51 protein-coding genes, 2 pseudogenes and 1 riboswitch are annotated in these 53,240 nt (G+C 36.1%); of the genes and pseudogenes, 25 read left to right on the forward strand and 28 right to left on the reverse strand.

Annotation, left to right across the window (positions count from 1 at the left end; translation table 11 throughout):
- Positions 1 to 254: 254 nt before the first annotated feature.
- On the forward strand, positions 255 to 440 hold the full coding sequence (locus WAZ07_RS19835; protein ID WP_336473813.1) for a hypothetical protein: 186 nt from the start codon (positions 255 to 257) through the stop codon (positions 438 to 440).
- 58 nt (positions 441 to 498) lie between these two features.
- Here the strand turns inward: WAZ07_RS19835 and WAZ07_RS19840 are convergent, their stop codons facing one another.
- Entirely contained in the window at positions 499 to 828 is a 330-nt protein-coding gene (locus WAZ07_RS19840) for a hypothetical protein (RefSeq protein WP_336473814.1), read from the reverse strand.
- 265 nt (positions 829 to 1,093) lie between these two features.
- A riboswitch (Lysine riboswitch) is annotated at positions 1,094 to 1,273 on the forward strand.
- A 132-nt stretch (positions 1,274 to 1,405) separates the two neighbouring features.
- Between WAZ07_RS19840 and WAZ07_RS19845 the strand changes: the two genes are divergently transcribed.
- Together WAZ07_RS19845 and WAZ07_RS19850 are read left to right on the forward strand one after the other, a co-directional pair.
- On the forward strand, positions 1,406 to 2,824 hold the full coding sequence (locus tag WAZ07_RS19845) for an amino acid permease (RefSeq protein WP_090918492.1): 1,419 nt from the start codon (positions 1,406 to 1,408) through the stop codon (positions 2,822 to 2,824).
- A gap of 640 nt (positions 2,825 to 3,464) precedes the next feature.
- On the forward strand, positions 3,465 to 4,565 hold the full coding sequence (locus WAZ07_RS19850) for an ABC transporter permease (protein ID WP_336473815.1): 1,101 nt from the start codon (positions 3,465 to 3,467) through the stop codon (positions 4,563 to 4,565).
- A gap of 146 nt (positions 4,566 to 4,711) precedes the next feature.
- Here the strand turns inward: WAZ07_RS19850 and WAZ07_RS19855 are convergent, their stop codons facing one another.
- The 3 genes from WAZ07_RS19855 to WAZ07_RS19865 form a co-directional block, all read right to left on the reverse strand.
- The gene (locus tag WAZ07_RS19855) at positions 4,712 to 5,257 is read right to left on the reverse strand and encodes a GNAT family N-acetyltransferase (RefSeq protein WP_336473816.1); all 546 of its coding nucleotides are present in this window, start codon (positions 5,255 to 5,257) and stop codon (positions 4,712 to 4,714) included.
- Positions 5,258 to 5,445: 188 nt separating this feature from the next.
- Positions 5,446 to 5,991, reverse strand: a complete 546-nt coding sequence (locus tag WAZ07_RS19860; protein ID WP_336473817.1) for a GNAT family N-acetyltransferase — start codon at positions 5,989 to 5,991, stop codon at positions 5,446 to 5,448.
- Between the two features lie 273 nt (positions 5,992 to 6,264).
- Entirely contained in the window at positions 6,265 to 7,524 is a 1,260-nt protein-coding gene (locus tag WAZ07_RS19865; RefSeq protein WP_336473818.1) for an MDR family MFS transporter, read from the reverse strand.
- 105 nt (positions 7,525 to 7,629) lie between these two features.
- On the opposite strand from WAZ07_RS19865, the gene WAZ07_RS19870 reads away from it, so the two are divergent.
- Positions 7,630 to 9,363, forward strand: coding sequence for an SgrR family transcriptional regulator (locus WAZ07_RS19870; protein WP_336473819.1), 1,734 nt, complete (start codon positions 7,630 to 7,632; stop codon positions 9,361 to 9,363).
- Positions 9,364 to 9,399: 36 nt separating this feature from the next.
- Here WAZ07_RS19870 and WAZ07_RS19875 read toward each other — a convergent pair whose 3' ends face one another.
- On the reverse strand, positions 9,400 to 9,855 hold the full coding sequence (locus WAZ07_RS19875) for an Lrp/AsnC family transcriptional regulator (protein WP_090918506.1): 456 nt from the start codon (positions 9,853 to 9,855) through the stop codon (positions 9,400 to 9,402).
- Between the two features lie 271 nt (positions 9,856 to 10,126).
- Between WAZ07_RS19875 and WAZ07_RS19880 the strand changes: the two genes are divergently transcribed.
- Positions 10,127 to 11,032, forward strand: a complete 906-nt coding sequence (locus tag WAZ07_RS19880) for a DMT family transporter (protein ID WP_336473820.1) — start codon at positions 10,127 to 10,129, stop codon at positions 11,030 to 11,032.
- 104 nt (positions 11,033 to 11,136) lie between these two features.
- Here the strand turns inward: WAZ07_RS19880 and WAZ07_RS19885 are convergent, their stop codons facing one another.
- The gene (locus WAZ07_RS19885; protein ID WP_336473821.1) at positions 11,137 to 12,291 is read right to left on the reverse strand and encodes a cation:proton antiporter; all 1,155 of its coding nucleotides are present in this window, start codon (positions 12,289 to 12,291) and stop codon (positions 11,137 to 11,139) included.
- 271 nt (positions 12,292 to 12,562) lie between these two features.
- Between WAZ07_RS19885 and WAZ07_RS19890 the strand changes: the two genes are divergently transcribed.
- Positions 12,563 to 13,966: an amino acid permease gene (locus WAZ07_RS19890; RefSeq protein WP_336473822.1), complete on the forward strand. Its 1,404-nt coding sequence runs from the start codon at positions 12,563 to 12,565 to the stop codon at positions 13,964 to 13,966.
- A gap of 40 nt (positions 13,967 to 14,006) precedes the next feature.
- On the opposite strand, the gene WAZ07_RS19895 is transcribed toward WAZ07_RS19890, so the two are convergent.
- From WAZ07_RS19895 to WAZ07_RS19910, 4 genes are all read right to left on the reverse strand, one after another.
- Entirely contained in the window at positions 14,007 to 14,207 is a 201-nt protein-coding gene (locus tag WAZ07_RS19895) for a hypothetical protein (protein WP_090918513.1), read from the reverse strand.
- A gap of 312 nt (positions 14,208 to 14,519) precedes the next feature.
- Complete coding sequence (locus WAZ07_RS19900; protein WP_336473858.1) at positions 14,520 to 16,991, reverse strand: LamG-like jellyroll fold domain-containing protein; 2,472 nt, start codon at positions 16,989 to 16,991, stop codon at positions 14,520 to 14,522.
- Positions 16,992 to 17,128: 137 nt separating this feature from the next.
- Positions 17,129 to 17,734: a DedA family protein gene (locus tag WAZ07_RS19905; protein ID WP_336473823.1), complete on the reverse strand. Its 606-nt coding sequence runs from the start codon at positions 17,732 to 17,734 to the stop codon at positions 17,129 to 17,131.
- An 11-nt stretch (positions 17,735 to 17,745) separates the two neighbouring features.
- Entirely contained in the window at positions 17,746 to 18,024 is a 279-nt protein-coding gene (locus WAZ07_RS19910; protein WP_090918519.1) for a YkvA family protein, read from the reverse strand.
- A gap of 373 nt (positions 18,025 to 18,397) precedes the next feature.
- Here WAZ07_RS19910 and ku point away from each other — a divergent pair, with 373 nt between their 5' ends.
- Complete coding sequence (gene ku / locus WAZ07_RS19915) at positions 18,398 to 19,207, forward strand: non-homologous end joining protein Ku (protein WP_336473824.1); 810 nt, start codon at positions 18,398 to 18,400, stop codon at positions 19,205 to 19,207.
- 287 nt (positions 19,208 to 19,494) lie between these two features.
- On the opposite strand, the gene WAZ07_RS19920 is transcribed toward ku, so the two are convergent.
- Both WAZ07_RS19920 and WAZ07_RS19925 read right to left on the reverse strand, forming a co-directional pair.
- Complete coding sequence (locus WAZ07_RS19920; protein ID WP_336473859.1) at positions 19,495 to 20,274, reverse strand: DUF2935 domain-containing protein; 780 nt, start codon at positions 20,272 to 20,274, stop codon at positions 19,495 to 19,497.
- A gap of 56 nt (positions 20,275 to 20,330) precedes the next feature.
- The gene (locus WAZ07_RS19925) at positions 20,331 to 20,714 is read right to left on the reverse strand and encodes a VOC family protein (protein WP_336473825.1); all 384 of its coding nucleotides are present in this window, start codon (positions 20,712 to 20,714) and stop codon (positions 20,331 to 20,333) included.
- 111 nt (positions 20,715 to 20,825) lie between these two features.
- On the opposite strand from WAZ07_RS19925, the gene WAZ07_RS19930 reads away from it, so the two are divergent.
- From WAZ07_RS19930 to cotJC, 3 genes are read left to right on the forward strand one after another with little or no spacing between them, the layout of a single operon-like run.
- Positions 20,826 to 21,041 (forward strand): spore coat associated protein CotJA, encoded by a 216-nt coding sequence (locus WAZ07_RS19930; protein ID WP_090918526.1) that lies wholly within the window; start codon positions 20,826 to 20,828, stop codon positions 21,039 to 21,041.
- Between the two features lie 7 nt (positions 21,042 to 21,048).
- Positions 21,049 to 21,312 carry a spore coat protein CotJB gene (locus tag WAZ07_RS19935; RefSeq protein WP_090918545.1) on the forward strand — a complete coding sequence of 88 codons (264 nt, stop codon included), beginning with the start codon at positions 21,049 to 21,051 and terminating at the stop codon, positions 21,310 to 21,312.
- Between the two features lie 13 nt (positions 21,313 to 21,325).
- A complete protein-coding gene (gene cotJC / locus WAZ07_RS19940) occupies positions 21,326 to 21,895 on the forward strand; it encodes a spore coat protein CotJC (protein WP_090918527.1) in 570 nt (189 codons plus the stop codon).
- 441 nt (positions 21,896 to 22,336) lie between these two features.
- Here the strand turns inward: cotJC and WAZ07_RS19945 are convergent, their stop codons facing one another.
- Positions 22,337 to 23,770: an anti-sigma factor gene (locus WAZ07_RS19945; RefSeq protein ID WP_336473826.1), complete on the reverse strand. Its 1,434-nt coding sequence runs from the start codon at positions 23,768 to 23,770 to the stop codon at positions 22,337 to 22,339.
- Positions 23,736 to 24,293, reverse strand: coding sequence for an RNA polymerase sigma factor (locus WAZ07_RS19950; RefSeq protein WP_336473827.1), 558 nt, complete (start codon positions 24,291 to 24,293; stop codon positions 23,736 to 23,738). Before WAZ07_RS19950 ends, WAZ07_RS19945 begins: the two co-directional genes overlap by 35 nt.
- Before the next feature lie 440 nt (positions 24,294 to 24,733).
- Between WAZ07_RS19950 and brnQ2 the strand changes: the two genes are divergently transcribed.
- Positions 24,734 to 26,053, forward strand: coding sequence for a branched-chain amino acid transport system II carrier protein BrnQ2 (brnQ2, locus tag WAZ07_RS19955; RefSeq protein WP_336473828.1), 1,320 nt, complete (start codon positions 24,734 to 24,736; stop codon positions 26,051 to 26,053).
- 219 nt (positions 26,054 to 26,272) lie between these two features.
- Here brnQ2 and WAZ07_RS19960 read toward each other — a convergent pair whose 3' ends face one another.
- The gene (locus tag WAZ07_RS19960) at positions 26,273 to 27,271 is read right to left on the reverse strand and encodes an ABC transporter permease (RefSeq protein WP_336473829.1); all 999 of its coding nucleotides are present in this window, start codon (positions 27,269 to 27,271) and stop codon (positions 26,273 to 26,275) included.
- A 1-nt stretch (position 27,272) separates the two neighbouring features.
- The gene (locus WAZ07_RS19965; protein WP_336473830.1) at positions 27,273 to 28,175 is read right to left on the reverse strand and encodes an ABC transporter permease subunit; all 903 of its coding nucleotides are present in this window, start codon (positions 28,173 to 28,175) and stop codon (positions 27,273 to 27,275) included.
- 404 nt (positions 28,176 to 28,579) lie between these two features.
- On the opposite strand from WAZ07_RS19965, the gene WAZ07_RS19970 reads away from it, so the two are divergent.
- The 4 genes from WAZ07_RS19970 to WAZ07_RS19985 all read left to right on the forward strand — a co-directional run bounded on the left by WAZ07_RS19970 (position 28,580) and on the right by WAZ07_RS19985 (position 32,880).
- Positions 28,580 to 29,680 carry an efflux RND transporter periplasmic adaptor subunit gene (locus WAZ07_RS19970; protein WP_336473831.1) on the forward strand — a complete coding sequence of 367 codons (1,101 nt, stop codon included), beginning with the start codon at positions 28,580 to 28,582 and terminating at the stop codon, positions 29,678 to 29,680.
- Positions 29,677 to 30,351, forward strand: a complete 675-nt coding sequence (locus WAZ07_RS19975; RefSeq protein WP_336473832.1) for an ABC transporter ATP-binding protein — start codon at positions 29,677 to 29,679, stop codon at positions 30,349 to 30,351. Before WAZ07_RS19970 ends, WAZ07_RS19975 begins: the two co-directional genes overlap by 4 nt.
- Before the next feature lie 2 nt (positions 30,352 to 30,353).
- Positions 30,354 to 31,538: an ABC transporter permease gene (locus WAZ07_RS19980; RefSeq protein WP_336473833.1), complete on the forward strand. Its 1,185-nt coding sequence runs from the start codon at positions 30,354 to 30,356 to the stop codon at positions 31,536 to 31,538.
- 193 nt (positions 31,539 to 31,731) lie between these two features.
- Positions 31,732 to 32,880 (forward strand): LCP family protein, encoded by a 1,149-nt coding sequence (locus WAZ07_RS19985; RefSeq protein ID WP_336473834.1) that lies wholly within the window; start codon positions 31,732 to 31,734, stop codon positions 32,878 to 32,880.
- 299 nt (positions 32,881 to 33,179) lie between these two features.
- Here the strand turns inward: WAZ07_RS19985 and WAZ07_RS19990 are convergent, their stop codons facing one another.
- The 10 genes from WAZ07_RS19990 to cdr all read right to left on the reverse strand — a co-directional run bounded on the left by WAZ07_RS19990 (position 33,180) and on the right by cdr (position 41,844).
- Positions 33,180 to 34,565, reverse strand: coding sequence for an ABC transporter substrate-binding protein (locus WAZ07_RS19990; protein ID WP_336473835.1), 1,386 nt, complete (start codon positions 34,563 to 34,565; stop codon positions 33,180 to 33,182).
- 32 nt (positions 34,566 to 34,597) lie between these two features.
- Entirely contained in the window at positions 34,598 to 35,416 is an 819-nt protein-coding gene (locus tag WAZ07_RS19995; RefSeq protein WP_336473836.1) for a carbohydrate ABC transporter permease, read from the reverse strand.
- Positions 35,413 to 36,345 carry a carbohydrate ABC transporter permease gene (locus WAZ07_RS20000; protein WP_336473837.1) on the reverse strand — a complete coding sequence of 311 codons (933 nt, stop codon included), beginning with the start codon at positions 36,343 to 36,345 and terminating at the stop codon, positions 35,413 to 35,415. Before WAZ07_RS20000 ends, WAZ07_RS19995 begins: the two co-directional genes overlap by 4 nt.
- Positions 36,342 to 37,433, reverse strand: a complete 1,092-nt coding sequence (locus WAZ07_RS20005; RefSeq protein WP_336473838.1) for an ABC transporter ATP-binding protein — start codon at positions 37,431 to 37,433, stop codon at positions 36,342 to 36,344. The genes WAZ07_RS20000 and WAZ07_RS20005 overlap by 4 nt, the downstream gene beginning before the upstream one ends.
- 555 nt (positions 37,434 to 37,988) lie before the next feature.
- The gene (locus WAZ07_RS20010) at positions 37,989 to 38,468 is read right to left on the reverse strand and encodes a DsrE/DsrF/DrsH-like family protein (protein WP_336473839.1); all 480 of its coding nucleotides are present in this window, start codon (positions 38,466 to 38,468) and stop codon (positions 37,989 to 37,991) included.
- A gap of 108 nt (positions 38,469 to 38,576) precedes the next feature.
- The gene (locus WAZ07_RS20015; RefSeq protein WP_336473840.1) at positions 38,577 to 38,873 is read right to left on the reverse strand and encodes a rhodanese-like domain-containing protein; all 297 of its coding nucleotides are present in this window, start codon (positions 38,871 to 38,873) and stop codon (positions 38,577 to 38,579) included.
- Between the two features lie 15 nt (positions 38,874 to 38,888).
- Complete coding sequence (locus WAZ07_RS20020) at positions 38,889 to 39,257, reverse strand: rhodanese-like domain-containing protein (protein WP_413788923.1); 369 nt, start codon at positions 39,255 to 39,257, stop codon at positions 38,889 to 38,891.
- A gap of 13 nt (positions 39,258 to 39,270) precedes the next feature.
- Entirely contained in the window at positions 39,271 to 39,498 is a 228-nt protein-coding gene (locus tag WAZ07_RS20025) for a sulfurtransferase TusA family protein (RefSeq protein WP_336473842.1), read from the reverse strand.
- Positions 39,499 to 39,791: 293 nt separating this feature from the next.
- Positions 39,792 to 40,055: a metal-sensitive transcriptional regulator gene (locus WAZ07_RS20030; protein WP_336473843.1), complete on the reverse strand. Its 264-nt coding sequence runs from the start codon at positions 40,053 to 40,055 to the stop codon at positions 39,792 to 39,794.
- Between the two features lie 115 nt (positions 40,056 to 40,170).
- Positions 40,171 to 41,844, reverse strand: coding sequence for a CoA-disulfide reductase (cdr, locus tag WAZ07_RS20035; protein ID WP_336473844.1), 1,674 nt, complete (start codon positions 41,842 to 41,844; stop codon positions 40,171 to 40,173).
- A gap of 203 nt (positions 41,845 to 42,047) precedes the next feature.
- Here cdr and WAZ07_RS20040 point away from each other — a divergent pair, with 203 nt between their 5' ends.
- The 7 genes and pseudogenes from WAZ07_RS20040 (at position 42,048) to WAZ07_RS20070 (ending at position 48,216) form a co-directional block, all read left to right on the forward strand.
- Entirely contained in the window at positions 42,048 to 44,255 is a 2,208-nt protein-coding gene (locus tag WAZ07_RS20040; protein ID WP_336473845.1) for an MMPL family transporter, read from the forward strand.
- Between the two features lie 38 nt (positions 44,256 to 44,293).
- Positions 44,294 to 44,467 (forward strand): annotated as a pseudogene (locus WAZ07_RS20045) (ATP-binding protein); the annotation flags it as partial.
- 423 nt (positions 44,468 to 44,890) lie between these two features.
- On the forward strand, positions 44,891 to 45,955 hold the full coding sequence (locus tag WAZ07_RS20050) for an ABC transporter permease (RefSeq protein ID WP_336473846.1): 1,065 nt from the start codon (positions 44,891 to 44,893) through the stop codon (positions 45,953 to 45,955).
- On the forward strand, positions 45,955 to 46,668 hold the full coding sequence (locus WAZ07_RS20055) for an ABC transporter ATP-binding protein (RefSeq protein WP_336473847.1): 714 nt from the start codon (positions 45,955 to 45,957) through the stop codon (positions 46,666 to 46,668). Before WAZ07_RS20050 ends, WAZ07_RS20055 begins: the two co-directional genes overlap by 1 nt.
- Positions 46,669 to 46,892: 224 nt before the next feature.
- Positions 46,893 to 47,264, forward strand: coding sequence for an HsmA family protein (locus WAZ07_RS20060; protein ID WP_090919997.1), 372 nt, complete (start codon positions 46,893 to 46,895; stop codon positions 47,262 to 47,264).
- A gap of 57 nt (positions 47,265 to 47,321) precedes the next feature.
- Positions 47,322 to 47,720: a DUF2871 domain-containing protein gene (locus WAZ07_RS20065; RefSeq protein ID WP_336473860.1), complete on the forward strand. Its 399-nt coding sequence runs from the start codon at positions 47,322 to 47,324 to the stop codon at positions 47,718 to 47,720.
- Between the two features lie 13 nt (positions 47,721 to 47,733).
- Positions 47,734 to 48,216: a CcdC family protein gene (locus WAZ07_RS20070; RefSeq protein WP_336473848.1), complete on the forward strand. Its 483-nt coding sequence runs from the start codon at positions 47,734 to 47,736 to the stop codon at positions 48,214 to 48,216.
- Between the two features lie 168 nt (positions 48,217 to 48,384).
- On the opposite strand, the gene WAZ07_RS20075 is transcribed toward WAZ07_RS20070, so the two are convergent.
- Positions 48,385 to 49,362 (reverse strand): ABC transporter permease, encoded by a 978-nt coding sequence (locus WAZ07_RS20075; RefSeq protein WP_336473849.1) that lies wholly within the window; start codon positions 49,360 to 49,362, stop codon positions 48,385 to 48,387.
- Positions 49,359 to 50,228: an ABC transporter permease subunit gene (locus tag WAZ07_RS20080; RefSeq protein ID WP_336473850.1), complete on the reverse strand. Its 870-nt coding sequence runs from the start codon at positions 50,226 to 50,228 to the stop codon at positions 49,359 to 49,361. Before WAZ07_RS20080 ends, WAZ07_RS20075 begins: the two co-directional genes overlap by 4 nt.
- An 898-nt stretch (positions 50,229 to 51,126) precedes the next feature.
- Here WAZ07_RS20080 and sdaAB point away from each other — a divergent pair.
- The 3 genes and pseudogenes from sdaAB to WAZ07_RS20095 all read left to right on the forward strand — a co-directional run.
- Positions 51,127 to 51,825 carry an L-serine ammonia-lyase, iron-sulfur-dependent subunit beta gene (gene sdaAB, locus WAZ07_RS20085; RefSeq protein ID WP_336473851.1) on the forward strand — a complete coding sequence of 233 codons (699 nt, stop codon included), beginning with the start codon at positions 51,127 to 51,129 and terminating at the stop codon, positions 51,823 to 51,825.
- A 21-nt stretch (positions 51,826 to 51,846) separates the two neighbouring features.
- Positions 51,847 to 52,737, forward strand: a complete 891-nt coding sequence (gene sdaAA, locus WAZ07_RS20090; RefSeq protein WP_336473852.1) for an L-serine ammonia-lyase, iron-sulfur-dependent, subunit alpha — start codon at positions 51,847 to 51,849, stop codon at positions 52,735 to 52,737.
- 259 nt (positions 52,738 to 52,996) lie between these two features.
- Positions 52,997 to 53,240 (forward strand): annotated as a pseudogene (locus tag WAZ07_RS20095) (septum formation initiator); the annotation flags it as partial.

Here is a 53,240-nt window from a genome sequence, read left to right on the forward strand (position 1 = left end):
TTTTACACTTTCACAAAAAGACACTGGGTCTATATCAAAAGGAGTTATATTAATCCTTTTTGAATAGACTCTGTTCAGATTAACGATGCACAAACTATTCGTAAGAATTTTGAATCTATGACGTGTGAGAAAATAACAGTATTGCATGTAATGTAACTCTATAAAAATGGTTGCTAGTACTACCTCTCTCTCGCACACACTCTCTAACATTTTCATATATATATATTAACTTCTGATAGAGAGGAGGCGGACTCATGGCAGTATCAAGATTAAACGGCTTAGTAGAAGGCGATAAAATTCGCGTTTTTTCAGCAGGAAATGAAATTGACGCTCAAGGTGTTTTCATTCGTGTAGACAACAACTTCTTAATCTGGGTGGATAGCTTTGCAAATATTAACATTACAAGTTTAGATACAATTAGCATTCGTAAAGTTTCCTAATTACCTATAAAATTATTTAACCCTTTCACAAAAAGATACTGGGCCTATTCAAAAAGAGTTATACATACCCTTTTTGAATAGACTCTTTTTTTATAATACGCTTTACACTTTTTATATGACTAATGGTTAAATCATAATCTACGTTAATCCAATATAACCATTCATTTGTACACTCAATAAAGATCCCTTCTGTACTTGTTTCCCCGTCAAATACTTCTATCTTATCTCCTAACGAAAAAAGAGGAGGTAATGCACTCTTTTCTGTTTTTTTACTTACATTCGTTTGTATATTATAGAGTAACCTCATACATTGTTCTAAAGAAACTGCGAGTTCTTCATTTTGTTTTTTTAGCTCCTCTATCGGATCCGGTTTTTCACACCTGTACATTTCCTTTCCACATATAAAACAGTTTCTCTTTAACCAGCTCTCCATCCGTTTATCCCTCTCAAATAAAGTGCTCTTCATGATAAAAGCTGCACTTTCTCCTTCTTTTATATACATATTGTATGATGCAAATCCAGAAGTTGTTTCATTATTTAAAACATACTTTATTATCTCAATCATCTGATTATATTTATTTGCATTGACGAATAAAAATCCATTTGTTACCCTTGGTTATGTTAACTTTATATATAAATCCTCATTCGTATCTCGGTGAGGTAGAGGTTGCAATTATTAATAGTATGATTTGGGAGATGTGTGGCATCGCTGAACAAATCTGAAAGGAATAATTGCCGAAGCAAGAAGTATCCACAACGCTTTTTTGCTGGGTCTGCATTGAATAAGTGCAGGACTGTCACAAGCTGTTTGCTTGTGGAGAGCTATCGAGAGATATGTCCGTGGGTTTCTTAATAAGATTGAGAAGCGCGTGAACATATACGCGCTTTTTTGTTTTGTTTGGAACTTCAAACACATACATATCTCCTCGCTTGACTTGGTTATACTAATTTTGGAGGTAGTTTCTATGCAACAAAAAAAATGGGGTTTTTGGGTACTCACTGCATTTGTAGTTGGAAATATGGTCGGAGCTGGTATTTTCATGGTTCCGAGTACATTAGCACAAACAGCTAGTCCTCTTGGTGTTACATTAGCTTGGTTAACGACAGGATTTGGCGTGTTAATGTTAGCTCTTGTTTTCGGTAATTTAGCAATTCGTCGTCCCGATTTAACAACAGGTCCGCAAAGTCATGCTTATGCACTCTTTTCTTCACAAAAAACGAAAAAAATGGCGGGTTTTAGCATCGTATGGGGCTACTGGGTTGCAAACTGGGCAAGTAACGTAGCGATCATTACATCATTTGCTGGTTATTTATCGCTCTTTTTCCCAATTATGAAAGATACGCATGTATTATTTTCAATCGGAACGTTCAACATTGAAGTTGGAAAACTAATTACGTTCTCTATTTGTACCCTTTTACTGTGGGGGACACATATGATTTTAACGAACGGCATAAACGGTGCTGGGAAATTGAACTTCCTTGCAACAACAACGAAAGTAACAGGATTCCTTCTCTTCATTGTGGTAACGTTATTTGCCTTCCAAGCATCTAAACTTGGACAATGGTATACACCGATTATTGATAAAGAAGGCGTTTCACACGGACTATTATCACAAGTAAACTTAGCTGCCTTAACAACACTTTGGGCCTTTATCGGCATCGAGTCAGCTGTCTTATTATCAAACCGTGCTGTTTCACCAAAAACAGTAAAACGCGCAACTGTTACTGGCTTACTATTAACAGTTGGTATCTATTTAGGAATTACAATCTTAACAATGGGCGTTCTTCATGTCGATAAACTACAAGCATCTGAACGACCATTAGCAGATGCATTATCTGCAGCAATGGGACATGGCGGCGGAAAATTAATGGCGCTGCTTGCACTTACTTCTTTATTTGGATCCATCCTAGGTTGGGTTTTATTAAGTTCAGAAGTACCATATCAAGCAGCAAAAGAAGGATTCTTTCCATCTTTCTTTACAAAAACAAATAAAAAAGGGAGCCCGATTTATTCGCTTCGTATAACAAACATTATGTCGCAAGTGTTCCTATTCTCAACACTATCCGGGACAATTGCCGAGGCGTATACATTTGTTATTACCGTTTCAACACTTGCCTACTTAATTCCATATCTCGTTTCACCAATCTTCCAGCTTAAACTTGTTATGACAGGTGAAACATACGAAAATCAAAAAGGTTCTCGTATCATAGATGGAATCATTGCGGCTATTGCACTTATTTATGCACTATGGGTTATTAAAACAGGATCTTCTGATGTGAAAACATTCCTGCTTGGCATTGGATTATTTATCGTCGGATTTGCATTCTATCCATTAATGAAACGTGATGAGAAAAAAGAGAAACAAAACGAGCAAGTTGCCTAAAAAGGTAGCTTGCTTTTTTATGTACATATAAAGAAAGAAAACCTCTTCTTTAGGGTGGACGAGAGCATCTGGCCGTGTGTGGTAGCGGTCAGGACCTTTTTCTGCCACGTGCGGTGTGAAAACAAAAGATATTTTCCAAATTCACCCATGATATCGTGATGTGCATATGATAAAATAACAGAAAAAGGAATAAGGAGTATTTGCAACATGTTACAAGTTTTCAAAAAGAGAAGTGTTGTGCACATTATAGGATATTTATTAGGGATTCTTGGATGCGTTCTCAATTTAACTGTGTGTATTCGCAAATTTTATTTAAATATGGAAATGATAATAGCTCTTTCCTGCCTGCTCATATCGACAATTTTTGTCTTATTCGCGATTATTCTAAACCGCCCATCTCTTATGTGTTTAGCTGTCTTCCCTACTTTACCTATTATGTCTTTGCCTATAATGGTATTAATAATAGCTAATTGCATGTATATTGCAGCAAGCCTATGCATGACAACCGAACACATACCTAAAAAAGGAAAACAGAAAAATAAAAGACTAGAACATTTTCGAAAAAATGGGTATTGAGTCGCTTCGAAGACCTGTTCATATATTTCAAATCGTAACAATCTACAATATAGAGGTGGCTATAGTGACAATCGAAACACTTTGGACGAGTCGTTTCCAGCAACATCTACAAAAAATCACGATGTACTTTGCTCGTATTGTAAGTGGTCTAGTTTATAGCTTCCTTATTCTTTTTGGCACTGGCGGCTATTATTATGCAAAATTTCTTCGTTCCTTTCCATCTGAGTCTGTTGCATTAACCATTGTGATGATTTTACTTACGGTTATACTCACTCGTTCTCCCATTCGAACATTTTTACAAAAGCCAGATATCCTATATCTATTGCCGATAGAAGAAAAACTAGCCTACTATGTTAAGCGTTCTCTTTTATATAGTTATATCATGCAACTCTTTCCATTATTATGCGCGGTACTCATCATTACACCTCTTGCCCAGCAATCATTACATACAACTCCCGCTTTTTTATGCGGAGTCTTTGTCATTCTTGCTTTTATAAAGTGGTGGAATATGTACATACATTGGACATATAGAAATACAGACTTTGCTTCATACTGGTTACTTATTCGGATATTCTGCAATGCAGCTATTACATATACAATATTTCAATTCTCTTCCATTACGGTTGTAGGAAGTATACTCCTTGTCATAACGCTCTTATTTTTATATACGATGAACAAACAAAAAAGGCACATTCGTTGGGAATATTTAATAGAGCAAGAAGAACAAATGGACATGCGCTTTTATCAATTTGTACATTTCTTTACAGATGTACCGCAAATTAAACAACAAGTCAAACAAAGAAAGTGGCTCACCACCTGGATTGAACAAATCTTGTATAAAAAACAATCTCCTTTTTTATATTTGTATAGTTTATCCTTTGTACGTACTAACGATTACTTTGGTATGTATATACGATTAACTTTAGTAGGAGGCTTTCTTTCCTACTACATTCCCACCTTTATTGGAAAAGGAATCGTCACGTTATGTTTCCTATACATATCATTTTTACAACTTCGTGCTCTTTGGAATTATTTTTCGGGAAATAGTATTGTAGCATTGTATCCAGTTTCACTTGTAGAGCGAAAGCGGGCTTTTATGACGTTTATCTATAGAGTGAGTTTTATACAGTTTTTGTTCTTTTTCGGGGTTATTTTACTGAAATAAAAAGAATCCATTTTGATCACAATGGATTCTTTTTATTTCGAACATTGCCGAAGGGTCTTTATTCCCTGTCGAATCGCCGATATATTAGAAAAACCGCCGATAAATACATCATTTGCACCGATATATCGTGAAAATCGCCGATAAACTTAATTCCGAGTATAGGCAGTAGTTGGAAGCAAGGAGTAAACGTTCGTATCATATGCAACATTATTTTGATATATATAATTTCTAAGAACGCCTTCTTTTTGAAAGCCTAATTTTGTTAGTAGTACATTAGATGCTTTATTTTCTGTAAAAACAACTGCTCCAATCCGAGTTAAATGTAGCTCATGAAATCCGTATGATATAACTTTTAAAACTGCTTCAGCGGCATACCCTTTTCCCCAGTGTTCAGGTAAAAGGGCATAAGCGATTTCCGCTCTCTTATGTTCGAAAGACCAGTCATGAAATCCAATCGTTCCAATAATTCCTTCTGTTTCTTTTATTTGAATTCCCCATTTTATCCCACGTTTTTCTTTATAGTTATTTGAAAAATTCCTAATTATATTTTCAACCTGTTCTAGATCTGTTAATGGATTTTGTCCGTAGTAACGTAATACATCCTCATTTGAAAAGCAATTCAATATTCCTTGTGCATCATCTTCTATTAGTTCTCTCAAAATTAGTCTTTCTGTTTTTAAAATAGGAAACATTCTCCCACTTCCTTGTTCTATATATATTCACTTTGATTTTTTAACATACAAATCGCTACTATGTAGAATACAACATGCCCACTACTGGCCTGCTCCTTTTGTTTCAAACCTCGCATGTGGCAGAAAAAGGCCCTCCCCTAAAGAGGGGGTTTTATATCGGGTTTCAATTTACATTTATATATAACACTTTACCCATTAAATCTTCCCATCAAAATAGTATTATAGTAATTTCCATCCGATAAAATTTTATCATTTTTTAAAATCCCTTCTACTTCAAAACCGTATCTTTCATAAAGACTTTTCGCTTTATCGTTCGTTTCAAGAACATTCAAAGTGATTTTCTTAATTCCATGCGAGTCTGCCCAATTGATGGATTCTGTTAAGAAGTTCTTTCCAATACCGTATCCCCAATACTCTTGTAATACGCACACGCCAAATTCTACTTTATGAGATGTTCTTTTCAATTTGTTCCCTTCACACCTTGAAAAACCTGCAATTCTTCCATTCACTTCAGCTACTAAAAATAGATTACTCACACTGTCTGTATCCTCTTTAATGATTTTTTTAAAACCAGCTTCATCTATGTATGCTTCGCCTTTTTCTCTATCTAAATTCTCTGTTTCGCCATCTATTTGTAATCGTACTTCAGATAAATTTTTTGCATCTTCTTCCATTGCTGACCTAATCATATAACGTATATTACGACTATAAAATTCTTTTGGGCTAATTTTCATTATAATTATCTCCTATATAAATCTGTTTTAATGTTTCGACACATAATTCACCGCTATGCAGAATACAACACGCTCGCTACCGACCCGCTCTTTTGTTTCAAACCTTGCATGTGGCAGGAAAAGGCCCTGACCGCTCCATGCGCGGCCAGATGCTCTTGTCCTCCCCTAAAAGAAAGGGGTTTTATGTCGTTTTTTTAGCTTATATACATATCTTCTATCTTTCACACTTACTTTAATATAATAGAAAGGTTAATAAAACAAGTAGCCTTCTCATTATCCTATCTTCTCTACCTTCTCCCCTTGACGATGATACATATCAACTGCTTTCTTAAATAAGACAATACTACTAATTCCTATGAAGCAGTACAAGATACTCATTCCCCAAGATGCAATAACGGAACCAATCATAATGCCGAGCGTTCCAACCATCTTTGCGATTTGAAAGACCATGCCGTTTATGGCCATATAAGAACTTCTCGCATCGTCTCTTGCCATATCTGCCCGAATCGATTGGCTGACTGGCACATACATCATTTCTCCAATTGTTTGGAACAAACCTGCGAGTAATAAAACCCATAGACTGTTACTTGCTCCAAATATCGTAAATCCAATTGTATAGATAAATAAACCTGTATACAGTACTTTCCGGTCCTCAAAGTGATTCATGATTTTTACTATAAGCGCTGAAAAGAAAACGACTAGTACTGTATTTTCAGTGGAGATCCAGCTTAGCATCCGAATCCCTGTTAAGTCAAAACTATTTCCGTTCCAAAGTGAAAATGTTATCGTTTCAAATTCTTTTTGCAGACGGACACCGATATAGTTATTAATTTGAAACTCTAATGATAATGCGCATATACTTCCTAAACATAATACGATAAATGCCTTGTCTTTCACGACTACTCGGTAATTGCTCACCATATCTGTTAATACGTTTTTCTTTTCTACTTTCTTTTGAACGACATATACTTCTTCCATGTAAACTGTAATTAAATACAGTGTTAATAATGCAATACCTGTCAGCAGCATAAATAATTGAAAACGATAATGTTCAAAGAGAAGTCCGCCGAAAATCGCACCGATCGCAATCGATAAATTGATTGCCCAGTAATTAATGCTGTACATCATTTTTCGGTTTTCCGGTGTACTTACATCAATTAGCATTGCTTCTGTTGCTGGATTCATCACGCCAGAACCGATGCTATTGATCAGTAAAAATACAAATGTAAGCCAAGCTGAATCTATATAGTCTGAGTTCACAACTCCCATGCAAGCAATAGAAATGACTTGAATCACCTGTCCGATAATCATGACCTTTTTCCGTCCTAATGTATCGGCAATATAGCCGCCATATAAACCAACAATAAGCGACGCAATTACATTCAATAACAATAAGAATCCCGCTAATGCCGCTCCTAATTTTATGGAAAAGTAAATTGCCATAAATGGAAAAATCATCGTTCCTACTGTTCGAGTTAAAAAGGATGTAATAATTCTAATTTTAATGTTGCGATGCATTGACCAAAATCCCATTTGTTTCCTCCTCCTTCTGTTTCTTCATTTTACTTTGAAAAAGAGGAAGAAAAAGGTTAAAATATTCTGAAGAGTTTCCCCTTTTAGAAAAAGGAGCTGTATAACATGAAAATTATGGACCACTATATTCGGCTAAGACTTTCCTTTCCAAATGAACAGCATATTCAAAATAGTCTCCAAGAACTGGCCGCTATTTTATTTTGCAGTACAAAAAATGTGAAGATTTTACTGAAGAAAATGAGTGAAGAAAAACTGATTGACTGGATACCAGGAAGAGGCCGGGGAAATAAAACGGAAATTCACTTTCTTCATACATTTACAGAAGCGATTTTGCCGCATGTTGAAGAACTTTTAAAAAATGAGAAGTTAAAAGAAGTTTTCCTTCTATTGAAAGAACCGTTGCCTTTTTTACTGAAAGAACAAATAGAAGAACGATTAAATACTTATTTTGGATATACAACTTCAGATGATCTGTATGATGTGCTAAAAATTCCATATAATCGAAAATTACTCCCCATTGATCCAGCTTTTGCAGCTGTGACAACAGAAAGTCATCTTATTAGCCAACTCGTTGATACATTAGTGAAATATAACGAGAAAACGGACGAAATTGAGCCGCATTTGGCACATACGTGGGAAGTAAGCGATAATCAACTTACTTGGACATTCTACCTGCGTAAAGGTGTTCGTTTTCATCACGGGCAAACATTATCAGGAAAAGATGTAATCTTCTCCTTTGAAAGGTTACAGACCGTTCAATCTCCTTTTGACTGGTTAACAGAGGGAATTGCGAAAATAGACAATCCATCTCCTCTGCAAGTTATCTTTCATTTACGAAAACCAAATCGATTTTTTCTACATTACGTAAGCTCTGTGCAATTATCCATTTTACCGCATGATGTAATGATCCAAAATCACCAGTATATTGGCACAGGTCCCTTTAAAATAAAAAGTCTTACCGAAGATCATATTATTTTAGAAGCATTTCCAGATTATTTTAAAGAGCGGGCACTCCTTGATCAGATTGAATTTTGGTTTGTTCCAAAGCAGTCAAAAATACGAACAAATTACGAATTACCGAACATGGGGTGTAAAGAAGAAAAGGCGGTGGAAACAGAAGAAATTGGCTGTATATACGCAGCATTTAACTTTCAAAAAAACGGCCCGCAGCATGATATCTACTTCCGAAAAGCGTGGGCAGAAATCATGGATCCCTTATCGTTAATCCAAGATCTTGGTGATAATCGTACAATGCCAGCTTATAGCTTCTTTCCCGATAAAAGCCGTACAATGCATAAAGAAACATCTTTATCGAAAGCGAAAGAATACCTGCAACAAAGTACATATAACGGAGAGACGCTACACATCTATTTCTTTGCGGTTAAAGGTAGCGAGTACGATGCAATCTGGTTACAAAAACGATGTGAACCACTCGGCATATGTTTACAGCTTCATCCCTTTCCAGTCACTGATTACTTTAACAAAGAGATTGCCAAGCAAGCTGATATCATTTTAACAGGAGAAGTGCTCGACGCTAATCTTGAAATGGCTTTTCTACATATCTTTAAAAATAAAAGCTGCTTTGTTCATCGTTTTAGACATCCGCATTATCATAAGCAAATTGAAAGCATGCTTGACCGCTTTATAGCAGAGCCAAGTAAAGAAAAACGATATGACTTCATATCTACAATCGAAAAACTTCTTAGTGACCAGTATCTTCTTATCTTTTACTACCATGTCTTAAAAAGAAGAAGTTTCCCATCCGCCTTGCAAAATGTCACCATCGATTCGTTCGGGTGGACGGACTTTGCGAAACTGTGGATTCGTCCTCATGCATAAGAGGCGGAGCTAAACAGCTCCGCCTTCTTTTTCACTTTACAAAGGTAACACAGTAGAATACTTAATCTCTCTTAGCGCTAAACTCGTTTGAATTCTCGTAATGCCGAGCATATTTAATTTACGAATAAAACGTTCCAGTTCATTTCGATCGCGATGCACCACTTTTAAAATATAATCATACTCCCCCGTTAAACAATGACATTCTAATACTTCTGGCATTTCGCGCATCGCTTTCTCTAACACTTCAAGCTTCTCTGCTTGATGAATATTTGTACTAACAAAAATAAAGCATAATAAGTCAAATCCAAGTTTCTCTTGATTTAAAATAGCTACTTGCCGATTAATAAATCCTTCGTTTTCTAATCGTTTCACCCGTGCGTGCGTAGCTGGCGGTGAAAGATTAACGCGTCTTGCAACCTCCGCATTGCTCAGCTGCCCTTCTTGTTGCAGCACATTTAAAATTTGAACATCTAAATCATCTAACCGTTCCATTTCCAATCTCCCTTTTCAAAGCAAACGATTATTCGCGAAAACACATAACAACCGCACTTAAAATGAACAACATTTCGTAAAATAGCATAATCGCTTTATATTATTTCGAATTTTATTAATTATACAAAATAACATATATGACAAACAAGAAAAATGCTACAATTTACATAGTTTAAAGTATATATATTACACCACCGTGCACAGTGGCTTTCTTTCATCAAACGGGCAATGCGCAAGCCCTACTTTCTTGTAAAAGGAGCTAACTCGTATTATGCCTTATGTTATTTTATTACTCATCACAAGCCTATTGTGGGGCGGAAATTTCGTTGTGGGAAAATCTCTTGTCGGGCATGCTTCGCCGATGACACTTACGACTCTTCGCTGGGGCATTGCAGTCATTTGCCTTTTCCCCATTGTTTGGCTGAAAGAAAAGAAACTATTCCCGCCGAAAGAGGCAATTCTTCCTTTATTTCTAATGGGAGTTACTGGTGTTGTTTTCTTTAACATATTTCAATTTTGGGCGTTAGAGCATACATCAGCAACAAATGTTGGACTTATTTCTACGTTAAATACGATTTCTATCGCTGTTTGTTCGGCGCTATTTTTAAAAGAAAAAATAAATATATGGCAAATCACATCAATGATTATTTCCTTTTTTGGCGTTACGCTTGTTCTTTCAAAAGGAAAAATAGATGCACTGTTTTCCTTACATTTTAATATCGGTGATTGGTGGATGATGGCCGCGGTATGCGTATGGGGCATTTATTCTGTTTGCAGTAGATGGGCAACGAAAAAGACAACGCCAATGATGTCTACTTTATATTCTGGTATCTTTGGTATTATCATATTGATTCCCTTTAATATCTCTGATTTCACCATTTCAAATGTAAACGCTTCGTTCTTAGGATCTATCCTGTACACAGGTGTAATTTCAACTGTGTTATGTATGGTTTTCTGGAATATCGGCGTCCAAAAATTAGGGGCGACTACAGCTGGTATTTTCTTGAATTTCAACCCGATTTTCACTGCTATTTTAGCGTTTCTCTTATTAGGAGAACAGATGACGTGGATTCAAATCGTCGGAAGTATGATTGTGATTGGTGGCTGTTACTTATTTTCACACTTTAAATCTAGTACCACTTCATATACATCGACCCGCTTGGCAAAGACTCATTAAGAAGTATGCCAAACATTGTCGAAGAGTCTTTTTATCGTGTCGAATCGCCGATAATCGATACAAAACTTGAGCTGGCAAAGGCACATAGATGCCTTTGCCAGCTCTCACACAAAATACTTCTTCAACAATGGCGGCGTAATAATTGTCGTCAAAATAACAACGATAACAATGGATGTAAAACTCTCTTTCGCCAATAAATTGGCAGTCAATCCGTTTGAAGCAATAATGAGTGCTACTTCTCCTCTTGATACCATTCCTGCTCCAATACTAATGGATGAACGTAAATCAAATCCTGTTAACCGAGCTCCAAGTCCTGAGCCGATTAATTTTGTTAATATAGCAATAACAGTCATAATGATAATAAACCATATTTGATTCCCTAATCCTTGAAACGTAATTTCCATCCCAATACTCACGAAAAAGATAGGAACAAAAATTGCATAGGCAATTGGTTCAATTTTATGTTCTACTTCATGCTTATATGTAGTTTGGGAAATGGCAATTCCTGCTGCAAACGCTCCGATAATCCCGGCAATCCCCATCATTTCACTGTAATAGGCAAAGGAAAAACAAATAATGAGCGCCGCGCTAATTAATGATTCTGAAACACGAAGCGGCGACAAAATTTTCATAATGAAAGGAACAGCCTTCCAGCTAATGAGAAAAATAGTAATAAAAAAGATAATTTTCTTAGCAATTACGATCGTTATATTCACATATTGCGCACCGAGAAAACTCATCACAAATGCTAGTAATATAACAACGATCACGTCATCGAATACAGCTGCTCCTAAGATCGTTATGCTTTCCCTCGTATTCATTTTTCCTAAATCTCGTAATGTTTGCACGGAAATACTAACAGAAGTAGCACAAAGAAGTAGCCCTAAAAAAATCGCATGCGCCTGCACCATCCCAAACAAAAGACCACCAACATATCCGCCGACAAACGGAAAGATAATTCCCCCTATCGCCACAGCAAAGGATGATGTAAGATTACGGCTTAATTCCTCTAAATCTGTTTCAAGCCCAGCCATAAACATAAGAAGCAATACACCAATTTCACTCAATTCATCAATCAGCTCAGAACTATTGATAATACCAAGCATTGCCGGACCAATTACAATCCCGATTATTAACTTTCCTAATACAGATGGTTGTCCAAGCCGTACGCTAATATCACCGGCCAGTTTTGTACAAAGTAAAATGACGACAAGTTCAAAATAAAATAACATGATATCTTCTCCTACGTAAAAATGCATTCGTTTCTTACTGTAGTGTTCGCTTAATTGTGTCGTTTTATTTGTTACAGTTTTTATTGACAAAATATTCTGAAATATGATAAATTCACAAGTAAAATTACATATTTATTCCAAAAAGTACAACTGCACCATTCTCCATTGTATTTATATGTCATACAATCTTGACTCTCTACTTCGTTCTTTCAGGTGCTACGAAACCTCGCAGTTGTGTCTATCCCGTTTTCTAGCGGAAGTAAGAAAGACCACCATTTTACGGAGAGGAGATTTGAATTTGAAAACACTTTTACGAAAGAAACCCCTTACGACCGAAGCACCACGTCAGCTGAGTCGAACATTAAGTGCCCTTGATTTAACCTTTTTAGGCATTGGAGCTGTGATTGGAACAGGCATTTTTGTTTTAACCGGCATTGTTGCGGCAAAGCACGCTGGTCCTGCTATTATGCTATCTTTTCTCATCGCTGCCTTTACTTGTGCATGTGTTGCTTTTTGCTATGCTGAGTTTTCATCCTCTATCCCTATTTCAGGAAGCGTGTATACATATGCTTATATGACAGTTGGAGAAATTGTCGCTTTTATCGTCGGCTGGTGTTTAATGCTTGAATATTTACTCGCAGTTGCTGCAGTTGCCGTTGGTTGGTCTGGTTATTTACAATCACTACTGCTTGGATTTGGAATCAAACTCCCGGCCACGATCGCTTCGGCCCCTGGTATAGGAAAAGGAGGCCTCATTGATTTACCAGCTGTCCTCATTATCCTTTTTATTACATTACTTTTAGGTAGAGGCATTCGTGAAAGCGCACGTATCAATAATATTATGGTATTAATTAAATTAGCCGTCATTATTGCTTTTATCGTTGCCGGTGCAAAATATGTAAAACCAGAAAACTGGACACCGTTTCTACCGTTTGGCTACGACGGAATTATCGCCGGGGCTGCAACTGTATTCTTTGCTTTTTTAGGCTTTGATGCGATTGCAACTGCTGCCGAAGAAACAAAGAAACCGCAGCGCGACCTGCCAATTGGAATTATCGGCTCTCTTCTTATTTGTACCGTACTATATATCATCGTTTCTTTTGTATTAACAGGGATGGTTCCTTACACACAACTAGACGTATCAGATCCAGTTGCTTATGCATTAAGGTTTGTTGGTGAAGATACAGTTGCTAGTTTACTAGCTGTAGGGGCAATGACGGGGATGACAACCGTTATTCTTGTCGTTATGTATGGACAAGTCCGCGTCTCCTATGCGATGAGCCGTGATGGACTACTGCCAAAAGCATTATCTCGCGTAAATGAAAAATTTAAAATTCCTTTAGTAAACACATGGATTATGGGGATTGGCGCTGCGGCACTTGCTGGCTTATTAGATTTACACATGCTTGCAAACCTTGTAAGTATCGGTACATTAACAGCATTCACGTTCGTTTGCTTTGCAGTATTGATTCTACGAAAAACACACCCAGACTTACCACGAGCATTTCGAGTCCCATTTGTCCCTATTTTACCGATCATTGCAATTTGCTGTTGTCTATACTTGATGTTCAACCTGTCAAAAGAAACGTGGATTAGCTTTGGAATATGGCTAACAATTGGTTTATGTGTATACTTTTTCTACTCAAAACGAAACAGTCATTTAATTCTTTCTAAGTCAAACGATGAGAAAAAAGAAGCGTAAAAAAGCAAGCTCGCTATCCTTAGTGAGCTTGCTTACGTCTTCACTTCTGTTCTTTCTTCTTTTTCCAAGATTCCATACTATCAAAGAAAAAGTTAATAAACAATGCTCCTAGTCCTCCTAATACAAAGGTTATTAAAAAAAGCATCCACAGGCTTTTATCTCCCAAAAATTTATATCCGACTAGGAGCACGATACCAACCCATATATACTCAAGAATTTGTTTTATCTTTCGATTCGACACATCATCCGCTCCTTATACACAATCTCTATTCTATTTTAACATATATAAATCCAACTTGACTTTCCAACATACAAGTCGCCGCCATGCTGAACAAAAATAACCTGCTACTTTCGTTCTCTCTTTGTTTGAACTTCGCACGTGGAAGAAAAAGGCCCTGACCGCTTCTACGCACGGACAGACGCTCTCGACCATCTAAAAAGAAAAGGTGTCTATGTCAGGTTTTTAATTTGGATTTATATATATTCTACTTCCTCAAGTCCCGAATGATCCTCACACAAAAGAGACTTGTCCATGACAAGCCTCTTCCCCGCCCTATTTGTTTATACTTTTCTCAGCAAGCCCTATGGCATCCTCTAATGCACGTTGCATACTATCTGCACGTTGATCCGTCATTTTTTGATCACGTACAACCGCTTCGGCTACTTGTATTTTTTGCTCTAATGCTTTCACTGGTTCATGCTTGTATTGCCCTACCTCTGTTCCTACTTGTATCTTTGTTAAGAAATCTTTTGCTCCATTAATCTTTACTTGAAGCTTTTCTTTCGCCATTTGTGGCTTTTCTTCTGCCACTTTAGAATGTAAAAAGGTTTGATGTGCCGTTTGTAATGATTGATACATTGTAACGATTTCTTCTTTTGTTACCGTCATTCTTTCAAATGTTTCTTTTGCACCATTATATGCTTGTTGTAATTCAACAAACGCTTGTTGTGAATATTGACCAGGTTTCTCTCCAAATTCGTAAGTACCTGCCAATGTTTCTTTTACCTTATTCATTTCTTCATATAAGTTTTGGATCTCTTCTATTTTTATCCGATTATGAAACTCATTATAAGCTGCTTTCACTTCAGAAGGCGTTAACGCCTTACTATATAGTCTTGCAAGTGCAACTTTTCCATTTAACGGAACATTACCATTACCAGCGCTTGTTGGATCTGCTCCAATCGCAAATGGTACGTTTGGATGATACACTTTCCCTGTTACTCGCTGACTATTTACTTTTTTCCCATCTACATATACTGCAAGTTCACTTCCATTATATGTTCCTGTTAGATGGTATGTTTTATTAGCTTCTAGCTGTACACCAATATGTTTATAACTGCCACCAATATGTGCCCATAATTCTACATAACCAGAACCTGTTGACTCAAATCCAATTCCACCGCTTTCGGTATTTTCCATAATTGCTTGATTACGAATTTGATTCATAGAAAACGCTGCTTCAAGTGTAAAGGAATCCTTTACCTTTTCTTTTTGCTCATTTGAAAATGGAATATATCCATATGTATTATCCTGCCCACTTAATTTTATTACGTGTTTCTTTAAAGGTTTCTCATACTCAATTGCTACATTTCCTTTTACACTTCCATTTGCACCAAACAATGAATAGTCTTTAAAAGTACCATCTAAAAAGTTCACATCGAATACATCTGCTTTCGGTACTTTCGCATTCGGATCGATTACTTCTGTATTCGTTTCAAATTCTTCGCGCAAAGGAGCACTACTTTCATTTCCAAATGAATCTAATGGTGTTACTTCTATGTTATATTCCGTATTAATATCTAGTCCACCTAATGTAAATGTCAACTCTTTAGGCACCGGATCCCGGTAAAATTCGGAAAAGACTAAAAGCTGGTTTTTCACCTTTCCTGTTGCTTTCTCTTTTGCTTGCAAACGGTATGAGTGAACGAGTAAATTATCTACAGCTTGTGGAAATGTCGCTGTCACAGATGTCTCTGTTATATTCGAAAGTTTCAGCTTTACATCCTGTAAAAATGCCGGCTTTTCCTTATCGCGATCTTCTGTATACTTGAAAGATTCTTTCTTTGCTGGAAGTTCAACTACCCACGGCTCACCTGTCCAAGAGTTATTATGAAAATCACGGCGATGAATCGTCACTTTTTGATCGTCAACTTCTACCAATAAGCCTTGGCTTAATGTTTCAGCTCCCGGCGGAATATTTCCTTGTACTTTTCCCTTTTCTATTTCCATATAACTAACTGATGATGTCCCAACAGACGTAAAATCTTTTTGATGAATTGACCTTGGATCATCAAGTGGATAATGAGAATGACCAGAAAACGTTACAGCTTGTGGATATTCTTTTAAGACTTCATTAATTTTGGCACTATCATTTGTCCCCCATTCATGACTCCCGTACACTGTTCCTTTAATATGCTGATGTAAAAAGACAAAGATTGGTTTACTTGGATCAGCTTGCTTCGCTTTTACTAATTCCTGTTTTAACCAATTAATTTGTGTATCTGAATAATATCCATGTGTCACTCCATTTTCCGGACTCATCACAAGAAAATGATAGCCTTTTACAACTTTGTGATAATAGATAGATTCCATTCCTGTTTTTTTAAGAAAACGTTTCTGTGCATCATGCGCAATTAATCCATTCCAATAATCATGATTACCTAAAGCATACATAGCAGTTGCATTTTGATTTCCATATTGCTTATAAGTTTGGAAGAAACGATCATACTGTTGCGTCGAACCGCTGTCTGTAAAATCACCAACAACTACAAAGGCATCTTGGTTTGGAGCTACTGCGTTTAATTGCTGCAGCGCTCTTTGAAAACGAAACGTATCATCCGTCCCACTATTTTTAATATGTACATCACTTAACACCGGAAAAACAAGCTTCTTCTCAGACGATCCTTTCTCTGTTTTTTCTTCTTTTGTTTCCGCAAAACTAGTCCAAGAAAAAGATGTAAATACTAAAAAGAAAACTGTTAAAAAACCAATAAGACCTTTCACTTTACACAACGTCCTTTTAATCACAAAAATCCTCCTCGCGTATATTGTAAAATACAAGAATATTTTAGCGAAACGTTATTAAACTAGTATAAAATGAAGGTAAAAATTGTTAAAAATTTGTAAAACAAAGTAAAAACCGCCAAAATACGGCGGTTTTCTTATCGATATTCTCTTCTATTTTTTTTCTTAATAAGCTTGTACATAACGACCCCAATTAAGAAAACAGCTATCATTCCTAACACCGGCAGCATATACTGCTCCACCATAGCACCAGCCTTGTGCCAATGCGGACCTAGTTTCATTCCGACATAAATATAAAGTGCCGTTAATGGGAACATCGCAACAAATGTGTAGATGATAAACTGCCAAATATTCATTTTCGCCATACCGCACGGAATCGAAATAAGCGTACGTACACCTGGAACAAATCGCCCTGTAAATGCCACCACTGGACCATATTTCGCAAAGAAATGATCTGCTTTTTGAATTTGTTCTTCTTTAATAAAGAAATACTTTCCATATTTTATTAATAGAGGACGGCCCCCGTAATATCCTAAAGCATACAATGTTAACGGTCCTGTCGTTCCTCCAATTGTACCCGCTAAAACGGCAATCCAAAAATTCATATCACCTTCATATACCCAATAGCCCACGAGCGGCAATACAACTTCAGCTGGGACAAACTCAAACGTTAAAGCTAACACAACACCAAAATAGGAAAATTGTTTTAAGTAATTAATAAAATCTAAAATCAGTTGTTCCATCTATCTTTCTCCTACTCTATTAGTCCATACTTATCCTGTAAATGAACAGGAGCCATCTTCACAATGCGCTGCAAAATAAACAAAATTACCGCTACATCATCTAGCACACCAAAAAACAATAAAAAATCTGGAATGATGTCAAATGGAAACATGACATATCCACATAAGAATAAGATAGAAAGCATTTTCTTCTTCAATTCAACATCCTTCGATATAAAGAATTCACCTAAAAACGGAATGAATTTACGTACTTGAAAGATTAGACGTACTCTTTTCCACAATTTTCTCATATTCCTTCTCCTCTCTCGTTCTCCTATTCCTGCATACAAAAAGGACCTTTACCGAAATGGTAAAGGTCCTAAAAAGACAATAAGGGGCCCTTACCATGATTGGTAAAGGTCTCACTAACAACACGATTGTTGCCAACAAAGCCGAGGGTTTCTCCCTGTAATGACGACTTTGCTGCAAGAGCTACTCCCCTTTATATACATGTTTTATACCGCTATGTTAAAAGATTTCATATAAAAAGTCAACGTTTCATGCATTAGCTAATAGCCCTAACAGCTCATAACAAGAAGTCTCTGTATAGGAATCCCTCATTACTAACATACTAAGCATATTCATTTTCTTTATAAATGATTTTGTGTAAAGGAGGATATTCTTTTGTATACAATTTGGAAAGGCTCTCTCTCATTTGGATTACTCAAAATTGGGATTAAATTGTATAGTGCAGTAGAAGAAAAAGATATTAAGTTATTACATCTTCATAAAGATTGTCTTACTCCTATTAAATATAAAAAAATTGCTCCCAATTGTTTAGATGAAGAAGTAGAGGAAACGGATATTGTGAAAGCTTACGAATACGAACCTCATAAATACATTATTTTAGATGAGAAAGAATTAGAGAATTTAAAACGAACCCACGAATTACGAGCAATACACTTTCTTTCCTTTATTCAAAGTGACGAAATAGATCCTATTTTTTTCGATCGTTCCTACTTTGTTGGTCCTACTACTGGGTCAGAAAAAGCATATTTATTATTAAAAGAGGCTCTTGATCGAACGAATAAGTTAGGTCTTGTACATATATCTCTTCGTAAAAAGCAGCATTTAGCAATTGTCCGCAATTTTGGTCAAGGTCTACTGCTACAAACCATTCACTATTCCGATGAAATCCGAGAAGTTGAAAACATTCCAAATCTACCAAAACACGAAGAAATCCCCATCCAAAAACAAGAACTTGTTGCAGCAATGAACCTGATTCATCATCTTACCACTCCGTTTACACCAGAAGAATATACAGACGAATATCGAGAAGCTCTCCTTAATCTCATTGAAGAAAAAATAGAACATGATGAAAAAACAGAAACAATTTTCCCTTCCAAAAACATTGTAGACATTATGGAAACATTAAACGCCAGTATTGAACAAACCAAACAAAAAACGAAACTACAAAAACGAAAGGCCAAATAAAGTGAAACTTCCATCAGTGGGGAGCTTCATCCCCCACTGATGGAAAGCCTGCCCAATCGGGCTTTTACGGACAGTTGTCCCCCACCTATCTTCTTTAGAAAAGCGGAAGCGGCTCGCTCAGAAGCGCAGGACGCCCACGTCCCTGACAAAGAGGCGCTTTTTGCCTCGTCGAAGGGGCGAAACGACCGGAGATTCTAGCCGCTAGAGCTGGACAACGCTTCTCTCTAAATTTTGAGGTAGGGGTCTTACTGCCTACGAATAGCGGGATAAATTGGCCTTTCATTTCCCTAAAAGGGTTTGCAATTTGGAATCTCAATTCCTGAAGACTGCGCCAGTTTTAATAAATAATAGCACTCTTCCCTTGCCATATGATCTGGCATTCTCCCCGAAAGCGAGCTTAGCATTTGTCCCGATAACTCTAACTCTTCTAGTTCCTGAAGAAAACGCGAAAATAAAGTAATTTCCAGCGAAACATCTTTTGTGAACTTCTTTAAAGCAGGGAAAGATACTAATTCTGTCCGTAAATAACCAGCCATTTCAACAGCTTTTAAATATAATTGTTCAAAATGCTTTTCATATTCTTCACTTTTTTCTTTTAAACGTTTTTCAACAGAATCTAATCCGGTAGACATGGCTTCTGCATGACCGGCTGCATCTATTAACCAAAGAAGATGATGGTGTAATTCGTGAAAAAGAGGAGGCACTTTTCCTTCCATTAAATATTTCAGTATCGTTATGTATTCTTCGACTTCATTAACCATGTGATTAAGAAATGTCGGTGTTAAATGAATAGAAATTTTCCCTTCTAATTGTTTATGTAAAATATGCAATTTAAACTTTCTTATTTCATTTGCCGCTTCATTTGCCTCTTTTGCAAGTGCAATTAAGTTAGTAGTTCCAATTTTCTTTTTCAATTCATCAAACTTTTGTATAAAATACATTGCTCGCTCGATTTCCTCTTTTTCTTTAGGAGCTAAAGCATCCGTTATAAAATGAGCATGATCTTCCAAAATCCTTAACCAAAACCGATGCTCGAATAATGCATTTTCTTCATAAGCTCGATCCATCATATTTCCCCCTCACAATGGACGTTTCTTATTATATATATTCATGCACCTTTTGCCTATGATAAGGAATCCCCACTCTCATATTGTGATTGCAACTGAATCATATGCTGATCGGGATCATAAACAGATAATACTCTTTTCTTCTCTATATAATCTTCCAGTTCTGTGTACATAACTTGGTAGTAATCTAACTTTTTCAATAAATTTTCCACTTCATGCAGCTGTATATTCACTTCGATTTCCGGAAGAAATTGTTCACACTGAGCAGCTTCTTTGTCCCTATTTAGAACACAGCAAATCCGCATTTCCCCTGCATCATACCACACCCCAGGTACATCTAATTGCGGCCTTTCTATACTTGGCCGAAAACCTAATATACCTTCATAAAAATATAATGTTTTCTTTAAATCACTGACCTCTAACACAACAGAATGTATCATCTTATCCTCCTTCCCCTTTCCCATCTATTAGTTTTTGTATATGAGTCATAAACGATAATTATGTTTGAATACAATACATAATAGCGATGTTTTCCAAAGGAGGTGTATAAGTTGGATAAATCTGTGAAGTCATACACACCGTATCACAGTCCGCAAGACCCCTGTCCACCCATCGGGAAAAAATACTACTTTACCCCGCCGCATTTATATATGGGATTTCAGCCGCCAAACTTACCGCAATTCTCTCCAAGTGAAGCACTAAAGAAAGGGACACTGTGGCCTGCTTTATATGACTATTATGAAAATCCTTACAAAAAAGGACGGTGAGGCTATTATGACGCAACCACTTCCTAATGAATTTTATAAATGGATGGAAGAAATGCAGGAACTTGATTTTGTACTCGTAGAACTCACCCTCTATTTAGATACCCATCCCGATGACGTTGCATCCATTAAACAATTTAATGATTTTTCCTATAAACGCAGACTATTAAAACAGCAAATTGAAGAAAAATACGGACCGCTTCAACAGTTTGGAAATAGTTATTCAAAAGCTCCTTGGGAATGGAATAAAGGACCTTGGCCATGGCAAATGTAAAGGTGGGGAAAATATGTGGATATATGAAAAAAAATTACAATATCCTGTAAAGGTAAGTACTTGCAACCCAAAACTCGCAAAATTTTTAATTGAACAATACGGTGGTGCCGACGGCGAATTAGCCGCTGCACTGCGCTACTTAAATCAGCGCTACACCATTCCCGACACAGTTATTGGTTTATTAACAGACATCGGAACGGAAGAGTTTGCACATCTTGAGATGATTGCAACAATGGTATATAAATTAACAAAAGATGCCACGCCTGACCAAATGGTAGCGGCTGGTCTTGATGCTCACTACGCTGATCATGATAGTGCTATTTTCTATCACAATGCTGCAGGTGTCCCTTTTACAGCAACCTACATACAAGCAAAAGGAGACCCAATTGCAGATTTATATGAAGACATCGCCGCAGAAGAAAAAGCAAGAGCCACATACCAATGGCTCATTAATATGTCCGACGATCCCGATTTAAACGATGGATTGCGTTTTCTACGAGAACGCGAAATTGTTCACTCCCAGCGCTTTCGAGAAGCGGTCGAAATATTAAAAGAAGAACGAGATCGACAAATTTATTTTTAAAATATATGAGAAATCAACATAAAAACCACTTTTTTTAGCTGGGTGAGAGCATCTAGCCATGCATAGAAGCGGTCAGAGCCCTTTTCTGCCACAGGCGATGTTCAAACAAAGTGAGCAAATGATTCCATTCCTCGTATATATTCGAGTCGTTCTATTACTTTTAGAAATTCTTCCCTCCTTCGCTTACTTATAATTTCTAAATCTCGTTTTGAAAAAGTGTAGTAGGTTCCTAGCACCTACTCATCTTCAGAAATTTGTATAAGAGCCTGTCGCTGTTACGGTATAAGCAATTCTCTACCTCTCGCAATTTTCATACAGTATCATTTCATTTCTGTAATTTGTTATTTTCGGAAACAAATTGGATAATTTTAAAAGTTTCTTTGCACTAAAAAAAAGCTGCTAAATATAAGCAGCTTTTTTATCTATTTGTTCCTATCGTTTTTACTTTTGACGAATATCAATCCACCAACGATCTTTCGCATTCATATTTTCAGTGCCACTAAACCCACTGTAATGGAAAGCATCAAGGAAGAGTGAATCCAGTTTATCCTCATCTACAAAATAACCTAAGTTAACCTTCATCGTTTGTCCTGGTGGGATACTGCCAATATTGTAAAAGCTTTTTCCGTTTCCGTGAGGTTCTAAATAATCAACTTCGCTCGTCATAGTACTTTTTTCGTCAATTCCATCTTCTTTAGCATAGTTCCATGCATTATTTTCAGGTTTAAGCACTTGTATGGATGGATGCATGTAGATTTCTTGTGTCGCCTGTTTACCAATATTTTTCACTGTTGTTGTCAGGTAGACAAATTTAGGAGTAACTAATTTCGACTCTACTAATTTGTCAATTGAATCTTTACCATCTCCAACTTTATATACATCCCGTTTGTACGGTATCAATTTATTCGTCTGATCTAAAGCCTTATTCTTGCTTAGAACTTCTAGTCCCAAATTATTAAAGTTCTCTTGTTTAAAATCTTTAATTGAATCAAAGACTTCAACTTTTTCTACAACATATTCAAGTTTGCTGTTACTTTTGATGTTATCTAGGGTTACTGGAACCATTTGACCTACGCTAAATAGTTGTTTGCTGTCTTTTTCCAAAGGAATAACGCTAGGTTTTGTTGGTTCACTTGCTTTGCTAAAATGATCTTTATCATAATCTGCTATATCTGATGCCTTTTCTTTTAATGTGGGCTCAAGTGAAATGTTCCCTAAGACCTTCATCATTTGTTCTTCATTTACATCGGCTCCAATAAAACTTTCTAACATAATCCCCTCTTCCTCAAAAAAGAGAAAGACCTCTCTGTCAAACGGTAAATTGTTGTTTCCGGTGTCTCTATGGACAATCACTGCTTTCCTGCCATTTATCTCTTTTTCTTCGTAGCTTTTTGAGTACAGAGTTTGAAAATTCGAATTTTTCCCCACTCTCCAAAGAATGAATGAAAATCCACCCTTTGCGTAGTTATCTTTAAATGAATATTTCATAGCATTGTGATCGTCTACTGCCATATTTTCTGGTAAATAGCCGACTTTCAACTTATACCAATTATCAATCTTTTTCGGGTCCTTATTTGTCACTGAAACATTTACTTCATAATTATGTTTTTGGACAATCATATCATAGACTTTTACTGCGCCAAAAGCGGTTGTTGGTATGCCGATTAATAAGCAGGCAGCAGCGATTAAAATACGATTCTTTTTACGCTTGGCCTGTGATTGCCCACCTTTCATCTTAATTTCCTCCATAAACAATTTCTTTTTGTGCGTGTATGTATCTGAAAATTTATGTTGTTCATCCAGCCTATCAAAATCATCTAAAGCGATTTTTTCAGCAAGGTCATACATTTCTTTGGAGTTCTTGGAATTCGTCATTTTGCATACCTCCTATCATATTTTGTACTCGTTTTCGAGCGCGTTCAAATTGCTTGCGGACATTGACCTCAGTTATCCCCATTAGATTTGAAATTTCCTGATAAGTTAAGTTATAGAAGACTTTGTACTTAAAAACCTGTCTGTTAGACTCATTTAACGCTTCTAGCAATGTATCAATTTGAACTTCAGACATGAAACGCTGTTCCCACTTTTCAATATTTTCATCTGCTACTTCCGGTAATTCTCTTTGATATTCTTCCAAGAACATTTCCTGTCGTTTATTTTTCCGGTAGTTATCAATCGCTTTGTTTTTCGCAATTCTCAAAATGTAGCGTTTAAGCTCTTGAGTGTTCAAGCCCCGTAGCTTTTCCAAATTCTGATAAAGAGTCATAAACGTCTCTTGAACTGCATCTTCAGCCTGCTGAACATTATTTAAAATAGAATAGGCCACATGATAAATTTTTTGTTCATACAGCTCGTATAGCTCTTCCATCTTTTCATAATCCTTATTTGTAACTTTCATGTAATCCCTCCTCTCACACTATATAACGAATGAGCGCTATACTTTGTGACACTTCCTCCAGTTATTAGAAATCTAGTTGTATCCTACATAAAATAATAAAAATCTCATTATCACAAATTTCTATTTATTACTTATAAATTCGTTTTTTGGCATATAGAATGCTGTCATACAAACAGGGCAGGGGCCTGCACTTATTTGTCTATTTTTGTTTTCAAACCTTGCATGTGGCAGGAAAAGGCCCTGACCGCTCCTATGCATCGCCAGTCCCTCTCGCCCATTTTAAAAAATGCTTTTCTGCCTTTTTTTCATAAAGTAACTAAGTAGTTACATCTCTTAAAAATTACCTGTTGCTTTCTAATCATCAGACCATTAAAATAAAAACATCAATTCGACAAATTATTTGAATTTTCGACAAAAATATCTAGGAGGACTTCTATAGAATGCGTACAACTTTAAAACCATCCCAAATTCTCTCGATTAGCTTATTGCTATTTGCGATTTTCTTTGGTGCTGGTAATATGATTTTTCCGCCCCTGCTTGGCCTTTCATCTGGAGAGAATATGTGGGTGTCTATCGCAGGATTTGTAATTACCGATGTCGGTTTATCACTATTAGCAATTGTTGCAGTTGCATTAGCAGGAGGTAGCTTCAAAACCCTTGCAAGCCGTGTTCATCCAAAATTCGCAACGATTTTTGCCATCATTATTTACCTTTCGATTGGACCGCTTTTCGTTATCCCGCGTACAGGATCTGTTTCATACGAAATCGGAATTGCACCGCTTTTTCAAGATCACTGGTATTCTATGTTGCTCTTTACAGGAATTTTCTTTACGATTACCTACTTCCTATCGTTAAATCCTTCCAAACTAGTGGATCACATCGGAAAAATTTTAACACCTATTTTACTCATTATTATTGTGGTTATGGCAACAAAAGCAATTCTTTCACCAACAAGCTCGTTCGCTACTCCTGTTGGTGACTACAAAGAAATTCCATTTTTCAAAGGTTTCTTAGAAGGCTTTTTAACATTAGATGCGATTGGAGCACTTGTATTATCTAACATTGTTGTAAATGCGATTCGTCAAAATGGAGTAAATGATAAAAAGGCAATTACAAAATATACGATTATATGCGGAAGTATTGCAGCTTTATTTTTAACAGTCATTTATTTTGCATTAGGTTATATTGGCGCATCAAACGGGCACCTTGGACAATTCGAAAACGGTGGCCAACTATTAGCGACAATTATGTACCAATTATTTGGGACAAGCGGCAACATACTATTAAGCCTAGCCATTATTTTCGCTTGTTTAACGACAGCAATTGGTGTTGTTAGTGCATTTGCAAACTACTTTTCAAACGTATTAACAAATGTCTCATATAAAAAACTTGTATTGTGGGTTTGTATTTTTAGCTTTATCATTTCTAACTTAGGATTAAGCATATTAATTAAACTGACACTACCGGTATTAATCATCCTTTATCCGATTACAATTATCTTAATTTTCGTATCGTTTATTGATAAATATACGAAAAGAAAACCTAGTGTGTATATCGGCGCAATGATTGCGGCCTTTATTATAAGCTGCATTCATGCACTTGATAACATCGGCATGATGCCATCTGCCATTACATCCCTTGCAAGTGCAATTCCATTTTACAAACTAGGAATTGGCTGGATCGTTCCAGCAATTATCGGCGGTATTGTCGGTTACTTTATTCCGCAATCACAAGCTGAAGGTGAAGTTTCTGCAAAATAAAAAGACTAGGGAGCCCTAGTCTTTTTATTTTACCTTTAACATATAAGTCACTGCTGCGCAGAACAAAACATGCCCCGCACTCGCTTTCTATTTTTGTTTTGGAACCATCGCACGTGGCAGAAATAGGCCCTAACCGCTTCTATGCATCGCCAGTTCCTCTCGCCCACCTAAAAAAAGAGGCTTTTGAACTTACATTTATATAAAAAACCTCTACGTTCTTCACATCGTATGCTTAAATACAAACAATTCTTCCTTCGTTTGTGTTATAGATTGCGTCGTTTCTCCTTCTTCCTGCTCTGTTCTCTCTCCTAGCTTTGCTTTCGCCACCGCATCCTGGATACATTTCACAATCATATTCCCTGAAAAAATGGTGAATCCAAAACAGGTAATAGGTACAAGAGGAATCCATGGGTGCACTGATAAAGAACGAAAGTATACCCCAATTAGACCTGACCATTCATGAGTAAAAGAATTGATCTCTCCCTCAAAAAACACTACCGTTCCCCCAAAGAATAAACCTAATAAACCGAGATGCAAGAAAATAATAAGAGTCTGTACAAACTGCTGCATAAATACAATGACAAAGGTTGGGTACAAATGTGGAAACACGTGTTTTATAAGAAGATGCCGTTTACTTCCTCCTAAAATTTTAGCAGCATCAATAAATTCTTCTGTTAATACCTTACGAATTTCATTTGCAATGTATAAAGAAAGGGTAGGAACTGCGAGCGCCGTTAATAAAATAATTTCAAATGAAGCTCGTTCAAAAAAGGTTGACATTTCTTCACCGCTATCAAACTGAATCGCATGTCGGAATAAAAAAGCTGCAATCATAATCATCGGAATAATTGTAAAACTATCAAAAAAAGCTTCTAATTTTGTAAACCCTCTCTTGACGTACATACCGAGAAAAGCACCGAAACAAATACCAAATACAATACGTAACAATGAAATGAGTATGGAGATTCCAATTGTCCATTTTGCTCCTTCAATTACTAAATTTAATAAATCAAATCCCTTTTGATCTGTTCCAAGCAAAAATTGAAACGAAGGTGGAAAGGGAGGTACTTCTGGTGTTCCATCTTCATTATACTGAATGGACACCCTTCGAATATGTCCATCGTTAAAAATTGAATTTCCAATACTTAACAAAAGGAATATGATAATAAATGAACAACTAACCCAAAAGCGCCTATCACGTTTCAAATGTTGCCACATCTTATAACCTCTCTTTCATTGCATTTGGTACAAGATAATGAAACAGCTTAAAAATAATAAAAATAGGTATATAAAGTAGCAGCAAACTAACTGTAAAAAGAGGAATACCTGTTGCAAAATGCTCCTCGGCAGCTACTCTTACAAATACAAACATACCGTATGTATTAAACATCCATTCAATAATGTACAAATTAGATAACATAAACCAAATGTTCGTTTTTGTAAAAAAAAGCGTACTTAATAACACATTACGTAAAACATGATGATTTAAAATATAAAGCTTATCCAGCCCTTTTGCCTTTGCAAATAGAACATAATCTTTTTCAAGTTCTGTTTCAAAACGCAATAATACTAGTTTCACAAACATAATCGTTGTCGGTACACTTAAACAAATAATTGGTAATCCTCGAACGGATTGCTCTCCTACCCCTGAAATACTTACAGCTAAAATACCTGTTTGTTTAAAAATCCAAATGACGAAAAGCTGTGAGCCGATAATAAGAAGAATATCTGGAATAGATTCAAGAAAGAGTAAAAATGATTTAATTTTCTTCTGAACTCTAGCATTACTTCGTACAACGATATAGACAATTAAAAAGGCAATCAAAAGTGAAATAAAAAAAGCTACTAAAAAAATAATCATCGTTTCTTTATAGTGGATAAATAGTTGTGGAAATAGTGGTTTTGGTGTTGGTCTTGCACTATTACTAACTGGCATATACGTCATCGATGATAAATGTAGTAGACTATTGCATACCATCTTAATCGTTTCTATATATTTATGAAAATCTACTTTTAGGCCTTGAAACAAACCAGGTAATGCTCCTACACAAATAATTCCGATCACCGATAAGAAAAATTGCACAATGACTTCCGAACTATGTATAAACACCCTCTTTGCCATATTTTTTCCGACCCCAATCCTTTTCCTCCCATTTTATAAAATGTTTTCTAAATTGTAAATATTTTCTGTTAATTATTAATTTATTTTGTTTTTCTATGAAGAACCCTCGCTATAAGTCGCTGCTATGCAGAACGAAACATGCCCCGCTCTTGTTATCTCTCTTTGTTTTAAATCTTGCACGTGGCAGAAGAAGGCTCTGACCGCTTCTATGCATGGCCGGTTTCTCTCGCCCACCTAAAAAAAGAGGCCTTGGCTTTTTTTATTTCACGCTTAATCCTACATCTCCTAATTTAAACCTTACAAAAATGTAATACTATTGTAAGATAAAACACTTTGTCAGATTTAGTCTCCCCCTTATACTAAGAGTTACAGAGACAAAAACGACACGAAAAGGTGAAAATACAATGAAAAAGAAAACAAAATTATTAATTGTCGGTTTAGCAACAATCGGAATTGGTGCTGGTTCTTACTTTGCGTTAGCTGGCGGATCTGACACGGCTATGGCGTATAGCGGTTATAAGGTAACAGAAAAGAAAATTGAAAATGCGCAAAAATTTGGCGGTGAAGTCATCCCGAACGGTATCGAAACAATTGCATTTGATCCAACGAAAGGTAACTATGAGATTGCCGTTAAAAAAGGGGATCAAGTAAAAAAAGGGCAGTTATTATTTAAATATAACAATTCATCTATTAAACTAGAAAAAAACGAAGCGGAAATGCAAAAGAAACTAGCCGAGAAAGAAGTTGCACTCCTGCAAAAACAACTGGATGCAGCAAAACAAAAGCTACAAACAGCAAAACAATCTGGTGCTACGAGTGAAATGTTAAAAGCTGCTGAGCAAGAAGTTCAAGGACAAGAAGCGCAGCTTGAAACAAAAAAGTTTGAAGTCGAAAAAGCAAATCAAATGATTGAAAATAATAAAGAAAAAGAAAATGCACTATCAGTAACAAGTCCTGTAGATGGCACAATCGAAGATATTAACAAAGGTACAGACGAAAAAGCTGCTATGAGCGGTATTACGATTCGCACTGCTGGCCCATTAAAAGTAAAAGGACAATTATCTGAATATGAACTCTCTCAAATGAAAGTTGGCCAAGAGGTTTCTGTTACATCTAAAACAGTGCCAGGAAAAACATGGACAGGAAAAGTAACAGAAATTGGAACAACACCATTGAAAAATCTGGATGAAAACAAAACAGTTTCTAATTACCCTTTCATTATTACATTGGATAATAATGATGACTTGCAACCTGGCTTCCATGTTTATGTAACAGCAAAATCAGGTGAAGCAAACGGTATGGTTGTTCCAAAAAGCAGTATCGTGAAAAAAGGTGATAAAAATGTCGTATTCGTTGTAAAAGATGGAAAAGCAAAAGAACAAGCCATTACCATTGAGTTTGAAACAGACAGCGAAGCAAAAATTTCTGGTTTAAAAACAGGTGAGCAAGTAATCTCAAAACCAGAAAAAGATTTAAAAGATGGTATGGAGGTTGTCATTAAATGATTGAACTAAAAGGCATCACGAAGTCTTTTCAAAACGGAGAAGAAGTTGTTCAAGTTCTACATGGAATTGATGTGAAACTAAATCAAGGTGAATTTACTTCCATTATGGGACCATCTGGTTCCGGGAAATCAACATTAATGAATATCATTGGTTGCTTAGATCGACCTACACTAGGCACATACACGTTAGCTGGGCAAAATATTTCAAACATGTCCGAAACAGAACTGGCGCACATTCGTAATAAAGAAATTGGATTTATATTCCAAAACTTTATGCTGCTCCCTCGCCTAAATGCGATGCAAAATGTCGAACTACCACTTATCTATGCTGGCGTAGATAAAAAAGAGCGACGTGAACGTGCGTTAGCTGCATTAACAAAAGTAGGGCTAGCTGACCGAGCAACTCACTTACCAAATGAATTATCAGGCGGACAAAAACAACGTGTCGCTGTCGCCCGTGCAATTGTGAATAACCCGAAATTCATTTTAGCTGATGAGCCGACTGGTGCACTTGATACAAAAACAAGTACACAAATTATGAATCTCTTTTACGAATTAAATAAACAAGGCTCTACCATTATTATGATCACCCATGACCGGGAAATTGGGGAAGCGGCATCACGCCAAATTGTAATTCGTGACGGAAAGATCGTCCAAGATTGGAGAGGTTAAACTTGAACATGAATGAAAATATACGTATGGCCCTTTCCTCCATCTTCGCTCATAAAATGCGTTCTATTTTAACAATGCTTGGAATTATTATTGGAGTAAGTGCGATTATTACCATTATCTCTATTGGTGATGGAACAAATGCTAAATTCCGTGAACAAATCGGGAAAGAAAAGACAGATCAGTTTACAGTAAACTATAGCACAGAAGATATTGCAGATATGGACGGTAAAATTTCAGCGAGTATGTATGACAATGTCTTAAAAATTCCTGGTGTTCAAGATGTTTATCCTGATGTTGGAAGCAAAGCGAAAGTATATGCAGGAAAAAAAGACTTAGATATTGATGTAACTGGTGCTAAAGGTGATTACTTTGATGATTCTTCTAAATTTCGACTTGAACACGGCAGATTTTTAACAAGTGCTGATTTAGATAAACCTGGACATACGATTGTATTAAGCAAAGGTGCCTTTAATAAATTATTCTCTTCCTGGGAATCAAATTTATATGTAGATATAAAGGGTACTCCTTATAAGGTAGTCGGCGTATACTCTAAGAAAGGAGGGATGGGGGGTATCACCGAATTAAAAGAAGGTATCATCTCTGCTGAAAACTGGCCTGTTTTATTTGGAAAAAATAAGTATGATGGCATCACAGTAAAAATCGCTCCTGGTCAAGATAAGCAAGCTGTACAAGATGCAGTTGTAAAATCATTAAACGATGCTAAAAAACCAGAGCAAACAGGAAAATTCAAAGTACCAGATCCACAAGAAGTGCTAAAAGAAATTGATAACTTCACAGGTATCTTAAAAAGTGTATTCGGTGGTATTGCAGCCATTTCATTATTAGTTGGTGGTATCGGTGTTATGAACATCATGCTTGTATCCGTCACAGAGCGTACACGTGAAATCGGAGTCCGTAAAGCACTCGGTGCAACGCGCGGAAAAGTATTAACACAATTTCTTATTGAATCTTGTATTTTAACAGCATTAGGCGGTTTGATCGGGTTTATGCTCGGTATCTTTTTTGCATGGGTCGTATCGATATTTGCTGAATGGCCATTCGTTGTCTCAGTGAAATTAGGCTTAATCTCGGTCGGACTATCCATGTTAATCGGTATTGCATTCGGCTTACTTCCAGCAAATAAAGCGGCGAAGCTAGATCCGATTGAATGCTTGCGATATGAATAATAAAAAAGGTTGCTAAATATGGCAACCTTTTTTTCTACAGATATATGAAAAACAAAACCTAACTTACTATTAAAAAAGAAAGAAAATTTTAAAAATGTAAATAACTTGTAATATTCTTTTTAATAACAAAGAATTATAATTAATTGATGCAGGGGCTAAATTAGCCCCCATTATTGATGAAGGAGCATATAAAATGGATGAAAAAACGGATTTACGTGAAAATAAGCATAAAAAAAGCTATAAAAAGCTAAAAATTACAATGTTCATTATTGTCTTGTTTTTAATTTGCGGTGGAGGTTACGCTTGGTTTTTAGTAAATAAAGCTTCTTCCGCTGTTCAAAATGCCTCTCAAAATTTAGAACGTGGTGAAAAGTCTGAATTACGCGAACAAGCGGTTAAACCCGTTTCCAATAACGTATCTGTGTTAATTATGGGAATTGATGAAAATCAAGGGCGTGAAAAAGAGTATTCTGGTGCATTTCATCCAGACGCACTGTTACTTGCAACGTTTAATAAAGATAATAAAACAGTAAAACTAGTAAGTATTCCGCGTGATACATACACATACATTCCAGTAGAGAAGAAAAAAGATAAAATTACAAACTCATATTCACTCGGGGTTGCAAAAAATGGAAAAGACAGTGGGCCTCAATCTACGATCGAATCAGTAGAAAAACTCTTCAACGTTCCGGTCGATTATTTTGTGAGGTTTAATTTTAAATCTTTCATAAAAGTTGTCAACGATTTAGATGGAATTGACTTAGATGTACCTGTTACATTTACAGAACAAGATAGTAACGATACAGCTGATGCGATTCATCTCAATAAGGGGTATCAACATCTAAATGGAGAACAAGCTCTTGCGCTAGCAAGAACGCGTAAAATTGATAGCGATGCGATGCGCGGCCAACGTCAACAACTTGTCATTGAAGCGATTGTTAAAAAACTAGCAAGTGCTGGATCCATCACAAAAGTAGGAAAAATTATTGATGATATTAATGGGGAATTTAAAACAAACTTCTCATTTGACGATATGTTATCATTCTACAAATATGGTATAAATTCTTCAATTGGAAAACTTCAACTAGCCGGGGAAGACTGCTATATGGCAGAGGATAAAGTTTGTAAACCTACTTCCGCTCCGAAACACACGTATTATTACATGCCTGATCAAAAAAACATAGCTGACATCTCAAAGCAGCTCCGCGAACATCTTGGGCTCCCTGCTGATACAAAACCTGTAATGCAAGATAAAGATACTGATGCAGATAAAAAACAAAACCAAGAGCTTAAACAACAAGCGCCAAAGAAGATAACTACTAACGAAACAAATGACAATTAATGCAAAAAGATAAGTCCTATGAAAATAGGGCTTATCTTTTTATAAATGCATAAAGTGAAACTTCCGTCAGTGGGGGTTTTCTTCATCCCCACTGACGGAAAGCCCTCACCTATCTTCTTTACTTCTCTCTGAATCTTGAGGCGGGGGTCTTACTGCCCACAAATAGCAGGGTAAAATTTCGCTATTTTATACATATGTTCCCTCTAGTCAAACATTTAATCGTTTGAAAATAAGAAGACTACCTCAGCTTTCAAGGTAGTCTCTGTGTATTTTATGAATTTTTCCCTTTACAACATCTATTATTTTTTACCATTTGTTCTGTTTGCAATTTCAATAGCACGGTCTGTTGCTTTCGCTGCATCATCTAATGCTTGTTTACTATCTGTTCCACCATACATTGCTTCTAGTGATTTTACAACCGCATCACGTGATTCAGGAAATACACTAATTAATGCTCCTTGTGTCGCTGGTAATGCTTTTGTAGACTGAAGTTGATTAACTGTTACTTTCAACTGTGGATATTTCTCATATTGTTCTTTTACTAATGGTTCATTATACGCAGCTGGTGTAATAGCGAAATACCCTGTTTGTGTATGCCATTTCGCTTGTACATCTGGCTTAGTTAAATACTTCATGAAATCCCATGCGCCTTGTTGTGTCTCTTTTCCAACCATATTTGTCATCCATAATGATGCCCCGCCAATTACAACACCTTTTGAATCTACGCCATCTGGATGAGGAATATATGCAACACCTACATCAAATTTGGATGTATCAATGATATTACGAACACCAGCAGAAGAATCTAAATACATCGCCACTTGTCCAGATTGAAATGCTGCCCGCATACCATCCCAATCATTACCGTATTTTCCAAGTTCCCCACTTTTATTTAAGTTATTAAGCATTGTGAACACTTTTTGTCCTTCTTTACTATTAAATAATGCTTTTTCAGCCGAACCTTTACGGCCATTCTCATTGTCTACATACAAGCCGCCTTGCGTTGCCAATAATTCTTCAAAGAACCAGCCATAGTTTAACATAGAGAAGCCGTATTGCTTAGTTGTATTCCCTTCTTTTATTGTCAATTTCTTCGCAGCTTCTTCTAGTTCTGAATATGTGCTAGGTGCTTTTTCAGGATCTAAACCTGCTTTCTTAAATGCATCCTTGTTATAGATTAATACAGGTGTAGATGAGTTAAATGGCATAGAATACATTTTGCCATTTACTGAATAATAGTTTGTAATAGCTTTTTCTAATTTCGATGTATCATACTTATCTTTGTCAATCCACTCTTGTACAGGCGTAATTTTTTTACTATCAATCATATATTTAGTTGTAATTTCACTGGATTGTACTACCGCTGGCACCTCTTTAGATGTAGCTGTACTACGAAATTTTGTTAATAATTCCTCGTATGTGCCTTCAAATTCAGGTTTAATTTCATACTTATCTTGGGACTGATTATATTCTGCTGCAAGTGCATCTAATTTCTTTTGTAGATCTCCGCTCATTGCGTGCCAAAAACGTATAACAACTTTATTTCCATTTTTTTCAACAGGTGCTGTTTCAGCTTTTTCTTGTGAAGAATTTTTAACTGAAGTTTGCGAACTTGAACATGCTGCTACTGACATTGCCATTGCCACTGCTGTAAGTAATAAAGAGCCTTTTTTTACTAACTTCATGTTTTTATCCACCTTTTCTCATTTTTTTAACATTATTTAATCGCACCTTTTGCCAATCCTTGTTGTAATTGTTTTTGGCCTAAAAATAACAATATCAATGTTGGAAGAATCACAATTGTAATGCCAGCCATAACACCTCCCCAATCATTTGCTACTTCTTGTGTCTGCAATTGTTTAATCCCAATTTGTACTGTACGAGCTGTTGCATCATTCGTTACGAGAAGTGGCCACAAATACATGTTCCAAGTTGTTAAAAATCCGTACACCCCTAACGTAATAAAGCTCGTTTTACAATACGGAACGACTACTTTAAAAAGGAATCCAAAATGACCAACACCTTCAATTAATGACGCTTCCCGAAGCTCATGCGGAATTGTAAGGAAATGTTGTCTTAATAAGAAAATTCCAAAAGCCATTGCAAAAAATGGTACTGTTAACCCCATCAAAGTATTTGTCCATCCAAATTGCTGAACCAATAAGAAATTTGGAATCATTGTTGCTTCCCATGGAATAAGCATCGTTGAGATAAATAAGAAAAAAATTGCATTCCTTCCTTTAAATCGTAAAAACACAAACGCGTATGCTGCTAAACTAGATACAATAAGTTGTCCGATCATAACAGTTGTTGAAACGATAAAACTATTTCTCAAATATAAAAGCAATGGTACTTTCTCAAAAATATGAACAAAATTATTAAAAGTGAAATTCGTTGGAAAAAGATGACGCATTTGGATATCATCAGGTGTCATAAATCCGATTGAAACTGCATATAACACTGGAAAGAATACAAGTATTGCACTAAGAAAAAGTAATATGTATAACAATACTTTCCGTCTCCATGTGTAACTCATTGGTAATGCACCTTTCTTTCCGTAAATTTAAACTGAAGTATTGTTGCAATAAAGATAAAAATAAACAACACGATAGCTTGAGCGCTTGCCGTACCAAACTGGTAATTCACAAATGCTTCTTTATAAATTGAATAAACAATTAAATTCGTTGCATTGTTTGGACCACCCTTTGTTAAAATATCGATTTGTCCAAAGCTTTGAACTGCATTGATAAGCGTAACAGTTGCTATAAAGAATAAAGTTGGTGATAACATGGGCAATGTCACTTTACGAAGCTTATAAAAGTAAGATGCACCATCAATTGATGCACTTTCATAAAGTGTCGTATCAATATTTTGCAAGCCTCCTAGAATTACTAAAAATGAAAAGCCAATATTCATCCAAATCGTTGGAATAGATACCGAGATTAATGCCCATTTTTGGCTTATTAACCATTCAATTGTAGGTAGATGAAGAATACCTAGTATATTATTAAATACACCAACACTTGGATGAAATAAAAATAACCAAATCACCGCACTTGCGGCCACAGAAATTCCCATTGTGGAAGAAAAAAGTACACGGAAAACGCCAATCCCTCGTAACTTTTCATTCGCTAGCAATGCTAGAAATAAAGAAATGCATATGCTAGCCGGAACAGTATATAAAGTAAATAAACACGTTGATTTTATACTTTGATAAAAAGAAGGATCCGTTAATAAATATTGATAGTTTTCTAGACCTACAAAGACACTTGCTTCACCCTGGGCGTTCGTTAAATGAAAGCTATAAAATAGCGTTTTAATCAACGGGTAAAACAAAAATACCGAAAATAAAATAAGTGATGGAGTCAAAAATAGAAAAGCTATACGTAAATCTGATGTTCGATTCCATACATTCAGTTTTCTTATACTTTGCTGCTTTGTTAAAGATTTCGTCGCATCTATCATGTTATAGCCACCCCTTGCTCACTATGAAATAATAATGATTCTAATGTAGATTGTTCAAAGAAGTGCAGCTTATCTACTTGAAACTGTACATGTACAATTTCATCTCGTTTACACTTCAATTGTCCAGTCACTTTAGCACTCCACATGTGATTGTCTACTAGAAAGTTAACAATTGATTCGTTTCCTAATACTTCAACAGATTGTACAATAACAGGCTGCCCCTGCTCGCCAATACTAATATATTCGGGCCTTATACCGATACGTACATCTGTATGCTGCAATTGACTAACTAACGAATCTATAAGCGGAATACGTAAAGATCCTACATGAGCAGTATTTTGCGTCATATCAATTTGACAATTAGCAACATTCATAGAGGGAGAACCAATAAAAGTAGCAACAAACTCATTTTTTGGCTCGTTATATATATCAAGCGGTGTTCCTACTTGTTGGATTTCGCCATTATTTAATACCATCATACGATCTCCCATTGTCATCGCTTCGATTTGATCATGTGTTACATAAATCATTGTAATGCCAAGACGCTGTTGAATATCTCGAATTTCCATGCGCATTTGTGCCCTCAGTTTTGCGTCAAGGTTAGATAACGGTTCATCCATAAGACAGATCGGTGCTTGACTGACAATTGCTCGCGCGAGTGCTACACGCTGACGCTGTCCTCCTGATAATTCTCTCGGTTTCGCCTTTAAATATGAAGTTAATCCAACTAGTTGAGCCGCTTCAATTAAACGTTTTCTCTGTTCCGCTTTCTCTATTTTTCGTACCTTTAAGCCAAATAAAATATTTTCTTCTACTGTAAGATGCGGATATAAAGCATAGTTTTGAAACACCATTGATAAGTGACGCTCTTTCGGCTGCAAGTCATTTGAAACAATTTCATCGATTAAAAGATGGCCTGATGAAATATTTTCTAACCCAGCAATCATTCGAAGTAATGTACTTTTCCCACATCCTGAAGGGCCTACTAGAACAAAAAACTCTCCTTTTTGAATCTGAACAGAAACATCTTGTACTGCTTTTTGATTTGAGTTTTCATATGTTTTACATACGTTTCGCAAAGTAATCATGTTATAACCCTCTCTTATTCCCAAATATTAAAGAGCGAAAAATCAGTCTATTTTCACAAAAATAAATAACACCTACTTACATATATAGGTCATCATTCACGCACAATACATAGACACCTTTTATGATCTCTTATTGATTGTGAATGGCACTATTCTATGCAAGCGGGTGTTCTCAAAGTATCTCTGCCCATACATTCTCACAAGTATTATTTTTTTATCGAAGTTTGTTTCCTTTTGATATTTTTACTATAACCTTTAATTATTAAGGGATTTTTAACCATATGTGAAATTAAAGTAAATAATTTACTATTCAAGGACAATCTGTCATTATCGGAATTTCCTCTTCATAAAAAAAGCTTTTGAAAAAGAAATTCCGCGAACGGAAATTCTTCTCCAAAAGCAAAATAGGTATATTACAACAGCATATCCATCCACATTTTTTCCCGACATTCGCTCCAATTGACGAAACAAGTAAACTTAAAGGCAGGGCGCTTATGTTCACTCTTCCCCCCTATGCCACACCAATACTTGTTAAAAGTTTAAAAGGAATTGAATTTAAATAAACAAGTTTACATTTCCTTCAGACGCATCCGCTAAATACGTTGCAACTCCTGCAAATTCGACATTTCCCATAATTTCTTCTTCTTTTAGTCCTAACAAGTCCACTGTCATTTGGCAAGCGACAAGTTTCACTCCTTGTTTTTTCGCCAGATCAATTAAATCTGGCAATGGCATTGCGTTATGTTTTTTCATCACGTTCTTAATCATTTTTGGTCCCATACCAGCAAAATTCATTTTCGATAATCCCATCTTATCTGCACCGCGCGGCATCATCTTTCCAAACATTTTCTCTAAAAATGGTTTCTTTGTTTTTACATTTTCATCTTTACGAAGCGCATTCAATCCCCAAAATGTATGAAAAATCGTTACTTCTTGATCATACGCTGCTGCACCATTTGCGATAATATACGCTGCCATCGCTTTATCATAATCCCCGCTAAACAACACAATTGTTGTTTTTTTCTTTTGTTCCATATTGACTCCTCCCGTCACTACACATACCCGTATAGGTAATTTAAAAATCCGTACAAAGTCCTTTCGCAAATGAAAGGACTTTGTACCTTTTGTTCATCTATTTAACAGTTACTCTGTTTCCCCTTCCCAAGCTAACATGCCGCCGTTCATATTGATCACTTGGAAACCATAGCTTTCTAAAAACTGAACCGCTCGTGAGCTTCTCCCACCAGAATGACATACAATTACATACTCTTTATTTTTATCTAACTCATGCATACGAAACTCTAATAAACGAAGTGGAATATGAAGTGCTTTTGGAATTTTCCCTTCTGCAACTTCTTCTACCTCACGTACATCAATAATATTTACAGCTTCATTACTCATGAGTTTATGTTCTAATTCTTTCGCAGTCATTTCTTTCATTTTCCTACATCCTCCTTAACTCCAAGCGTTCATACCACCTGAAACATTTACAATATGTTTAAATCCCATTTTCTTTAAAATTTTTGTTGCTTGTTTACTTCTCATTCCACTCTGACAAATGACGATTACTTCTTTACTTTTATCTAAACTACTTGCTTGTTGTACGAGTTCATTTAGTGGCATATTTCGAAAACCTTGGATATGGTTGCCTCTAAATTCCCCTGGTGTACGAACATCAATCAATTGCTTATTCTTTTTCTTTATTTCGTCTTTTAGTTCTTTCCCGCTTATATTTTTTACTCCCTTAACAGGTAACAAACGAGAAATAATAAACAAAGAAATCAATGCAATCAAAACGCTGTTCCATACTACATTCATATCCATGCCCTCCATGTTCTTACGCTTTTTGAATCCAAAACTTCAAAACCCCATCTTCTTCAACATGTTGTAATACTTCATGTCCACCTGTTTGTGCCCATGCTGGAATATCTTTTATCGCACCTTTATCTGTTAAATGAACTTCTAGCACTTCTCCAGTTTGCAAAGCATCCATCGCTTTTTTTGTTCTTACAATTGGCATTGGGCATGCTAATCCTTTTACGTCTAATACTTGTTTTCCATTCATTTTATATACCTCCAATAGTATGTTTCATAATAAAGTGAAACTTTAATCAGTGGGGGTTTTCCTCATCCCCCACTGATTATTAGTTGAACCAATCGGGCTTTTACGGACAGTTATTCCCCACCTATCTTCTTCGATTCTCTTCCAATCTTGAGGTGGAGGTCTTACTGTCCGTTAATGCGGGATAAAAAATAACTAAAATTTATTCATGTATTGCATAGAGATTAGCTCTACATACATATACCTGTATGGGTATATGAAAATCGTTTTTAAAATCTGCCAAAAAAATTGACAGATTATCTACTTTTTACAAGTAATTGTACAGCCTCTTTAATTACATCTTCATTAGACGTATCGCCTTTTTCAAATTGCTCGCGAAGGCATTTTTCTAAGTTCGTTCCGACAATTAATCCAACCGTACGATCCATCGCAGAGCGCGATGCCGTCAATTGTGTAATTACTTCTTTACAATCTTTTCCCTCTTCCATCATACGAAGTACACCGCGAATTTGTCCTTCAATTCGCTTCAAACGATTTTTCATATCTTGACCATATTCCAATGTATGAGCACCTCCATGCTTTCACTTATTTTATGTTAAAGATTATACCCTGCTTGGTATTTTGTAAACCTCTTTTTAATTTTTGTAATAACGCCCTATCAAAATTGACAGGACGTTATTCATATTCATGCGCAACGCGGTTTGGTAGCACCGCCCTATATAGTTTAAACCCACCGTCGACATTTTTTACTTCATACCCGTTTTCCATTAAAATACGTGCCGCTACATACCCTCTCATACCTAGTTGACACGTAATATAAATTTCTTGATCTGTTGGAATCTCATGTAATCGATCACGCAATTCATCTAATGGAATATTTACAGATCCTTTTATAATTCCTTGTTTTAATTCATGCGGTTCTCGGACATCAATTAAATACCCGCCTTTTTCAACGATATGATCAATTTCATGCCACCCTACTATATCAACAAGTCCTTCAATAATATTGCTTGCAACATACCCCACCATATTTACAGGATCTTTAGCAGAAGAATACGGCGGAGCGTATGACAATTCTAAATCAGGTAAATCCATTACCTTCAATTTTCCTTTCATTGCAGTTGCAATGACATCGATTCGTTTGTCTACACCAACCTGACCTACGGCTTGCGCTCCGTAAATTTCTCCTGTTTCTTTATTAAAGATGAGCTTTAATAAAACCGGATACGCGTTCGGATAATACCCCGCATGAGAGTTTGCTTGTACGTGAACTACCTCATAGGGCAAATCTAAACGTTGTAATACTTTTTCATTCACCCCTGTTGAAGCGACTGTTAACTCAAACACTTTTGCAATGGATGTACCCATCGTTCCTTTATATATAGAATCTGCATGGCCATGAATAATATCTGCTAATAGACGACCTTGACGATTTGCCGGTGATGCAAGTGGAATCATTGTTTCTGTTTCCGTCACAAAATCTTTTACTTCAATCGCATCTCCAATCGCATATATAGATGGATCAGAAGTTTGCAGCGTTTCATTTACTTTAATCGTATTTCGAACTCCTAGTTCCAGTCCTGCCTCTTTTGCCAAGCTGCTTTCAGGTTGTACACCGATAGAAAGAATGATCATATCTGTATGAATTTTTGTACCGCTTTTCAGACGAATAACCGTTCCTTCTTCTTCAAAAGCTTCTACCCCATCTTCTAAAATGAGCTGAACGCCATGTTTTGTCATATGCTCATGTACATATGCAGCCATTTCATAATCAATCGGCGGCATGACTTGATTGTTCATTTCCACAAGTGTTACATCAAGGCCTCTTTCTCTCAAGTTCTCAGCCATTTCAACGCCGATAAAGCCTCCGCCAATTACAGTCGCATGACGTGGTTTATTTTCATCAATATATCCTTTTATACGATCTGTATCCGGTACATTTCGTAATGTAAATAACGCTTTCGCTGCCTCAATTCCTGGAATTGGTGGAACCATCGGCTTAGAACCTGGTGAAAGAATTAAAACATCATAAGATTCTTCGTAAGTTTCATTGGTAACTACATTTTTCACCACGATTGTTTTTTCTTCTTTATTAATTTTTATTACTTCACTTAAAATGCGAATATCTAAGTTAAAGCGCTTGGACATTTTCTCTACTGTTTGCACTAACAACTTTTGTCTTTCTTGAATAACTCCGCCAATATAATATGGCAGTCCGCAGTTTGCAAACGAAATATACTCTCCGCGCTCAAACATAATAATTTCATCATCTTCACTTAAACGACGTAAACGTGCTGCAACTGATGCTCCGCCAGCAACTCCGCCAACTACAACAATTTTTCTACTCATTCTTTTTCTCCTCCTTACTCATACCCGTATAGGTATATAATAAACATAAAAAAACAATAGCGCAACATTTTAAACTTAATATCTCTATTTGTTCACAAAATCGAAACGAATAAATAATCTAAACTTTCGTAACATTCCGTTCATATTCCGTTCATATTCTTATTTTAAAATCTTCTTGAAGATAATAAGAGGAGGTTATATATGTGATCCATAAACTTGCTCGCTTCATTAGTAGTCCGAAGGGTGCCAAAATCATTTTAATCGCTTGGATTCTTGCTATTTTCGTTTTAAGTCTTATCGCACCAGGGGCCAAAAAGTACGCAACAAGCAGCGGTGAAGGAAGCATACATGAGGATACGCCGTCTGCTGTAGCCCAAAAGATATTAGACGATCAATTTCCATCCAAAGATGGAGCAGTCGCCTTACTTGTTTTTCATGGAAAAGACGCAATCACTGAGGCCGAGCGCGCAAAAATCTCAGAAATTAGCAAATGGCTTTCCTCAGATGATAAACCGAAAAATGTCGCAGGCGCCTTACCATTTCACCAACTCCCCAAAGCCACACAAGATAAAATGTTCTCCAAAGATAATACAACCATTCTTTTAAATGTTGCCCTGACAAAAGATTTAGAATCAGATCAAATTTATGAGACATTAGAGCAAATTCGAAAACATGTAAAACAAATGGATATCGGAGACTTAAAGCTTGAGATCACAGGTCCAGCTGGAATTGCAGCAGATACAATTACGCTGTTCAAAAATGCTGACTTCGTATTAATGTTTGCAACAATAGGATTAATTCTCATTATATTAATCATCATTTATCGCTCCCCATTGCTCGCTGTCATTCCATTAATCATTGCCGGTATCGTATATCAAGTAGTCGATCGCATTTTAGGATTAGCAGGCCAAAATGGATGGTTCGTTGTCGAGAAACAAGCTCTTTCCATTATGATGATTCTACTCTTTGCAGTTTTGACGGATTATTGTTTATTCATCTTAGCTCGTTATAAAGAAGAGTTAAAAAAGGTGAATTCGAAGTACGATGCGATGCAAACCGCATTAACGCAAGTAATGGAACCTATTCTATTCAGCGGCGGAACAGTGCTGGTCGCGATGCTTACATTGTTCTTTGCTGTTTTTAAACCGTATCATCACTTTGCCCCAGTATTTTCAGTTGCCATGGTGTTCATTCTTCTTGGAGGCATTACACTCATTCCAGCTCTATTTGCACTAGTAGGCCGAAAAGCATTTTGGCCTTTCATTCCAAAACTAGCTGAAAAAGAAGAAAAGCTGGGCGGCTTCTGGACAAATGTAGGCACTTTTGTAAAGAAAAAACCTTCCATCACAGCAGTTATATTGTTCATTATGCTCATTCTTGCCTCGCTGAATGTTGGATCTATGAAATATTCATTTAATTTAATGAAGTCATTTCCGAATGACATTTCATCGCGGCAAGGTTTTGAAATTTTAGAGGAAAACTTTCCACCAGGACAACTAGCACCTGTAACTGTCATTTTAAAATCAGACAAGGAAATTGTATTAGACCAATCCTTTCTTGATAAATTAGCTTCATTATCAAACGCAATTAAAAAACTAGATGGGATAAACACCGTCACACCGGAAATCACCTCAGGATTAGCGGCACCCAATTCGAACTTACCAAAAAATTTCTTATCGGATGAAAAACGTGCCATCAAGCTGCAATTGACTTTACAAGACAACCCTTATGATCAAGCAGCTTTAAATATAATCCGTGCACTGCGAGAAAACAGTAACAGTTTGTTAACGAAGAGCGGCTTTGATTCCCAGCAATATTCCTTGCATTATAGCGGGCAAACCCCGCAGCAATTAGATGTGCAATCTTTAAACCAAAAAGATACAATCGTGACGTTCTCGCTCATTTCCCTTTTTATTCTTATTATGCTGACATACCAATCACGATCTATCATTATAGCGTTAACAATGATGATAACAATGCTACTTTCTTATTTAGCGACGCTAGGGCTAGGTTGGATAATCTTTCATTATATTTTAGGATACGACTCAATTAGCTATCGTCTCCCTGTCTACACCTTTATGTTTCTCATTGCATTAGGGGTCGACTACAATATTATGCTCGTATCCCGAATCAAAGAAGAGGCTCAAAAATATGAATGGAAAGAAGCTGTGGCACGTGGTGTTGCTTTAACAGGGGGCGTCATTTCCTCAGCTGGTATTATACTCGCAGCTACATTCTGCGTGCTCATTACACAACCACTCCAAGAACTCTTTCTGTTTGGTTTAACAATGACAATGGGGATTTTAATTGATACGTTCCTTGTTCGCGGTATGCTGCTCCCTTCGATTTTGATTTTTTTCAAACCAAGCCGTTCCAAGCATATTTCTTCACTTCCAACGGATTTAAAATAATTGTTCAAAATGAAAAGTGTGCGACCTGGCACACTTTTCGTTTTCATAAAGTCGATACTGCCCGAAACAGAAATGTAAACGGAAGCGGATTAGGTCTTTCGATTGTACAAAAAGTCGTTGATTTCCACAGCGGAACAATAACTGTCGATAGTGAACTTGGAAAAGGCACGACATTTTCTATTTACCTTCCGAAACAAGAAGCGGCAAAATAACCTGCACAATATACAGAAATAAAAAAGAAGATAATGCTCTATATAATAGAGAGTTATCTTCTTTTTCTCTTTTAATGACCTTTTCCAATGCCCTGGCAAGTGGCAGAAAAAGGCCCTGATTGCTTCTATATAAGTCCATATTAATTTTTCAACAGATAAGTCGTTGCTATGAATCATAAAAAGTGATGTGCTACTTGTTTGCTCGCTTTGTTTTAACATTACCCGTGGCAAAAAGGGCCCTGACCGCTCCAAGCATGGCCAGACGCTCTCGCCCATCTAAAAAAAAGTGGTTTTTATGTTGGTTTTTCAATTTGCATTTATATATAAATTACAAACTCGTCTTTTGTAACCTTCTGTTCATATTCCGTTCATATTTCCTCTTTATGATAAGAACATAGAACGAAACAAGGAGGAACGAGCCTAATGTTTTTAGCACTTAAAGAATTAAAACAATCGAAATTACGTTACGGATTAATCGGTACAATCATGATGTTATTATCATTTCTTGTACTTATCATATCAGGTCTAGCAAATGGTTTATCTCATGATAATGCCTCTTCTATTATCGAAATGAAAGCAAACAAATTTATATTATCAGATGATGCAGATGGTAAATTGCTACGCTCTCAAATTAAGAAAGAAGATGTAGATAAAGTATTAGCACAAGTTGATGCAAAAGATGCAGTTCCAATGCACATTAAAGTGTCAACCTTTGAAAAAGAAGGAACTTCAAATAAAGTTGATGTTGCTATTTTCTCAAGCAAACAAGATTCATTCATTGCTCCAAAAGTAATTGAAGGAAAAAATGGGACGTTAGAAAACAATGAAGTTGTCGCTGATGAATCAATTAAAGAAAAAGGAATCAAACTTGGAGATGAACTAGTAGATCCTATTTCTAAAAAAGCTTTCAAAGTTGTCGGATTCTCGCAAAATCAAATGTTTAGTCACACACCAGTTATTCACATGAATGAAAATGTATGGGACACTATTGCACTGTCAAATCAAAAAGATTACAGTGTAATTGCTCTAAATACTGATAAAAAAATTGATAACGCAAAAGTTGTTGATAAAAAAGAAGTACTACAAAGTATTCCAGGTTATAAAGAAGAACAAGGAACATTAACGATGATTATCGCGTTTTTACTTGTCATTTCAGCATTGTTAATTGGTGTTTTCTTCTATGTCATTACATTACAAAAAACACATCAATTAGGTGTATTAAAAGCAATCGGAACGAAAAACTCATATTTAGCAAATACTTTAGTTGTACAATCTATATTCTTATCTGGCGTTGCTCTTATTATCGGCATTGGCTTAATCTTTGCGGTGGAGGCTATTTTACCAGCTAGTATGCCGTTCTTATTAACAACAACAACAATCCTGCAATACACAGGTATCTTTATCTTAATTAGTATATTCGGTACACTCATTTCTCTATATCAAGTATTAAAAGTAGATGCATTAGAAGCAATCGGAGGTGGCATGTAATGGTAACGGAAGTACAATGGGATAACCCAGCGTCATTATTGAAGCTCGATCAAGTAAGCAAAGTATATGGCGAAGGAGAAACGGAAGTAACTGCCCTGCACCCTATTACGTTAGATGTAAAAGAGGGCGAATTTATCGGTATTGTTGGCCCATCTGGTTCAGGAAAAAGTACATTGCTTTCCATTGCAGGTGCACTTCTCTCTCCTTCAAAAGGAAACATTTATATTTCTGATCAAAACATAACAAGCTTATCAGAAAAGGAAATGACAGATATTCGCTTACGAAAAATCGGATTTATATTTCAATTCGCAAATCTCGTACCTTTCTTAACGGTAAAAGAACAACTTCTATATATCGCTAAGTTAAAGGGAGAAGATAAAAAAGAAGCTAGTAAGTTTGCGGAACAATTACTGAAAACATTCGGATTAGGACATCGAATGAATCATTATCCAAATCAACTTTCAGGCGGAGAAAAACAACGTGTAGCTATCGCTCGTGCGTTTATGAATAATCCAGACTTAATTTTAGCAGACGAGCCGACTGCTAGCCTTGATTCAAAACGTGCAAGAGAAGTCGTTGAATTAATGAAACAAGAAGTAAAGAAAAATAAAAAAGCAGCGATTATGATTACACACGATGAAAAAATGCTTGATGTATGCGATCGAATTTTAACACTTCGCGACGGAAAATTATTACGAGAAAACGAAGTGTAAACAATAGTAGTCTAAAAAAACTTTCTTATCCCTATTTACATAGGGAATAAGAAAGTTTTTTCTTTATTCACAAGTACCTCTTCATTTTTTGTTTACAACATAATACAATTTAAATATAATAATGCCGCCAATTTCATATGTAATATTGCGTTCATATTCTATTCATAATTCCCATGTAACATGATTTATATAAGGAACATGACAGTTAGAAAGGAATGATGAACGTGTTGGCATCTGCTATTACATGTATTACAGCTGCACTCATTTTTTATACAATTGGCGTATGGAGTGAAAAATTCCAAAAGACATTAAAACCTTGGCATGTCGTCATTTTTTGGCTCGGCCTCGTCTGTGATACACTCGGAACGACATTAATGGAAAAAATGGCAGAAGCAGGTTCCCTGTTCAGTTTCCACGGAATCACAGGTCTAGCAGCAATTTTACTCATGTTATTCCATGCTGTTTGGGCAACAATTGTATTAATCAAAAAAGATACAAAAATGATGACAACATTCCACAAGCTAAGTGTTATCGTCTGGTTCATTTGGCTGATCCCATATATTTCTGGTCTTATATACGGAATGACAAACCACTAATAATCGCAGCCTACTATCCAAAAATAAACATTGCTAATGCTACCTAGGAGGTATATGATGAAAAAGTTATATAATGCAGCATTCACTTATTTAATTATTGGCCTATTATCAGGTGTATTCGCGAGAGAATATTCAAAAGCGCAAGGAATTCAAGGTACGACTTCGCTATACAAGTTGCACACACATGTGCTAGTTCTTGGATTTATATTCTTCTTACTTGCCTTAGCTCTATCGAAATTATTTGCAGTCCATGAGGAAAAAAGTTTTAACATGTGGTTCATCGTCTATAATTTAGGATTAGTTTTAACAGTTGGTTCAATGGCGACCCGCGGACTTCTTCAACTCAATGGAACTGATTTTAAAGGATTAAGTCATATTGCTGGAATGTCTCATACGATCATTGGTATCGCTCTCGTTTGGTTTATGATTCTATTAAAAAAATCGTTCAAAGGATAAAAGGAGGTCAAACATGAACTTAGCTGTTCTATCGAGTATTGTTGCTCTTTGTATGGCTGTTGGAATGATGTTCCTTCGCTTAAAATCAGCAAAGAAACCTGTAACACTGAAAAAAATTATACTCCCGCCATTTTTTATGAGTACGGGAGCATGCATGTACATCTTGCCAGAATTTCGCTTAACATCAACTGAAATTATAGAAGCAGTTATCGTTGGTTTATTTTTCTCTATTTTTCTTATTAAAACATCAAAATTTGAAATACGCGGAAAAGACATCTTTTTAATACCTTCTAAAGCGTTTATCTTTATTTTAGTCGGTTTACTTGCTGTCCGCATCGGTATGAAAGAATATTTAAGTCAATCAATTGATTTAGGACAATTAAGCGGTATGTTCTTCTTACTTGCCTTTGCGATGATCGTCTCTTGGAGAATTGGCATGTACCGTTCGTTTATGAAATTACAAAAAGAAATGAACTTTATAAGCAAGAGTATTTAATCATATAAAAAAGCCCGATATTGTATCGGGCTTTTTTTATTAAAAACCTTACTTTTTTTAAATGGGCGAGAGCAGCTGGCCTTGCATAGAAGCGGTCAGGACCTTTTTCTGCCACGTGCAAAGTTTAAAACAAAGGGAGAAAGCGAGTAGCAACGACTTATATCAGTCTCAAAAATTAGAAGTCTGTTTTTCTTCCACTAGATCATATGCTACTTTCTGCACTTTTGAAGCACTTGATTTTTCAAGTGCATTTTGTAATCCTACTAACATCAAATTAGCAGCAACGACTGTTAAAGAGAAAAAGACAATTGGAACGAGAGCAATCCAAGGGTGAACAGAAAGCATATGAAACGTATCTCCAATTAACCCAGACCATTCAAATGATAACGTTCGCGGCGGTTCTTTTGCAGGACTGTGATCAATAACTGTTCCGCCAAAGAACATCTTCAATACTCCTAAATGCGCCAAAACGAGAAGAACTTTATTGAATTGCTGAACTAATAAGATGACTAATGTAGAGCGAAGCTGCGGGAATATATGTTTACGTAAAATATGAAATTTTGATCCGCCTAATACAGAAGCAGCTTCCACAAACTCTGTTGTGAATAGTTTTTTTACTTCGTTCGCTACATAAAAAGACGTTGTAGGAAGTGCAAGAATGGTAAGAATAAACATTTCAAAAAGAGCACGTTGATAAAACGGCTGCTGAAATCCATCTATCGGCATCGACATCACATTTACTAGCAAGAAGTACGCTATAATCGTCAGCGGCATAATCGTAAAACTATCAAAAAACGCTTCAATCTTACTGCTCCAGCTTTTCAGAAACGTACCGATTCCGACGCCAAACACAATTGCAAATCCGACCTGAAGCATGGCAATACAAGCCGATAAACCAATGGTAAACTTTGCACCTTGTATAATGACATGAAGTAAATCATATCCATGCATATCAGTACCTAGCAAAAAATGAGTAGATGGGGGAAATGGCGGCGCTCCAATCAGGTTCCCGTTCTCATAAAGGGCCGTCACTTGCCTAATTTGCCCATCATTGAAGATCGTATTCGCAATACTAGCAAGTAACAGTATGATTAAAAACAAGAAACTAAACAAAAATTGCTTTTCTCGTACAAGATGTTTGATCACCTACACTCCTCTCCTCTCATAACAGCAGGTACAAATAAATCGTACGCTTTGTAAATAATGAAAAACGGAATGTATAACAATAAAAGTGTCACAACGAACACTTCTGGAAACGGATATTTCAAAACAAAATACACAATACCAGGAACATTAAACAAAGATTCAATCATCAACAGATTAGAAAACATAAACCATACAATCGTCTTTGAATAATGGAACATCGTAAACAACACATTGCGGAGCACATGATGACGAAATATGTGATAGAAATTCAAACCTTTCGCATGAGCATACGCAATATAATCTTTTTGTAGCTCTGCTTCTACTTGCAGCAGGAAAATACGAGTTAACATAATCGTGGGGGGAATACTTAAACAAACAACAGGCATCAAAATGGACTTCTTCTGCCATGTAGTGGCAATATTAAACACCATAATATCCGTTTTTTGAAATAACCACAGCACCAAAATTTGAAAACACATAATAATGAACAAATCAGGTACTGATTCTAATATAACTAACACAAACTTCATTCTTTTCAATTTCTCATAGAAAAAGCGAATAATCAGATAGGTAAAACAAAAAGCACATACAACCGAAATGAAAAGTGCCAGCATAAATAACCACAAAGACTGCCAATAAAACTCAAAAATTTGCGGAAATATCGGCCGTAAACCTTTCCCATACGTCAAATGAGAAAAATCTAATAGCTTTTTACATAAATACCCAAGAGCTTTGAAATAATTACTTATATCAATTTCCATTCCTTTAAACAAACTCGGTAGTGAACTCAAACAAAGAATACCAGCTACAGCTAGAATGAGTTGCATAATCGCCGTGGTTATTTTTAGGATTGTGATTGTTTTCATACTCCCCGCCCCTCCTATATATCTTACCCTTCCAAAAATTACTATATAAATTCTATCAATATTTAACTGAATATTCAATAAAATCAAGATACACAAAATTAAATATACCGTAACTACTCAGTCACTCTATGAAAAACCGATAGAAAAGCATTTTTTAAGTGATCGAGAGGGACTGGCTATGTATAGTAGCGGTCAGGGCCTTTTCCTGCTACGTGCAAAGTTTGAAAACAAAGAAAGGCAGCGAGATGTATGTCCAAGATTTATAAAAAAGAAGTTCCTTTTTTCTGAAAAATGCATATAAACGCGATATAAATAATAAAAATTCAAAAAGGATCTTATATTTCCTTAATTTATTCCTTTCCATCTACATTAATCATTTATTATAACAGATTTCACGTCTAAAATAAGATGTTTCTACAAAGCAAAATATAAGTATCTTTATAATAATTTTCCAATATAATCAATGTGTTAATCAAAAGAACTCTGTATTATTTTTGCTTTTCTACTAACTAATACAGCTTCAAACAATGGACACAATTGCTACATGCCAAGTGTAATTTATTATCTATTCAAGATTCTGTTTATTCAATCTTTCTAAAAACAAAAAAATATTAAATTCATAAATATACAAGTTATAATGAGGGCGTCGAGAGATAATCTATTACCTCCGGAGAAAATATCAAACCTGGTTATGGCGCAAAAATTCTAAAGACCTTGCAAGTAATCTTCTAAAATTGGACATACTGATACGATTACTTTACAAAAGGTGTACGATCAGAAGGAAAATTTATTTCACATAAAAATGAAAGCGCTATCAGATGGAGCATATGTTAAATTGGTCATTCTAATAACTTAGATTCAACTGTAATTAAAAATAATAAATTATGGGGGTGCTTATATGAACATGAATGTAGCATCTATTAAAGAAAAAAAGGTTGTTAAATACAAAAGTTGTTTTGATGTGATTGGACCAGTAATGATAGGTCCTTCAAGTTCACATACTGCAGGTGCTTTAGCTATTGGAGCAGTTGCCAATAAATTATTTCAAGGTCTTCCAAAAAAAGTCGTGGTAAAGTATTATGAATCATTTGCTGAAACCCATAAAGGACACGGAACTGATTTTGCAATTATTGCTGGGATATTAGGATTTGCTACCGATGACAGCAGAGTGCCAGATGCTATTAAAATAGCAGAATCTAAAGGAATGGACATTACCTTTATTGAAAAAGCAGGTGATAGTCCTGCTGGTCATCCAAATACGGCAGATCTATATTTAGAGGATGAAAGTCGAAGTATTAGAACGATGGGTATTTCGGTCGGCGGCGGATTAATTGAAGTCAAACATGTTGAAATTGACGGATTTAGCTTAGATCTGCAGGGGCCATTGCCAGTTATTATTACGATTTCCGAAAGAGCTGACTTTGAATTTGTCTTACGCAGGATCTTTAAACAATATGATGTGGAAATTAACGACTTTCATAGTTTAGAAGAAAACGGAAAATATTTATACGCATTCGCTTTGGATTCGCTATTACCTGGTGATGCTCAGAAGGAACTTAGAAGTTTAAGCAGTATAGCTAATATCATTATTCTTTAGTTACATTAAGGGGTGAAAAATATGTATATGTCCATAAAAGAAATTGTAGATGCAGCTAATAAAAAGCAAAAGCCAATTTATGAATTAGCAATCGGACAGGAAATTGAACAAACTAAAACTTCTTATGAAGAAGTTTGGAGCAAAATGGAAAAAAATTTAGCAACTATGGAAAATTCCATAAATAAAAGTATTGAGGGCGACGGGGTATTTTCTCCGACCGGTTTAACCGGAGGCGATGCTGTTAAAATAAAAAAATATCGAGAAAAAGGAAAAACTCTTTCTGGAGATTTGATGGTGTTAGGGATTCAAAGTGCTATCGGTGTTAATGAAGTAAATGCTTCATTAGGGGCTATTTGTGCAACTCCAACAGCAGGTGCGAGCGGGACGATCCCGGGAGTCCTATTTAGTATAAAGGATACGTTACAGTTAAGTCATGAAGATATGATCCATTTTCTATTCACTTCAGCGTTATTTGGAACGATTGTCGCAAATAACGCTTGTATTTCTGGAGCGTACGGAGGATGTCAAGCTGAAGTAGGCAGTGCCTCAGCAATGGCGGCTGCAGCGGCGGTAGAAGCTGCCGGAGGAACAGCGCAGCAATCTTCTGAAGCTTTCTCAACCGCATTACAAAATTTACTCGGTTTAGTTTGTGATCCGGTTGCTGGTTTGGTAGAAATTCCTTGTGTAAAGAGAAACGCCATTGGAACAGCAAATGCTTTAGCAGCAGCGGACATCGCATTAGCCGGCGTAAACAATATCATCAATGCTGACGAAGTTATTGAAGCGATGTATAGAGTTGGAAGACAGATGCCTCGCGAATTAAGAGAGACAGGTTTAGGCGGAGTTGCGGTCACACCTACAGGGATTGCCATTAAAAGTAAAATTTTTGGAGAGAAACAATTAAATAGATAAACAATTATCAGAAATATTGTGAAATACTTAACAATCCTATTCTCTATTGTTCTCCTAAGGATGCCTGTATATTGAGAGCCATTATTACTAAAATATACTACTATGCAATTAAAATGTTTTGTGAACGCTAACAAATCCATCAGGTTGATGACTAGCGAATATGTGGCACACCTTGGAAGCAATTCATTTTTCAAGAATAGTCTATATTCCTAAGCCTTAAAAAGAGACGTAAGAATAAGATACAAGGAGGAATTACTATATGAATGGAAATACTGCAAAAACAATAGAATTTCAAGCTGAAAATACTGCAGTAAAAAATGAGAAATATCCAGATCCTAAAAAGTGGCATAAACAGGATACTACCTGGGCATTGAGCCTTTTTGGAACAGCAATTGGAGCAGGAGTACTCTTTTTACCTATTAATGCAGGTGCAGGTGGTTTATTATCATTACTGTTAATTACCGTACTTGCATATCCTGTAATGTATTACTCACATAGGGCGC

The organism is Bacillus bruguierae (assembly GCF_037104725.1).
GTDB lineage: Bacteria > Bacillota > Bacilli > Bacillales > Bacillaceae_G > Bacillus_A > Bacillus_A bruguierae.

Bases quoted from the DNA above. Each gene is read 5' to 3' on its own strand.
- WAZ07_RS20015 (WP_336473840.1), bottom strand. From the start codon at position 38,873: ATGAAAGAAATGACTGCGAAAGAATTAGAACATAAACTCATGAGTAAT.
- cdr (WP_336473844.1), bottom strand. From the start codon at position 41,844: ATGAGTAGAAAAATTGTTGTAGTTGGCGGAGTTGCTGGCGGAGCATCA.
- WAZ07_RS19910 (WP_090918519.1), bottom strand. From the start codon at position 18,024: ATGAGAAAATTGTGGAAAAGAGTACGTCTAATCTTTCAAGTACGTAAA.
- WAZ07_RS19880 (WP_336473820.1), top strand. From the start codon at position 10,127: ATGCCTTATGTTATTTTATTACTCATCACAAGCCTATTGTGGGGCGGA.
- WAZ07_RS19835 (WP_336473813.1), top strand. From the start codon at position 255: ATGGCAGTATCAAGATTAAACGGCTTAGTAGAAGGCGATAAAATTCGC.
- WAZ07_RS19960 (WP_336473829.1), bottom strand. From the start codon at position 27,271: ATGTGGCAACATTTGAAACGTGATAGGCGCTTTTGGGTTAGTTGTTCA.
- WAZ07_RS19855 (WP_336473816.1), bottom strand. From the start codon at position 5,257: ATGTTTCCTATTTTAAAAACAGAAAGACTAATTTTGAGAGAACTAATA.
- WAZ07_RS20070 (WP_336473848.1), top strand. From the start codon at position 47,734: ATGAACTTAGCTGTTCTATCGAGTATTGTTGCTCTTTGTATGGCTGTT.
- WAZ07_RS20055 (WP_336473847.1), top strand. From the start codon at position 45,955: ATGGTAACGGAAGTACAATGGGATAACCCAGCGTCATTATTGAAGCTC.
- WAZ07_RS19950 (WP_336473827.1), bottom strand. From the start codon at position 24,293: ATGAAAGTTACAAATAAGGATTATGAAAAGATGGAAGAGCTATACGAG.
- WAZ07_RS20000 (WP_336473837.1), bottom strand. From the start codon at position 36,345: ATGATAGATGCGACGAAATCTTTAACAAAGCAGCAAAGTATAAGAAAA.
- sdaAB (WP_336473851.1), top strand. From the start codon at position 51,127: ATGAACATGAATGTAGCATCTATTAAAGAAAAAAAGGTTGTTAAATAC.
- WAZ07_RS19845 (WP_090918492.1), top strand. From the start codon at position 1,406: ATGCAACAAAAAAAATGGGGTTTTTGGGTACTCACTGCATTTGTAGTT.
- WAZ07_RS19935 (WP_090918545.1), top strand. From the start codon at position 21,049: ATGACGCAACCACTTCCTAATGAATTTTATAAATGGATGGAAGAAATG.
- WAZ07_RS19970 (WP_336473831.1), top strand. From the start codon at position 28,580: ATGAAAAAGAAAACAAAATTATTAATTGTCGGTTTAGCAACAATCGGA.
- sdaAA (WP_336473852.1), top strand. From the start codon at position 51,847: ATGTATATGTCCATAAAAGAAATTGTAGATGCAGCTAATAAAAAGCAA.
- WAZ07_RS19975 (WP_336473832.1), top strand. From the start codon at position 29,677: ATGATTGAACTAAAAGGCATCACGAAGTCTTTTCAAAACGGAGAAGAA.
- WAZ07_RS19885 (WP_336473821.1), bottom strand. From the start codon at position 12,291: ATGCATTTTTACGTAGGAGAAGATATCATGTTATTTTATTTTGAACTT.
- WAZ07_RS20005 (WP_336473838.1), bottom strand. From the start codon at position 37,433: ATGATTACTTTGCGAAACGTATGTAAAACATATGAAAACTCAAATCAA.
- WAZ07_RS20025 (WP_336473842.1), bottom strand. From the start codon at position 39,498: ATGAATGGAAAACAAGTATTAGACGTAAAAGGATTAGCATGCCCAATG.
- WAZ07_RS19870 (WP_336473819.1), top strand. From the start codon at position 7,630: ATGAAAATTATGGACCACTATATTCGGCTAAGACTTTCCTTTCCAAAT.
- WAZ07_RS20020 (WP_413788923.1), bottom strand. From the start codon at position 39,257: ATGGATATGAATGTAGTATGGAACAGCGTTTTGATTGCATTGATTTCT.
- WAZ07_RS19990 (WP_336473835.1), bottom strand. From the start codon at position 34,565: ATGAAGTTAGTAAAAAAAGGCTCTTTATTACTTACAGCAGTGGCAATG.
- WAZ07_RS19985 (WP_336473834.1), top strand. From the start codon at position 31,732: ATGGATGAAAAAACGGATTTACGTGAAAATAAGCATAAAAAAAGCTAT.
- WAZ07_RS19920 (WP_336473859.1), bottom strand. From the start codon at position 20,274: ATGGATCGAGCTTATGAAGAAAATGCATTATTCGAGCATCGGTTTTGG.
- WAZ07_RS19860 (WP_336473817.1), bottom strand. From the start codon at position 5,991: ATGAAAATTAGCCCAAAAGAATTTTATAGTCGTAATATACGTTATATG.
- WAZ07_RS20010 (WP_336473839.1), bottom strand. From the start codon at position 38,468: ATGGAACAAAAGAAAAAAACAACAATTGTGTTGTTTAGCGGGGATTAT.
- cotJC (WP_090918527.1), top strand. From the start codon at position 21,326: ATGTGGATATATGAAAAAAAATTACAATATCCTGTAAAGGTAAGTACT.
- brnQ2 (WP_336473828.1), top strand. From the start codon at position 24,734: ATGCGTACAACTTTAAAACCATCCCAAATTCTCTCGATTAGCTTATTG.
- WAZ07_RS20080 (WP_336473850.1), bottom strand. From the start codon at position 50,228: ATGAAAACAATCACAATCCTAAAAATAACCACGGCGATTATGCAACTC.
- WAZ07_RS19905 (WP_336473823.1), bottom strand. From the start codon at position 17,734: ATGGAACAACTGATTTTAGATTTTATTAATTACTTAAAACAATTTTCC.
- WAZ07_RS19875 (WP_090918506.1), bottom strand. From the start codon at position 9,855: ATGGAACGGTTAGATGATTTAGATGTTCAAATTTTAAATGTGCTGCAA.
- WAZ07_RS19865 (WP_336473818.1), bottom strand. From the start codon at position 7,524: ATGGGATTTTGGTCAATGCATCGCAACATTAAAATTAGAATTATTACA.
- WAZ07_RS20065 (WP_336473860.1), top strand. From the start codon at position 47,322: ATGAAAAAGTTATATAATGCAGCATTCACTTATTTAATTATTGGCCTA.
- WAZ07_RS19945 (WP_336473826.1), bottom strand. From the start codon at position 23,770: ATGACGAATTCCAAGAACTCCAAAGAAATGTATGACCTTGCTGAAAAA.
- WAZ07_RS19995 (WP_336473836.1), bottom strand. From the start codon at position 35,416: ATGAGTTACACATGGAGACGGAAAGTATTGTTATACATATTACTTTTT.
- WAZ07_RS19840 (WP_336473814.1), bottom strand. From the start codon at position 828: ATGTACAGGTGTGAAAAACCGGATCCGATAGAGGAGCTAAAAAAACAA.
- WAZ07_RS19965 (WP_336473830.1), bottom strand. From the start codon at position 28,175: ATGGCAAAGAGGGTGTTTATACATAGTTCGGAAGTCATTGTGCAATTT.
- WAZ07_RS19925 (WP_336473825.1), bottom strand. From the start codon at position 20,714: ATGATACATTCTGTTGTGTTAGAGGTCAGTGATTTAAAGAAAACATTA.
- WAZ07_RS20050 (WP_336473846.1), top strand. From the start codon at position 44,891: ATGTTTTTAGCACTTAAAGAATTAAAACAATCGAAATTACGTTACGGA.